Genomic DNA, 56,411 nt, shown 5'->3' on the forward strand with positions numbered 1-56,411 from the left:
CGCACGGGGTACGCCGCCTCCCGGACCTCATGCGCTATCTGGTGGCCGTGGACCGCCGCCTCCAGCAGCTCCCCACCAACGCCGAGCGGGACCGCACCCGCATGGCGAAGGTGAAGGAGATGCGGGACGAGTACGCCTGGCTGCTGGAGCAGTTCCCGGCGGGCCGCCCGGTGCCGCCGGAGGCGCTGGAGATCCGCTGGATGATCGAGGAGCTGCGGGTCAGCTACTTCGCGCACGCCCTGGGCACGGCGTATCCGGTCTCCGACAAGCGCATCGTGAAGGCCATCGACGCGGTGGTGCCGTAGCCGTTCGGGCCTGTCCGGGGGCGCCGGACGGGCCGGGCGGGCGCGAGTTCGACCGCACCCCCTGACCTGCTGTAGAGTCTGTGACGCACCACAGCGAGGCACACGGCGAAAAGGCTGTGGAGCGTCACTGATGGTCCTGTGGAGCAGTTTGGAGTGCTCGCCACCCTGTCAAGGTGGAGGCCGCGGGTTCAAATCCCGTCAGGACCGCACAACACCCGAAGGCCCGGATCCGCACAAGGATCCGGGCCTTCGGTCGTCTTGACGGCGACCCGCGCGCGGCGGTACCCAGACTAGAAGGTGGCGTGGGGCTGGCCGGGAGGTGCGGCACATGACGACAACCGCGAGACATGAGACCAGGGCGCTTCTGCGGGCCCATTTGGCGGCCGCCTCGGGCTACCGCCACTCCACCCGGCACTGCCCGGTCTGCCACCGGCTGCTGCGGCTGGCGATGGAGCCCGCACCGGCCGCCGAGCCCGCGGCGCCGCCCACAGCACCCGCAGCGCCCGCCCAGTCCCCGGCCGGGGATTCGGCCCCTGGGGAGCCGTCCGGGCCGGTGAGCGCCGATGGGCCGCTGGGCGCCGGTGGTCCGGTGGGCGCCGATGGTCCGGTGGGCGCCGATGGTCCATCAACTCAGTAAGCCCTTACCGCAGTTATCCGGAAATCGACAAGCGCTGAACTGTGTGACGGGAGTCACCGGCCGTGTCCTGAGAGTGGGGTAACTTACACCCGCCTCACAACAGGTCAATTTAATATGTGCAATTGCACCCTCTGTCCGGGCCATTCCCAGACCTTCCCAGGACCCCCCGGTCCGACGCCCCCGCGCGGGCCGTCAAGACCCTCCTCAGCCCCGTCTCCGCCCCCGTGGGCGGCCCGTGATCCGGGCATAAAAAAGATCGCGCTGGACCCGGCGGAGTCCAGCGCGATCAACGACGCACCCATGTCGAGCGGTGATGGCCTGTTGGGGCAGGCACCCGTCGTGGTGGAGCCATACAGGCGAAAGCCGGGCTGGGGGGCCCGGATATGCCCGGTTATGCGGTTATTCAGGCCTCGCTGCGCTGCTGCGGGATGCCCGCGAGAAGTGCACGGACCTCCGCTTCGCGGTAGCGCCGGTGCCCTCCAAGCGTGCGGATGGACGTGAGCTTGCCTGCCTTGGCCCAGCGCGTGACCGTCTTCGGGTCCACACGGAACATGGTGGCAACCTCAGCCGGGGTCAGCAGCGGCTCGGCATCAGGGGTGCGAGCGGTCATGAGCGGCCTCCTCGGGAGAACCGAACCATCACGGTTCTTTCCTCTAAATTCTGCACCTTGACCCACGTTGCCCGAAATGGCGGACGCGGGCCGAGTCGGTTATAGGACGAACGGCTTGTCCTCGGCACTACAACTACACCATCTGTCCAGCCCCGTCGGCCAAACCGATGGAATTGCCCTCTCAGGTGTCCAACCTCGACGGAAGCCGATGGACCATGCCATAACGGACAGTCACGCGGCCGTGACGATCAGTCACAACAGGATCAGGGGTATCAGATCCGCCAAGGAGTGCAATACCGATGAATCCGCCCATACTTGGGCGGAAGGAGAACTTCCCGGACTCCTTGTCCTATTTTGACACGAGGATGGGGGATTGCCGCAAGACCCGAAGTCAGTGCTTTAGATCACCATTGACGTAATGGCCCGGATCGGGACCTACGTCCCCCCGCTCTGGCTCTGACGCACCCGGCCGCCCGATGGATCCGTTTCCCCCGGATCCGATCGGCCTCAGCTGGCGTTCTGCCGGTTCCTGATCTCGCTCCACCGATCGGTCAGCCGCTCATACGCGCTGCCCGCCCGCTCCCCGTCCCCGTCCCTCAGTGCCGCGAGCCCTTCCGCCACGTCCGCCGCCGAGCGGTCATCCTCCAGCTGCCCGGCGGGCACCACGTGCACCAGACCGCCGTAGTCCAGTTCGACCAGCGACCGCGGATGAAATTCCTCCAGCCACCGGCCCACGTCCACCAGGCCGTCGATGAGCGGCCCCTCGCCGAGAGCCTCCTTGAGCACCTTAAGCCCGCGCGCGACCCGCCTTCTGGCCTGGACCATCGGGGTGCGGTAACGCAAGATGAGACCCTCGTCACCCTTGGTGTACTCACGCTCCTCGTCCGCGAAGAGCACGAACCACCGGACCGGGACATGCCAGGTCGCCGAGCGGATCCACGGGCGGGCGTCCGGGTTGCGCTCCAGCCACTGCTCGTAGTCCGAGGCGGCCTGCCTCCGCACCACCGGAGGCAGCGCGGCGTCCAGGAGGGGGCCGGGAAGGCGCTCGGACAGCTCTTCCAGGGCCAGCCAGCCGCGCAGCCGCGTTCGCCACGGACAGACGCATGTGACGCCGTCCACGAGCGCCACAAAGGCGTCCGCGCTCTCGTGCACCGGAACCGGCACCGGCGGCACCGGCAGCAGGTCCGCGAGCGAGCGCCGCAGCTCGTCCTGTGAGCCGGGGAGGTCGTCGCGCTTGGCGTAGCGCGCCCAGTGGGCGCGCTCCGGCTCGGGAAAAGCGGCCAATGGCTCATAGACACGGAGATACGCCGCATACGGGACAATCACCGAAGACGCCAAGGTCACACGCGCTCCCTCAAGGCCGATACCACCGCCAGGAGTTGCCTACCCCCTGCTCACGGCATCGTCCCACGACCACCATCCGGACTCGTCGGGGACATGGCCGCTCCCGCGCCCTCCCAGGGCTTACGCTCGTGCCCACCGGCCCTCCCCACCAGCACGGAGGGCGCCTTACCCGACCTATGGGAGTCACCACCGTGACCGACGTACGTCACACCGTCAGCGTCGACGGTCCGACGGAGAGTCGCGTGCCGAGCCCTCTCTCGCCCCTGTCGATACTGTTCCGCTCCGATCTGGGCGGCCATGAGCAGGTCCTGCTGTGCCAGGACCGGGAGAGCGGGCTGAAGGCCGTCATCGCCCTCCACTCGACCGCCCTGGGCCCCGCCCTCGGCGGCACCCGCTTCCACGCCTACGGCGACGAGGAGCACCCCGAGGAAGCGGCGGTCCTCGACGCGCTCAACCTCGCCCGCGGCATGTCCTACAAGAACGCGCTGGCCGGGCTCGACCACGGTGGCGGCAAGGCCGTGATCCTCGGCGATCCCGAGGAGATCAAGTCCGAAGCGCTGCTGCTCGCCTACGGCCGTTTCGTGGCCTCTCTCGGCGGCCGGTACGTCACCGCCTGCGACGTGGGCACCTACGTCGCCGACATGGACGTGGTCGCCCGCGAGTGCCCCTGGACCACCGGCCGCTCCCCCGAGAACGGCGGCGCGGGCGACTCCTCGGTGCTGACCGCCTACGGCGTCTTCCAGGGCATGCGGGCCAGCGCCCAGGCCTCCTGGGGCGCGCCCACGCTGCGCGGCCGCCGGGTCGGCATCGCGGGCGTCGGCAAGGTCGGCCACCACCTGGTGGAGCACCTCCTCGAAGACGGCGCCGAGGTCGTCGTCACCGATGTGCGCGCCGAGTCGGTCGACCGCGTGCTGGCCCGGCACCCCCGGATCGAGGCGGTCCGGGACACCGGCGCGCTGATCCGCGCCGACCTCGACGTGTACGCGCCCTGCGCCCTCGGCGGCGCGCTGGACGACGACACGGTGCCCGCCCTGACCGCGAAGGTGGTGTGCGGCGCGGCCAACAACCAGCTCGCCCACCCGGGCGTCGAGAAGGACCTCGCCGACCGCGGGATCCTCTACGCGCCGGACTACGTGGTGAACGCGGGCGGTGTGATCCAGGTCGCGGATGAACTGCACGGGTTCGACTTCGAGCGGGCCAAGGCCAAGGCGTCAAAGATCTTTGACACAACTTTGGCCATTTTTGATCGGGCCCGGACCGACGGGATTCCGCCGGCGGCCGCCGCCGACCGTCTCGCCGAACACCGTATGGCGGAGGGCCACGACGCCGCCTGAGGTGCGCCTGAGCACTGCCTGAGCGCCGCCCGGGGGACACCTGGGCGTCGCCCGGGCGCCGCTTGAGAGACGCTCGGAGATGCTTCGACAGGCCGTGCGGGAAACGGGCGAACGCCCCTCGGAGCGGGCCGTAACGCCCCGTGCGGGGGGCCCTCGGCGAGAGATCCCTCACGGCCTGTCGGCGGGTCGGCCCCGGAGACAGGTTAAAATCGCAGCTGACCAGCGGGGACGGGGCTCCCCGCGGGTTCTGCCTCGTGGCACGTCGTGTGGGCGACGTACCGTATGGCCACAGAAGCAGGTACCGTTGAAGCCCTACGGACCGGTCTCTCCTAGGGGAGTCCGCTCCGATTCATGAACGTGAACGCGTGTCAAGACTCTGGGGCCGTCGAGCCCCGTCGTTGAGGGGGTCGAGCCATGGGGCGCGGCCGGGCCAAGGCCAAGCAGACGAAGGTCGCCCGCCAGCTGAAGTACAACAGCGGCGGGACTGACCTCTCACGCCTGGCCGAGGAGCTGGGCGCATCGCCGACGTCGAACCAGCCGCCGAATGGCGAGCCGTTCGAGGATGACGATGAGCTGGACGATGACCCGTACGCACAGTACGCGGATCTGTACAACGACGATGACGACGAAGACGACGAACGGTCGGATCCGTCCGCGCAACGTCGCCGCGCCTGAAGGTGTATCCCCGCATCCGCGGGGCTGATCCACCACATCCTTCACGGCGCTCGGCAATCGCCGCACCTCCGCCGGTCCGGGGCCACCCGCCTCGGACCGGCTTTTGTGCTGTCCGCGCACCGGGCGCGGGCGGCTCAGCTCGCGTAGTCACCGGTCAGCGTCACCGCTCCCGTGTCACCGGCCGCAGCGTCGGTGATCTCACCGCTGACCCAGGCGTGGACCCCGCGGTCCGCCAGGGTCGTGAGCGCGGCGTCCACCGACTCGCCCGGCACGACGGCCATCATGCCGACGCCCATGTTGAGGGTCTTCTCCAGCTCCAGGCGCTCCACCGAGCCGAGCCGCCCCACCAGGTCGAAGATCGGGCCGGGGGTCCAGGTCGAGCGGTCCACCTCCGCGCGCAGGCCCTCCGGGATGACCCGGGCCAGGTTGTTGGCGAGCCCGCCGCCGGTGATGTGCGAGAAGGCGTGCACCTCGGTCGTCCGGGTGAGGGCCAGGCAGTCCAGCGAGTAGATCCGGGTCGGCTCCAGCAGCTCCTCCCCCAGCGTCCGGCCCAGCTCCGGCACCTCGCGGTCCAGCGCCCAGCCGGCCCGGTCGAAGAGCACATGGCGGACGAGTGAGTACCCGTTCGAGTGAAGTCCGGACGAGGCCATGGCGATCACCGCGTCCCCCGTACGGATGCGATCCGCGCCCAGCACCTGGTCGGCCTCGACCACGCCCGTACCGGCCCCGGCGACGTCGAAGTCATCGGCGCCCAGCAGCCCCGGGTGTTCGGCGGTCTCGCCGCCGACCAGCGCGCAGCCCGCGAGGGCACAGCCCTCGGCGATGCCCTTGACGAGGGCGGCGACCCGCTCCGGGTGGACCTTGCCGACGCAGATGTAGTCGGTCATGAACAGCGGCTCGGCGCCGCACACCACGAGGTCGTCCACGACCATGCCGACCAGGTCGTGGCCGACCGTGTCGTACACGCCCATGCGGCGCGCGATGTCCACCTTGGTGCCCACACCGTCGGTCGCGGACGCCAGCAGGGGGCGGCGGTAGCGGGCGAGCGCGGAGGCGTCGAAGAGGCCCGCGAAGCCGCCGAGGCCGCCCACGACCTCGGGCCGGGTGGCCTTCTTGACCCACTCCTTCATCAGCTCGACGGCGTGGTCGCCCGCCTCGATGTCGACGCCCGCTGCGGCGTAGCTGGCACCAGTGGACTCAGACATGTCCTTGGGTTCTTTCGTTTCGGGAAGCGCGTACGAGGGCCGGGGGGCCTACGGGCGGCGGAGCGCGTCGGCACCGCCGACACCGGCGGTCAGCGTCCGCACGCCGTCGGCGTCGGCACTGCTCGGGACCGAGGTCTCCGCCTCCAGCAGATGCTTGCCCAGCAGCTCCGGGTCCGGCAGGTCCATCGGGTACTCGCCGTCGAAGCAGGCGCGGCACAGATTCGGCTTGGCGATCGTGGTCGCCTCGATCATGCCGTCCGTGGAGATGTACGCGAGGGAGTCGGCCCCCAGCGACTTGCCGATCTCCTCGGTCGACAGACCGTTGGCGATCAGCTCGGCGCGGGTCGCGAAGTCGATGCCGAAGAAGCAGGGCCACTTGATGGGCGGGCTGCTGATCCGGATGTGCACCTCGAGCGCACCGGCCTCGCGGAGCATCCGCACCAGGGCGCGCTGGGTGTTGCCGCGGACGATCGAGTCGTCCACGACCACCAGGCGCTTGCCCCGGATGACCTCCTTGAGGGGGTTCAGCTTCAGCCGGATGCCGAGCTGCCGGATGGTCTGCGACGGCTGGATGAAGGTCCGGCCGACGTAACTGTTCTTGACCAGCCCGGAGCCGTACGGAATCCCGCTCGCCTCGGCGTACCCGACGGCGGCCGGGGTGCCGGACTCCGGCGTCGCTATGACGAGGTCCGCGTCGGCCGGGGCCTCCTTGGCCAGCCGGCGGCCCATCTCGACGCGCGAGAGGTAGACGTTGCGGCCCGCGATGTCGGTGTCGGGGCGCGCCAGGTACACGTACTCGAAGACGCAGCCCTTGGGCCGGGCGTCGGCGAAGATCGTGGAGCGCAGGCCGTTCTCGTCGATCGCGACCATCTCGCCGGGCTCGATCTCCCGGATGAAGGACGCGCCCACGATGTCGAGGGCCGCCGTCTCGGACGCCACCACCCAGCCGCGCTCCAGGCGGCCGAGCACCAGCGGGCGGATGCCCTGGGGGTCCCGGGCGGCGTACAGCGTGTGCTCGTCCATGAAGCAGAGGCTGAAAGCGCCCTTGACCTTCGGCAGCACGATCGGAGCGGCCTGCTCGACGGTGAGCGCCTTGCCGTCCTCGTCGACCTGCCCCGCGAGCAGGGCGGTGACCAGGTCGGTGTCGTTGGTGGCCGCGACCTGGGTGGCCCGGCCCTTGTCTCTGGGAAGGGCCTCGACCAGTTCCGCCAGCTCGGCGGTGTTGACCAGATTCCCGTTGTGGCCCAGCGCGATCGAGCCGTGGGCGGTCGCCCGGAACGTCGGCTGCGCGTTCTCCCACACCGAGGCTCCGGTGGTGGAGTAGCGGGCATGACCGACCGCGATGTGGCCCAGCAGGGAGCCGAGGGAGGTCTCGTCGAAGACTTGCGAGACCAGGCCCATGTCCTTGAAGACGAGGATCTGGGAGCCGTTGCTCACTGCGATACCCGCGGACTCCTGACCGCGGTGCTGCAGCGCGTACAGCCCGAAATAGGTGAGTTTGGCGACCTCTTCACCCGGCGCCCAGACTCCGAAGACGCCGCAAGCGTCCTGGGGGCCCTTCTCACCGGGGAGCAGGTCGTGGCTGAGTCGTCCGTCACCACGTGGCACGACATCGAGTCTAGGCCAGTTCAGCGGTGCGTCCGAACGAGGGACCCGATGGGGGGCGTATGTCACATTTACCGAGGCCCGCTCCCGGACCCTTTCAGCGCCCGTCCGACCCGCTCTGACCTGCGATGTCTCCGTCGATCCCGAGCACGGGGAGATATCCGGAGAGGTCGGCGCGCTCACCGCTGGCCGTGACGTCCGCGGCCTCCAGCGCCTCGGCCCAGCCGATCCGTCCGGCGGCCAGCCGGACCCAGGTCAGCGGGTCCGTCTCGACGACGTTCGGCGGGGTGCCGCGGGTGTGCCGGGGCCCCTCCACGCACTGCACGACGGCGAACGGCGGGACGCGCAGCTCGACCGACCCGCCGGGCGCCTTCGCCGCGAGGGCGTCGGCCAGCACCCGGACGGCGGTGGCCAGCGCCTGGCGGTCGTACGGCACGTCCAGGCCCGTGGCCGCCGCCAGATCGTCGGTACGGACGACCAGCTCGGCGCAGCGGGCGGGCAGGGCGTCGTCCTCGTCATCCGCCGCCGGCAGCCGCGCGATCAGCTCGCGGACCGACCGGCCGCCGGTCCGGACGGGCGCCCCGAGCCGCTCCTCGTCCAGCCCGCGCACGGCGTCCCGCACGTGCCGCAGCTGCGCGGCCAGGGCGGCGCGGGTCTTGGCGGGGTCGTACGTACGGGCGCGGGCGCGGACACGGGGCGGCATGGCGCCGAGCCTACGTCCGGCGAGAGGCGAACCGCCCAAGGACATCGACAGCTTGGTGGGGCGGGCGGAGGATAGAGAAAGGGGCAAAGAGTTATCTATGGGTACGAAAGGTGTGAATGACCATGGGCGAGCACCCCGATGCCGCCGTGGTGCGCCGCGCATGCACCGCGTTCCAGCAGGGCGACCTGGACACCGTCGCCTCACTGCTGACGACGGACGTCGTCCAGCATGTGCCCGGTGACAACATGCTCTCCGGGCACCACAAGGGCCGGGACGCGTGCATGCAGCTGTACCGCACCGAATACGAGGAGACCGGCGGCACGCTGCGGGTCGACGTGGAGTCGGTGATGCCGGACGGGCGCGGTCATGTGATCTCCGGCCACCGCCTGCGCGCGGAGCGCGGCAACCGCACGCTGGACATGAAGACCGGGCTGTTCTTCACCATCGTCGGCGGGAAGATCAGCGACATCGACTACTGCGTCGAGGACATCGACGCCACCGACGACTTCTGGGGCAAGGGCTGACGCGGCCCTGAGCGTGGCCCCGCCCGCCGGGGCGGGGCCACGCGTCGGTGGGCGTGCGATCAGGCCAGCAGGGCCGGGATGGTCGCCTCGTAGGGCTCCCGCAGCTCCGCCAGCGGGATCGAGAACTGACCCTGGACGTCGATCGTCTCGCCGTCCACGACACCGATCCGGGTCGCGGGAAGCCCGCGTGCCCCGCACATGTCGTTGAAGCGGATCTCCTCGCTGCGCGGGACGGACACCACGGCCCGGCCAGCGGACTCGGAGAACAGCAGCACGAAGGGGTCCGTGCCGTCCGGGACGACGATCCGGGCGCCCTTGCCGCCGCGCAGGCACGACTCGGCCACGGCCTGGATGAGGCCGCCGTCGGACAGGTCGTGGGCCGCGTCCACCATGCCGTCGCGGGAGGCCGAGATCAGGATCTCGGCGAGCAGCCGCTCGCGATCCAGGTCCACCTTCGGCGGCAGCCCGCCGAGGTGGTCGTGGACCACCTGCGACCAGGCCGAGCCGCCGAACTCCTCGGCGGTGTCGCCCAGCAGGTAGAGCAGCTGGCCCTCCTCGGCGAACGCCATCGGCGTGCGCCGCGCGACGTCGTCGATCACGCCGAGGACGGCGACGACGGGCGTCGGGTGGATGGCGGTCTCACCGGTCTGGTTGTAGAGGGAGACGTTGCCTCCGGTGACCGGGGTGCCCAGGGTCTGGCAGCCGTCCGCCAGGCCGCGGGTGGCCTCCGCGAACTGCCACATGACCGCGGGGTCCTCCGGCGAGCCGAAGTTGAGGCAGTTGGAGATCGCGAGCGGCTTGGCGCCGGACGCGGCGACGTTGCGGTACGACTCGGCGAGGGCGAGCTGCGCGCCCGCGTACGGGTCGAGCTTCGCGTACCGGCCGTTGCCGTCGGTGGCGACGGCGACGCCGAGCCCGGTCTCCTCGTCGACCCGCACCATGCCGGAGTCCTCGGGCTGGGCGAGGATCGTGTTGCCCTGCACGAAGCGGTCGTACTGGTCGGTGACCCACGACTTGGACGCCTGGTTCGGGGAGGAGATCACGCGCAGCACCTGCTCGCGCAGCTCGTCCCCGGTGGCCGGGCGGGGCAGCTTACCCGCGTCGTCGGCCTGGAGGGTGTCCTGCCAGTCGGGGCGGGCGTACGGGCGCTCGTACACCGGGCCCTCGTGGGCGACGGTGCGCGGCGGCACGTCCACGATCTGCTCGCCGTGCCAGAAGATCTCCAGCCGCTCGCCGTCGGTGACCTCACCGATCACGGTGGCGATGACGTCCCACTTCTCGCAGATCTCCAGGAAGCGGTCGGCCTTCTCCGGCGTCACGATCGCGCACATGCGCTCCTGCGACTCGCTCATCAGGATCTCCTCGGGGGAGAGCGAGGAGTCGCGCAGCGGCACGGTGTCGAGTTCGACGCGCATGCCGCCGGAACCGGCGCTGGCCAGCTCGCTGGTGGCGCAGGAAAGACCGGCGCCGCCGAGGTCCTGGATGCCCTCGACCAGGTCTTCCTTGAAGATCTCCAGGGTGCACTCGATGAGCAGCTTCTCCTGGAACGGGTCGCCGACCTGGACGGCGGGGCGCTTCGCGGGCTTGCTGTCGTCGAAGGTCTCGGAGGCGAGCACGGAGACGCCGCCGATGCCGTCGCCGCCGGTGCGGGCGCCGTAGAGGATGACCTTGTTGCCCGTGCCGGACGCCTTGGCCAGGTGGATGTCCTCATGCTTCATGACGCCCACGCACAGGGCGTTGACCAGCGGGTTCCCCTGGTAGCAGGGGTCGAAGACGACCTCGCCGCCGATGTTGGGCAGGCCCAGGCAGTTGCCGTAGCCGCCGATGCCCGCGACGACGCCGGGCAGCACCCGCTTGGTGTCGGGGTGGTCGGCGGCGCCGAAGCGCAGCGGGTCCATGACGGCGACCGGGCGGGCGCCCATCGCGAGGATGTCGCGGACGATGCCGCCGACGCCGGTGGCCGCGCCCTGGTAGGGCTCGACGTACGAGGGGTGGTTGTGCGACTCGACCTTGAAGGTGACCGCGTACCCCTGGCCGACGTCGACCACGCCCGCGTTCTCGCCGATGCCGACGAGCAGGGCGTCGCTCTCGGGGGCCTTCTCGCCGAACTGCCGCAGATGGACCTTGCTCGACTTGTACGAGCAGTGCTCGGACCACATGACGGAGTACATGGCCAGCTCGGCGCCGGTGGGCCGGCGGCCCAGGATGGCGCGGATGCGCTCGTACTCGTCCTGCTTCAGCCCCAGGTCGGCCCAGGGCTGCGCGGTGTCCGGGGTCTGGGCGGCGTGCTTGGTGGTGTCCAGGGTCATGCGCTGACCAGCCTCTTAAGGATCGAGGTGAAGAAGCCGAGACCGTCGGTGCCACCGGTGCCGATCAGCGGCTCGACGGCGTGCTCGGGGTGCGGCATGAGGCCGACGACATTGCCCTCCGCATTGGAGATCCCGGCGATGTCGCGCAGGGAGCCGTTGGGGTTCAGCTCCTCATAGCGGAAGACGACGCGCCCCTCGGCCTCGAGTTCATCGAGGACGCGCTCGTCGGCGACATAGCGGCCGTCGATGTTCTTCAGCGGGATGCTGATCTCCTGGCCCTGCTCATACGAGCGGGTCCAGGCCGTCTCCGCGTTTTCCACCCGCAACTTCTGGTCGCGGCAGATGAAGTGCAGATGGTTGTTCCGCAGCATCGCACCGGGCAGGAGATGGGTCTCGGTGAGGACCTGGAACCCATTGCAGATGCCAAGCACCGGCATACCCGCCTTCGCCTGGGCGATGACGGTCTCCATTACCGGGGAGAAGCGGGAGATCGCTCCGGCTCGCAGATAGTCGCCGTACGAGAAGCCGCCGGGCAGGATCACCGCGTCGACCTGCTTGAGGTCCTTGTCACGGTGCCACAGCGGTACGGCTTCCAGACCGGCGATACGGACCGCGCGCTGGGTGTCGCGGTCGTCGAGGGTTCCGGGGAAAGTGACGACTCCGACGCGTGCGGTCACGACTCCGCCTTTGCGGTGGCGTCGGCCTCGGCGGCCTCGACCTTCACATCGAAGTCCTCGATCACGGTGTTGGCGAGGAAGGTTTCGGCGATCTCGTGGATACGGGCGAGGGCGGCGTCATCGACCGGACCCTCCACTTCGAGTTCGAAGCGCTTGCCCTGACGGACGTCGGCGATGCCCTCGAAACCGAGGCGGGGCAGTGCGCGCTGCACCGCCTGGCCCTGGGGGTCGAGGATCTCCGGCTTGAGCATGACGTCGACTACGACGCGTGCCACTGGCACTCCCGATGGTGTGGTGCTGGTGCGTAAGGCGGTGGCCCAAGCCTACCCCGCGGCAAAATCTACGCGAGTAGATAGCCTTTCGGGGCCGCACGCGCGCAGCATGCACGACAACCACCAGGGAAAGATCCAGCAAAAACGCATCGTCCGGATTGCGATGTGACACGCTGACGGAATTACCGGGGCTTCACAATGCAATGCTGGTCGCTGTACAAATGAAAAAGCATTGTTCGCTAACAACTGGACAGCTGACATCTTTGCACGTCAACGCAACGATGCAGCCCGAAAGGACCGATATCCGTGGCACAGCGCGTAGTAGTCACGCTCTCCGATGACATCGACGGAGGGGCTGCCGAGGAGACGGTCACGTTCGGTCTGGACGGCAAGTCGTACGAGATCGACCTCACCTCCACCAATGCGTCGAAACTTCGCGACGCCCTCGCCCCGTACGTGGAGGCCGGCCGCAAGCGGTCCCGCTCCGGCAAGACCTACCGCCGCACCTCGGTGGCACCGGACCCGGCCGCGGTGCGCGCCTGGGCCCGGTCGAACGGCATGGAGGTGCCGCCGCGCGGGCGCATCCCCAAGAAGGTCTACGAAGCCTTCAACGAGTCCCGCTGAACCACTCGTTCAGGCGGCGTTCAGCCGAGTTGCACAACACCCCGGGTGGTCCGCTAGAGTCTGGAGCACGCCGAGGGGCGAGGCCGAAAGGCCAAAACCCCGAGGAACACACCATGCGGGTGTAGCTCAGTAGTAGAGCGCCCCCTTTCCAAGGGGGAGGCGCAGTGTGCGATCCCTGTCACCCGCTCTCATCACTCTTCGTTCACCTTCGGGAGATCCGGTAGAGTGTTGCGCGCGCCGATCGGTGAAAGCCGGTCGGAGGCATGCGGACGTAGCTCAGTTGGTAGAGCGCAACCTTGCCAAGGTTGAGGTCGCGAGTTCGAACCTCGTCGTCCGCTCCATACAGGTCTGAGGCGCCGGTCGAATCGACTGGCGCCTCAGACCTTTTTGTCGCACATCCCACAACCCCGCACGGCCTGATGACATTTGTCATCGGGGCTGATGACAGCGCGCACTACAAGGCTCCCCCGGGCGGCGAAAGCCTGGAGGCATGGATGTGACAGAGAGCGCGATCGCGGTCGACGGGCTGCGGCGGAGATACGGGCCGAGCGGGGCCCGGGGGTACGACGCGGTGCGGGGCGTCACGTTCTCGGTGGCGCGCGGGGAGCTGTTCGCGCTGCTGGGCACCAATGGCGCGGGCAAGACCTCCACCGTCGAACTGCTGGAGGGGCTGGCCGCCCCGACCGGCGGCGCGGTGCGGGTCCTCGGCCACGATCCGTACCGGGAGCGGGGGAAGGTGCGGCCGCGGATCGGGATGATGCTCCAGGAGGGCGGACTGCCCTCCGAGCTGACGGTCGCCGAGACCGCGCGGATGTGGGCGGGCTGCACCAGCGGCGCCCGGCCGGTCGGGGAGAGCCTGGAGCTGGTGGGGCTGACCGGGCGGGCGGACGTACGGGTCAAGATGCTCTCCGGCGGCGAGCGGCGGCGGCTGGACCTGGCGCTCGCCCTGATCGGCCGACCCGAGGTGCTGTTCCTCGACGAGCCGACCACCGGTCTGGACGCCGAGGGCCGCCGGGACACCTGGGCGCTGGTGCGCGCCCTGCGCGACCAGGGCACCACGGTGCTGCTGACCACGCATTACCTGGAGGAGGCCGAGGCGCTGGCCGACCGGCTCGCGATCATGCACGCGGGACGGATCGCCACCTCCGGCCGGGTCGCGGACATCGTGGCCGCGCGGCCCTCCCGGCTCTCCTTCACCCTCCCCGACGGCGTCTCCCCCGGCGAGCTGCCGCCGCCCGTCGCACTGGGCGCCCTGGAGCGGGACTCGATGGGCCAGGCCGTACGGCTGCGCACCCACGACCTCCAGCACACCGCCACCGAGGTGCTGCTGTGGGCGCGGGAGCGGCGGATCGGGCTGAGCGGGCTCGACGCCCGGTCGGCCTCGCTGGAGGAGGCGTTCCTGCACATCGCGAGCACCGTCGACACGGCACAGGTCGACACGGCACAGGTCGGTACGGCACAGGGGGAAGCGCAGTGAGCACCACGACCACCATGAGAGCCCCGGACACCACGGTCACCGCGGCACCGATCACCGCGCGGCGGCGGGTGTTCGCGCTGGCCCGCGGCGAACTGACCTTGCTGGTCCGCAACAAGGCCGCGCTGACGTACGCGCTGCTGCTGCCCGGCATGCTCACGTACAGCATGAAGACGGCCGTCGACAGCGTCGACCTCAAGGGGACCGGGCTGGACGCGGGCACGATGCTGCTGCCCGGTTCGATCGGCATGGCCCTGGTCCTGGCCGTCTACATGAACCTGGTCGGCGTCTATGTGATCCGCCGTGAGGAACGGGTCCTCAAGCGGCTGCGCGCCGGGGAGCTGACCGATCCGGAGATCCTGGCCGGGGCCGCGCTCCCCGCCGTCCTGCTCGGGCTCGCCCAATGCGTGCTGCTGGTGGCCTCGGTGAGCGTGGCGCTCGATGTGTCCGCGCCGAAGGCCCCGTATCTGGCCGTCGTCGGGCTCGTGGTGGGCGTGGTGCAGATGGTGATGCTGGCCGCCGCGACCGCCGCGTTCACCAAGACCGCGGAATCCGCGCAGCTGACCCCGGTGCCGATGATGATGATCTCGATGGTGGCCTGCGGTCTGTTCGTGCCGCTGGAGGTGATGCCGGACCAGGTGGCGTCGGTGTGCGAGCGGTTGCCGCTGACCCCGGTGATCGACCTCGTACGGGCGGGCTGGACCGGCGACATGAGCGCGGGCGAGGCCCTGGGCGCCCTCGCGACGGCGCTGGCCTGGACAGTGCTGGCAGGGTGGGCCGTGCGGAAGCGGTTCCCCTGGGAACCGCGGCGCTGACGAGCGAGGGGATACGGGGTTCGTGATACGGCGATGGCGCAGGGGCACGCGGCTGACGCGGGTGGAGCTGTTCACCCGGTGGACGCTGTACGCCGTGCCGTGGTTCTTCCAGCTCGGGGCGACCGACGTGGAGAAGCTGCGGGACGCGCCACCCCCGCTGATGTGGTCGCTGCTGGCGCTGTCCGTGGCGCAGAACCTGCTCGTCCTCGTGCTGTTCCGGCGGGGGCTCGACCACTATCTGCACGGCCGCCCGGTGGGCCCGTGGGTGCCCGGGCTCGCCGGCCTCCTGGCCGCGGCGGGGCTGGCCGCCGGGTTGGGGCTCCAGGCGACCGCCGGGCCGTACGAGGCGGGGTCGGCCATCCGGTTCGTCGTGCTCAGCGTGGGGCCGTTCGCCATGGGATACGCGCTGCTGGTGCCGATCCGTACCTACTGCGCCCTGCACGCGGGGGTCGCGGCGGCGGTGGCCGTGGCGGTGGCGGTGGTCCTGCCGGGGTCCGCCGCCGCGGTGGGGGCCGTCTTCGGGGTCGCCACCACCAGTGCGCTGTCTCTGTTCACGGTCCGCTGCTCGGGGTGGATCCTGCACGTGATGTACGAAGTGGACGCCAGCCGGGAGGTGCAGGCACGGCTGGCGGTCGCGGAGGAACGGCTGCGGTTCGGCCGGGACCTGCACGATGTGATGGGCCGGAACCTGGCGGTGATCGCCCTCAAGAGCGAGCTGGCGGTACAGCTGGCCCGCCGGGAGCGGCCCGAGGCGGTGACCCAGATGGTGGAGGTGCAGCGGATCGCGCACGAGACCCAGATGGAGGTCCGGGGCGTGGTGCGCGGCTACCGGGAGGCGGATCTCCAGGTGGAGCTGGCCGGAGCGCGCTCGGTGCTGCGGGCGGCCCGCGTCGACTGCCGCATCGACTGCCCGGTCGAGGACGGCGGCGAGGCACCGCTGCCCGAGGCGGTGCGGTCCGCGCTGGGGTGGGTGGTCCGCGAGGGGACGACGAACGTGCTGCGGCACGCGGACGCCGTGCGGTGCGCGGTCCGGGTCCGGGTGCGGGCGGGGACGGCGGTGCTGGAGATGGAGAACGACGGGGCGCCCACGGGTTCCCGGACCGGAACGGGGGCCGGTACCGGGGCCGGGACCGGAGAGGGCAGCGGGCTGAAGGGGCTGCGGGAGAGGCTCGCGGCGCTCGGCGGCACGCTGGAATCCGGTCCCGGCGACGGCGCCGGGACGTACCGGCTGCGGGCCGAACTCCCGCTGGAGGGCGCCGTATGAGCGCCCTGGACGAAGCCGGGGTCATCCGGGTGCTGCTCGCCGACGACGAGCATCTGATCCGCGGCGCGCTCGCCGCGCTGCTGTCCCTGGAGGACGATCTGCAGGTGGTCGCCGAGGCCGCGTCCGGCCCGGAGGCACTGGCGATGGCGCGGGCGCACCGGCCCGATGTGGCGGTGCTGGACCTCCAGATGCCGGGCAGGGACGGGGTCGGGGTCGCGGCGGAGCTGCGGTCCGAGCTGCCGGACTGCCGGACCATGATCGTGACCAGCCATGGCAAACCGGGCCACCTCAAGCGGGCGCTGGAGGCGGGGGCGCGGGGGTTCGTACCGAAGACCGCCTCGGCGCAGCGGCTGGCCGAGATCATCCGTTCGGTGCACGGCGGCAGCCGGTACGTGGACCCCGACCTGGCCGCGGACGCGATCAGCGCGGGCGATTCCCCGCTCACCGCGCGCGAGACGGAGCTGCTGGATCTGGCGGCCGACGGGGCGTCCATCGCGGAGATCGCCCGGCGGGCGGCGCTGTCCCCGGGGACGGTCCGCAACTACCTGTCCGCGGCGGCGGCGAAGCTGCACGCCGAGAACCGCCACGCGGCGGCCCGCGCGGCGCGCGAGCGGGGGTGGCTATAGGAGAGGGATGTGGGGGTTTGTTCCGGGCGGTGGTGGCGGCGGCCGGAGGTTTGGTTATAGTAGAGGCGCACCGAACGGGAAACCGGCGGCGCGTTGCGGACGTAGCTCAGTTGGTAGAGCGCAACCTTGCCAAGGTTGAGGTCGCGAGTTCGAGCCTCGTCGTCCGCTCCAGATTGAAGGCCCCGGTCACATCGACCGGGGCCTTCGTCGTGTCTACGACCAGCTGGTGCCGGTGAGCCGCTCGTACGCCTCGACGTACTTCGACCGCGTCCGCTCCACGACCTCCGGCGGGAGCGGCGGCGGGGGCTGCTCGCCGTGGCGGTCCCAGCCGGAGGCCGGGGAGGTCAGCCAGTCGCGGACGTACTGCTTGTCGAAGGACGGCTGGGCGCGGCCCGGCTGCCAGGTGTCGGCGGGCCAGAAGCGGGACGAGTCGGGGGTCAGCACCTCGTCGGCGAGGACCAGCTCGGCGCCCTCCGCGTCCGCGGTGGTCTCCGCGTAGCCGAACTCGAACTTGGTGTCGGCGAGGATGATGCCCCGCTCGCGGGCGATGTCGCGGGCCCGGGCGTACACGGCGAGGGTGATCTGGCGCAGGTTGGCGGCGGGTTCGGCGCCGATCCGGCGGGCGACCTCCTCGTACGGCACGTTCTCGTCGTGCTCGCCGACCTCGGCCTTGGTCGCCGGGGTGAAGATCGGGGTGGGCAGCTCGGAGCCGTCGGTCAGCCCCTCGGGCAGGGCGAGGCCGCAGACCGTGCGGCTGCGCTCGTACTCGGCGAGGCCCGAGCCGGTGAGGTAGCCGCGGGCCACGGCCTCGACGGGGAGCATCCGCAGCGACCGGCACACCAGGGTGCGGCCCTGCCAGTCGGCGGGGGCGCCGGGGGGCAGCTCGGTGGACAGGACGTGGTGCGGGACCAGGTCGGCGAGCAGGTCGAACCACCACAGGGAGAGCTGGGTGAGGACCCGGCCCTTGTCGGGGATCTCGGTGGGCAGCACCCAGTCGTAGGCGGACATCCGGTCGCTGGCGACCATGACGAGTTCGCCCCGCTCGGTCCGGTAGAGGTCGCGCACCTTGCCGGTGTGCAGGTGCTCAAGCCCCGGAACCTCCACCGGTTCGGGCTTTTCGACGAATCCGGACACGCTGCCTCCTGGTGGTTCTGTCCAAGCCACCACGATTCTGCCCCACGTCCTCGATCGAGCCGCGCCGCCCCTCACGCCCGCTTGCAGATGCGGTCCAGCAGATTCGCCGTGGCCCGCTGCACCCGCTCATCCGTATGACCCGGCCGGTCCAGCGCCGGAGACCAGGCAAAAGTGCCGGAGGCGAAGACCAGGGCGCCACTGGGGGCGCGGTAGAGCGAGGTGTCCTGGTGGCGGGTGACACCCTCGCCGTCCTCGTACGGGGAGTGGGCGAGCAGGATGCGCCGCAGGTGGTCGGGGAGCGGGGTGCGCGGGAAGTAGCGGTCGGCCTCGCCCGCGACCAGCCCGAGCAGCTCGTCGCCCTCGGCCGCGCCGGTGGCCTCCCACAGCCAGTGGCCGCCGTTGCGCACGATCATCGGTCTCGGTTCGGGCACCCGGCCCGCGTACTGGATGCCGATCAGCTGCTGTTCGGGCGCCGATTCGCGCCACAGCGCGGGGCGGCCGGGGCCGCGGCGCTTGTGGCAGGTCAGCAGGCGGTCCGGGCCGGAGGGCGAGGGGGCCAGCTCGACCTGCCAGTACATGGTGTTCGCGGACAGGAACACCAGCGAGGTGCCGCTGTCCCGGGCCCGCTCGGCGGTGCGCCGCATCGCCGCCGACCAGTACTCGTCGTGGCCGGGGAAGACCAGGCCGCGGTAGCGGGTGGGGTCGACGCTTCCGGCGTGCAGATCGCGGGTCTCGGCGTAGGCCAGGTCGTAGCCGTAGCGCTCGGCCCAGCGGATGAAGTCGTACGCGTGGCCCACGTGGAGCGGGAGCCCCGCGCCCGCGTACGGCCGGTCGAAGGAGACCGTGACGGCCGCCTCGGATTCGCCGAGCAGCCGCCCCCGCTCGTCCCAGGCGTGGTAGAGGCTGGCGCCGGTGCGGCCGTCCTCCGGGTAGAGGTTGTACGCCTGCCAGGTGAAGTCGGGCAGGACCAGGAGCAGATCGGCGGGGCGGCTGTCGCGGACCGTGAACGGGATGTGGCTGCGGTAGCCGTCCACGGTGGTGAGGACGGCCACATACGCGCCGAGCTTCCAGTACGAGGGGATCTGCAGCCGCCAGGACAGCCACCAGTGGTGGCAGGAGACGGTGCGGTCGGCGGTGAGCGGCGGCGGCTGCACGATGCCGGACAGCCGTGGGCTGGTGGTGATCTTCGACGCGCCGTGGCCTCCGTAGTGGCCGATGCGGTAGATGTCCACGCTGAACTGCTGCGGCGGGTCGACCGTGATGCGGAAGTCGATGGCCTCGCCGGGGGCGGCGGCGGAGGTCGAGGCGAAGCCCTTGATCTGGCGGCGCACATCGTCGGCGGTGCGCGGGCCCGGAATCCTGACCGTGGCCCCGGGGGCGTGGGCCTGGTCCACGTACCAGGGGACCACGCGGCCCGTGTCGTCGACGTAGTTCTCACTGGTGCGCAGCCAGGGCAGCGGGCCCTGACCGAAAGGATCCGTCACCCCGTGGGCCAGCGCACCGGACTCCCAGCGCCGGATCTGGTCCGTCCCCATCCTCGTTCCCCTCCCCTGCGTGCCCCGGCGGCGTCTACCCGCCTCGCTGCCGTGCGTTCCCGTCCCGTCGGGCCGGACCTTGTGGGTCCGGTTCCGCGGGTCCGGTTCGGTGGACCGGGCCGGTGGGCCGGTCCGCTGGGCCGGGTGGCAGCGACCGTTCCCAGCACATCACATTACGCACCCACTCCGTCACCGATCGTCGTGAATTTTCCGGACGAGACCTACTGGAACCGACGAATCCGTATGGGTTCGGAAGGAGTTCGGATGAGTGGGGACGAGTTCAGACGAGCCGGACCGGCTTCTCGGGGCGGACGCCGACCTCGGCGAGCCAGCTGCGCAGCGGGGCCGCGTCGCCGTCCTCCACCAGGGTGAGCACCGGATGGGACAGATCGGCGCGGCGGCGGCCGGCCACCAGGAGCGCCGGGCCGTCGAGCCAGTCCAGGCCGGGGACCGCGCCCGCGGTGTCCACGGCGGCGCAGCAGACCATCGCGGTCACATGGTCGGCGAGCAGCTCACGGCCGGTACGGGGCGGCTGGAGCGGGAGCAGCGGCGCGAACCCGTCGATCCAGGGGTCGCCGCCCGAGCCCTCCGCCGTACAGGCCTGGCGGGCCTGTGCGGTGGCCCGGTGGGCGGCGGCCTCCTCGCGGGCCAGCTCCACGGTGAGCCGGGCCGCCAGGTCCTCGCCGAGGCCGTCGGTGCCGTCGCCTTCGGGGCCGGGGCCGGGGGCGATGGCGGTGAGCCGGTCCATGACCCGGGCCAGCGTCGGCGGTGTGGGGGTGCTCGCGGGGGTCGGCGGCGGGCCGGACGGCTCGGTGCGCTCGTCGAGGACCCGGTGGAGGCGGGCGGCCTCCTGGCGCCACTTGCGGTCCACGACCTCCTCCGGATACTGCGCCCAGTCGACCGGGGACCAGTCCGGGCCCGGTTCCGGGGGGCCGCCGTGGAAGAGCCGCGCGGCCAGCAGCGACGTGGCCTCGTCGATCAGCCCGGGCTCCTCCAGCAGGTCGCAGGCGGGTCGCTCGCTGAGCCGGGAGGCGAACCCCTCGGCGAGCCGGTCCCGGCGGGACAGCTCGGTCAGCGCGGCCACCACGCCCGCGTCCAGCCGGGACGGCCAGCGGCCCATGCGCCAGGCGGGCAGTGCGACCCGGGTCAGCAGCCGGTCCCAGCCCGCGTAGGCGAGGCCCACCTGCTCCTGGGCGACGATCCGCAGCCCGTAGTCGACGGCCTGGGCCCGCTCGGAGGCGGCCGCGGCGACCGCGCGCTCCATCTGGGCGGCGTGGTCCCGGCAGCCGCGCAGCAGCAGCCGGGCGACCCAGCCGAGGAAGGCGAGGGCGGGGCGGCGGACGGCCCGGCCCAGCGGGCCGCCGGTGCCGCCGCCGCTCACCGGGTCGTCGTCGCGGGAGGCGGCGACCGCCACGGCGGCGTCCAGCCCGCGTACGAAGCGGCGGGCGGCGGCTATGTCGGGGTGGACGGAGGGGCCGGTGCCCGCCACCACGGGCGCGAGCAGCGCGCGCAGCTCGGCGACCCGCATCCACCACAGGAACGGCGATCCGATCACCAGGACCGGCGGCTGAGGGGCACGGCGCTCCCGCCGGTCCGCCCGCGCCCGGCCCGTGACGCGGTCGTCCGCGGCGCCGGCGCCCGGTGGGCCCACGCTGTGCACCGCGCGGGACTCCCCGGGCGGGGGCCGGTCCTCGCCATCACGGCCGCCGTGCGCCGGATGGGCACGGTCCTCCAGCCAGCTGTCGCAGTCCGGGGTGAGCGCTATGGCGGACGGCGCGGGCACCTCCAGCCGCTCCGCCAGGTCGCGGACCAGCCGGTACAGATCCGGGGCCGTCTCCTCGGCGATGGGCACCGTGGGGGTCAGGGCCGGTTTCGCCCGGACGACCACCGCGGCCACCCCCGCCGCCAGCAGCAGGACCAGCAGGGCACCGCCGATCACCGCCCAGCGCAGCGCCGACCAGCCCTCGTCGTGCGAACCGCCGCCGATGCGCCCGGTGGCGCTGCCCGCCAGCAGCACGACCGCCACCGCGGCCGGAAGGAGGGCGACCGCGAGCGCGGCGCCCCTGATACGCAGTACGGCGAGGGCACGGGCGCGTGCCGCCAGTGCACCTGCTTCCGGACCTGCCACGGTTCTCATCACCCCCTACTGTCCGGCCTGTGGTTGAACAGTGGACGACGGCGGCGTTGTCTATCCCCCCACTGTGGCACCGGCCGCCCGCTCCGCAATGCCGATGGGCCAGTTGCCGCACCTCGCCTGAGCGGCACAGTAGTTGGAGGCGGGGCGTGCGTCAGCAGGATGCGGAAGCCCTCACCCGATGGAATGGCCTTGGGGAGAACCGGGAACTCCGGCCCGGGGCCCGGGCTCAGGCGCCGTCAGCACCGTCCGCGCCGACCGGGCCGCCCGCGCCCTCGGTGGCCGCCTTCGCCGCGATGTCGGTCCGGTGGTGGGAGCCGTCGAGCCCGATCCGGGACACCGCCCGGTAGACCCGCTCCCGGGCCTTGCCCAGGTCGGAGCCGGACGCGGTGACGGACAGCACCCGTCCGCCCGCGCTCACCACGTCGCCGGACGCGCTGTCCCGCTTGGTGCCCGCGTGCAGCACGTACGCCGTGGGCGCGTCCTCGGCGGCCACCTCGTCAAGACCGGTGATCGGGTCACCGGTGCGCGGGGTGCCGGGGTAGTTGTGCGAGGCGATCACGACGGTCACCGCGGCGCCGTCGCTCCAGCGCAGCGGCGGCTCTGCAGCCAGCGCACCGGTCGCGGCGGCCTTCAGCAGACCGGCGAGCGGGGTCTTCAGCCGGGCCAGCACGACCTGGGTCTCCGGGTCGCCGAAGCGCGCGTTGAACTCGATGACCCGCACCCCGCGCGAGGTGATCGCGAGCCCCGCGTACAGCAGCCCGGAGAAGGGGGTGCCGCGGCGGCGCAGCTCGTCGACGGTGGGCTGGCAGACCGTGGCCACGACCTCGTCCACCAGGGCGTGGTCGGCCCAGGGCAGCGGGGAGTAGGCACCCATGCCACCGGTGTTCGGGCCCTCGTCGCCGTCGTACGCGCGCTTGAAGTCCTGGGCTGGCTGGAGCGGTACGACGGTCTCGCCGTCGGTCACCGCGAACAGCGACACCTCGGGGCCGTCCAGGAACTCCTCGATCACCACGCGTCCGCAGGCCAGCGCGTGCTCGCGGGCGGCCGCCAGATCGCCGGTCACCACGACGCCCTTGCCCGCGGCGAGGCCGTCGTCCTTGACCACGTACGGCGGGCCGAAGGCGTCCAGGGCCTCGTCGACCTCGGCGGGGGTGGTGCAGACGTAGGCGCGGGCGGTGGGCACGTTCGCCGCCGCCATGACGTCCTTCGCGAACGCCTTCGACCCCTCCAGCCGCGCCGCCTCGGCGGACGGTCCGAAGGCCGGGATGCCCCGGGCGCGCACGGCGTCCGCGACGCCCGCGACGAGCGGCGCCTCCGGGCCGACGACGACCAGGTCCGCTTCCAGGGTGGCGGCCAGACCGGCGACGGCGGCGCCGTCGAGGGCGTCGACGGCGTGCAGCTCGGCGACCTCCGCGATCCCGGCGTTGCCGGGCGCGCAGTGCAGAGCGGTGACGTCGGGATCGAGGGAGAGGGAGCGGCACAGGGCGTGTTCGCGGGCGCCGCCGCCGATGACGAGGACCTTCACGGTAGGCACCCTACGGCCTCCCCCGTCCGGGCGGCCCCGCGCCCCCGCCCCGCCCGGCACCGCCGCGGGGGCGGGGGCGCGGCGTGGGCCGGGGTCGGGGGCGAGGCGTGTCCGGGGGGCGGGGGCGAGGCGTGTCCGGGGCGGGCGGGCACTCTTTCGGGTGAGCGGGGATGGGGCCCTATATCCGATGTCCACCACTTATGGGCGGAATACCCGTGATCGTGGCCGCGTGGCCAGCCGTTCGGCGGTAGGAATGGTCGTTGCGCATCAGCCGCGCGCCAGGTCCTATCCGGCGGATCTTCGCGGGACAGGGCCTGGGAGAAACACCACCGCAGAGGGAGTGCACGGGTGAGTCAGCCGGAGATGCAGCCCGAGGAACTCCCTCGGCAGGAGGGGGCGAGGACACGGGAGGACCTGCTCGGCCGGTCGTTCCCGCACGGCGACTGGGGGGAGCCCGCCCAGCGCCTCGACGAGCTGTACCGGTGGGTCGAGGAGGGCGCGCTGCGGGTGGGCGACTGGTATCTGGCCGACCGGCTGTGGAAGCGCCGGGCCGCCCGGGCGCTGCGGGCGGGGGCCGCGGCGGGGGCGGTGGCGGGGGTCGTACTGGCGCTGCTGGAGCTGAACGGGGTGCTGGGCGGCGGGGCCGGGTGGGGCGCGCTGGCGCTGCTGCTGGCCGTCGCGTGCGTGGGCTGCGACCGGTACTTCGGGCTGACGTCCGGCTGGATGCGGGACGTGGCCACGGCGCAGGCCGTGCAGCGGCGGCTGGAGTCGCTGCAGTTCGACTGGGCGTCGGAGAGCGTCCGGGAGGTGCTGGGTCCGACCGAGGGCACCGCGTCGGAGGCCGTGGAGCGGTGTCTCGCGGTGCTGCGGCGGTTCTGCGAGGACGTGTCGGAGCTGGTGCGGATGGAGACCGCGGGCTGGATGGTGGACTTCGGCTCGGGGTCGGCGCCGATGTTCACCCATTCGCTGTTCACCCAGTCGCTGGTGGCCCAGGGCTCCCGCCCGGACAGCGGGAGCCCCGCGCACCGCTTTCCGCTGCCGCCGGGCAGCACCCGCCCCAACATGCCGCGGCAGCGTCCTCCCGAGCCGCCCCGCTAGGACTGGGCGGCTCAGCTGAAGAGGATCATCGAGCCCTGGCCCAGGCTGCGGGTCGCGGCCGCGTGCAGCCCCAGCCAGACATGGCGTTCGCGCGCGAACGGGCTGTCCTCGTACGGTCCGGGCGTGGCCGGTTCCTCCAGGCTGGTCGGCCGGGAGGGGGGCGTGGGAGCGGCCGGGGGGTTGGCCGGGTCGATGCCGAGTGCCGGGGCGACCGCTTCCAGTTCGCGCAGCAGCCCGTGGCTGGACCCCAGCGGGCCGCCGCCCTCCATGAGTTCGTCGTTGGCCAGCGGGCTCGGGAAGTCGACGGGAACGTACGCGCCCGCGTGGTCGTAGTGCCACACCAGGTGCGACTGCTGGGCCGTGGGCTCGAACATCTCCAGCAACTGCTCGTAGTCCCCGCCGAGTTCGTCGACCGGGGTGACCGCGAGTCCGCACAGCTGCAGCAGGTAGGCGCGGCGGAGGAAGTGGAGTGCGTCGTAGTCGAATCCGGCTACCGGGGCGACGTCCCCTGACAGGCCGGGCATGTAGCCGAGGACGGGCACCGGCGGCAGACCGGCGTCACCGAGTGCCTTGTCGTAGGTTGCGATCTCGTCGGCGAAGGGATTGTCGGGGCTGTGGCACAGCACATCGACGAGGGGGACCAGCCAGAGGTCACAGGCCACGCGATCTCACTCTCGTATCCGTCGTATCCGTATGGTCGCTGGTCGGTTCAGCGTAGTGCCCCGGGTACGCGGCGCGAAGAGCGCAGACGGCAGCTCTCACCCTCAGGTGGGCGCTCAGGCGGGCGCTCGGCTGGGTGCTCGGGTGGGTGCCCGGGGTGGTGCTCAGGGGGCGTCGGTGACCAACCGCTCGATGAGCGCACGGAAGTGCGCGTTGTACGCCGCTATCAGCCGCTCGGACGCCGTGGGGTCACCGCGGGTGACGGCCGCCGTCAGTTCGCAGTGGCCCGCCCACAGTTCGCCGCGCAGGTCGGGGACCCGGCGCAGATAGGGCACGGTGAAGACCCAGGTCTGCATGCGCAGCCGCTGGAGGAAGTCGGTGATGTAGGGGTTGCCGACCAGTCCGCATATCTCGCGCCAGAAGCGCAGGTCGTAGCCGATGAGGATGTCGAGGTCTCCGCAGCGGGCGGCCCGCTCGGCGGCCTCGGCGCGGCGCCGCACCGACCCGAGGGACTGCGGGTTCATGGTGCTCAGCGTCTGCTCGACGGCATGCCGGAACAGCCCCTCGACGACCATGTTGCGGGCGTCGACCATGTGCCGGAAGTCCTTGATGGTGAACTCGTGGACCTTGAAGCCACGGTGTTCCTCGACGTCCAGCAGCCCCTGTGAGCACAGGTCGAGCAGGGCCTCGCGGACCGGGGTGGCGGAGACGCCGTAATGGTCGGCCATCTCCTTGACGGTGAACTGCCGCCCCGCCGGCAGTCTGCCCGCGAGCACCTCGTCACACAGCGCGTCGGCGATCTGCTGCCGCAGGGTGTTCCGCTTGACCGGGCTGGTGCCGGGCACGGGCATCGAGGACCGTCTCCTTCCGCGGCCGTCGTGTCATGTCATCCGGAAGCGGACGGCCCTCGCATCACGATATGCGAGGGCCGTTGCGCAAAGTACGCAGAGTCAGGTGGTGGTCTACACCGGACACCTATATGTGGCTATGAGGTGTGAAGGGGACGTGACGTCACGGTGAGGACGCGGCTACGCGGTGTGGGCGTCCGCCGCGTTCAGCGCCTCGTCCAGGATGGCCAGACCCTCCTTGGCCTCGGACTCGGTGACCGTGCACGGCGGCACCACATGCGTTCGGTTCATGTTCACGAACGGCCACAGCCCGCCGCGCTTGCAGGCGGCCGCGAAGTCGGCCATCGGCTGATTGGCGGCGCCGCTCGCGTTGTACGGGACGAGCGGTTCGCGCGTCTCCTTGTTCTTGACCAGATCGAGCGCCCAGAAGACGCCCAGACCGCGCACCTCGCCGACCGACGGGTGGCGCTCGGCGATCTCCTTCAGGGCCGGGCCGATCACGTCCTTCCCCGTAGCGGCCGCGTTCTCCACGATGCCCTCCTCCGCCATCGCGTTGATGGTGGCGACGGCGGAGGCGCAGGCGAGCGGATGCCCGGAGTAGGTGAGGCCGCCGGGGTAGGGCCGCTGGTCGAAGGTGGCGGCGATCTCGGCGGAGATGGCGACGCCACCGAGCGGCACATAGCCGGAGTTGACGCCCTTGGCGAAGGTCAGGAGGTCCGGGGTGACGCCGAAGTGGTCGGCCGCGAACCAGTGGCCGGTGCGGCCGAAGCCCGCCATGACCTCGTCCAGGATGAACACGATCCCGTACCGGTCGCAGATCTCCCGCACCCCGGCCAGATAGCCGGGCGGCGGCACCATGATCCCGGCGGTGCCGGGGATGGTCTCCAGGATGATCGCGGCGATGGTCGCGGGACCCTCGTAGGCGATGGTGTCTTCCAGGTGGCGCAGCGCGCGCTCGCACTCCTGCGCCTCGTTCTCGGCGTGGAACGGCGAGCGGTAGAGGAACGGCGCCCAGAAGTGGACGACCCCGGCCGAGGCGGTGTCGGACGGCCAGCGGCGCGGGTCACCGGTCAGGTTGATCGCGGCGGCGGTGGCGCCGTGGTACGAGCGGTAGGCGGAGAGCGCCTTGGAGCGGCCGGTGTGCAGCCGGGCCATGCGGAGCGCGTTCTCGACCGCCTCGGCGCCGCCGTTGGTGAAGAAGATCTTGTCCAGATCGCCGGGGGTGCGCTCGGCGACCAGCCGCGCCGCCTCGGACCGTACGTCCACGGCGAAGCCGGGCGCGATCGTGCACATCTTCGCCGCCTGCTCCTGGATGGCGGCGACGACCTTGGGGTGCTGGTGGCCGATGTTGGTGTTGACCAGCTGACAGCTGAAGTCGAGGTAGCGGTTGCCCTCGTAGTCCCAGAAGTACGAGCCGTCGGCGCCCGCGATCGCGAGCGGGTCGATCAGCCCCTGCGCGGACCAGGAGTGGAAGACATGCGCGCGGTCAGCGGCCTTGACGGCGGCGCCGGCGGCGGGATCGGGGGTGGGGTGCGTGGGCTGCACGGACACGTTCGCTACCTCGGATCGCTCGCGGGTCTGGGGCGCCCCCCAGCGTACGGAGCCCCCGGACCGGCCGCACACCGCCAAGGTGTACAGCTTCGGCCCGCTCACCCGGCAGGGTGTCGGGCCGGGGAGCCGTGTTCATGGACCGCGTACCCCGTGTATACGGAACCGGTAACGGATCGTCCGCGCCGTCCCCTTCCCTCACGGCCGCCTTTATTCTCTCCAGGGGGCTGATCAGGGGGATCAGGGAAGGGACGTTCGACGCCATGGAAGACCTGGGGGCGGAAGACCCACGCTGGATCGGCGAGTACCGACTGCTGAGGCGGCTGGGCGCGGGCGGCATGGGGCGGGTGTTCCTGGCGTACTCGGCGCGGGGCCGGACGGTCGCGGTGAAACTCGTACAGCCCGAGCTCGCGCGGCAAAGCGAATTCCGGCGGCGCTTCACCCAGGAAGTGCGGGCCGCCCAGCGGGTGGGCGGCGCGTGGACGGCCCCGGTCCTCGACGCCGACACCGAGGCCGCCACCCCGTGGGTCGCCACCGGCTACATCGCCGGGCCCTCGCTCCACGCCATCGTCGCCGAGTCCGGTCCGCTGCCCGAACGGACCGTGCGCATCCTCGGCAACGGCCTCACCCACGCCCTGCGGTCCATCCACGGCGCCGGTCTCGTCCACCGCGACCTCAAGCCCTCCAACGTCCTCATCACCATCGACGGCCCGCGCGTCATCGACTTCGGCATCGCCCGCGCGCTGGAGACCGTCACCGACGGCATCCTCACGCGCAGCGGCGCGGTCGTCGGCTCACCGGGCTTCATGTCGCCGGAGCAGGTGCGCGGCGAACGCGTCACCCCCGCCAGCGACGTCTTCTGCCTCGGCTCGGTGCTCGCCTTCGCCGCCACCGGCCGCCAGCCCTTCGGCACGGCGGACAGCGGTGTGCACGCGGTGATGTACCGCATCGCCCAGGAGCAGCCCGACCTGACCGGGCTGCCGGAGGGACTGCGCGAGCTGGTCACCGACTGCCTGCGGAAGGCCCCGGAGGAACGTCCCACCCTGGACGGGCTGCTGGAGCGCACCGACGGTCGTCCGGAGGACGGGGCGGGCACGGACGCCGAGCCCTGGCTGCCGGGCGGGCTCGTCGCCCAGCTCGGCCGCCACGCGGTGCAGTTGCTCGACGTGGAGACGCCCGCCGCGTCCCCGATACGGCCCGCGGTGCCCGCCCCGCCGCCGCTCCCGCCGACGGCGGGCCCCGCCGTCCCGCCGCCGCCCGCCGCCCCGCCGTCCGCCACGTCGTACCCCCTGCTCCCGCCCCCGCCCAGCACGCCGCCTTCGAGCGCCACACCCCCGCGCCCCGCGTCCGCCCCGCCACAGGCGGCACCCGCGCGGGAGGAGGCACCGCAGCAGCCCTCCGTGGCCCCGCAGTCCGGAGCCCGCACCGGCCAGCCCCCGGCCGGAACGGAGGGAGCGCCGCACGCCGCCGCCACACCGCGGAGCCCCGCCGGGCCGCAGGCCGCCGGGCCGTACGCCCCCGGGGACCCCGCCGCGGGCCCGCACGGCGCGGCGCGAGCCGCGACACCGCCGCAGGCCGAACCGCAGGGCTCCGCCAGGGCGACGTCGCACGGCGCACCGCAGGCCGCAGGCCCCTACGCCGCAGGGGGCTCGGCCGCAGGACCGCAGGGTGCGGCGCAGGCTGCCGCCACTGCGCAGGGCCCCGCCGGGCCGCAGGGCAGCACCCCGCCGCGAGGCGCACCGCAGGGTGGGCCGTACGCGGGCGCCGCGGGGCAGGCGTTCGGGCCGCCTGCGGTCACGTCGTTCGGGCCGCCGACGCCGCCCGGCGGGTCCGGCAGCGGGCCCAGCGGCCCCGGCGGGCCGAAGGGCAAGCCGGGGCGGGGTAAGACGGTTGTCGTCGTCTCGGCCGTACTCGCCACCGTGCTCATCGCCGGGGCGGCGGCCGTCGCCGTCGTCATGTCCAACAGCGACAAGGACAAGCAGGCCACCGACTACGACAAGATGACCCACACCCCGCCCCACACCGGGCCCGGGAAGTCGAAGGCGCCCGGCGGGGGTTCGGGGTCGCCGGGGCCGTCGTCCACCCAGCTGGGCACGACCGGCGACGTACCGCAGAGCTATCTGGGCGCCTGGGAGGGCGAGATCAAGGAGGACGACGGCGACTCCACCGGCAAGATCCGCCGGATCGTCCTCTCGCAGGGCGCGGTCGGCTCAGCGGTGGCGGACACGCAGATGTCCGCGCCGGATGAGTTCTGCCGGAGTTCGGCGACCCTCAAGTCGGCGGACAGCCTGCTGGTGATCGAGGACGAGTCCGTGACGGCCAGCGTGCCCGAGGAGGCGTGCGGCGCCGTCGGGGAGCAGACCCTGCGGCTGGGGGACGACGGCTCACTGGCGTGGAGCACCACGGACGGCTCCGCGGAGGCGACGCTGCGCCCCTCGAAGACCGGGGACACGCCCGTACCGGCCGCCTACGAGGGCACGTGGCTGGCCAAGGACGCGTTCGGCGAGGCGGGCGCCACCCGGAAACTGACGATCGGTCAGGGTGCGTACGGCACCGCGGTGGCCGAGGAGGTCGGCGACAGCAGCAAGTACCACTGCGAGGGCAAGCGGATGCTGGCCTCGGTCGAGAAGGGCCTGGTGCTCAGCCCCGTCAAGGTCACGAAGGCCACACCGGAGGATCTGTGCGAGCCGGGAACCTCGCTCACTTTCACCGCGTCTGGAAAGGACAAGCTCCGGGTCGTGTATGAAGACCCGGACAGCTTCAGCGATGAGACGATGACCCAGACCTTCACCCGTCTGAACTGATCGGCCGATCGGCGTACGGGGACCATCGGCACACGGACAGGAGCCACACCGCGATGGAGAACCTCGGGGCCCAGGACCCGCGGTGGATCGGCGAGTACCAGCTGCTCGGCAGGCTCGGCGAAGGCGGAATGGGCAAGGTGTACCTCGCCCGTTCGGCCCGTGGCCGTACCGTCGCCGTGAAGCTGGTGCAGGCCGAACTCGCCCGGCAACCGGATTTCCGGGGCCGCTTCAAGCGTGAGGTGGAGGCGGCGAGACGGGTGGGCGGCCAGTGGACCGCGCCCGTGCTCGACGCCGACACCGAGGCCGCGGTGCCCTGGGTGGCCACGGGGTACATCGGGGGGCCGTCGCTGCACGAGGTGGTGGCCGATGACTTCGGGGCGCTGCCCGAGCAGTCCGTGCGGGTCCTGGCGCACGGTCTGTCGCTGGCGCTGCGCGACATCCACGGCGCGGGGCTGATCCACCGCGATCTCAAACCGTCCAACATCCTGATCACGATCGACGGCCCGCGGGTCATCGACTTCGGCATCGCCCGCGCCCTGGACGCGGTGGGCGGCGGCAACAGCAATCTGACGGTGACGGGCGCGGTCGTCGGCTCGCCGGGGTTCATGTCGCCGGAGCAGGTGCGCGGCGAGACCGTGACCACGGCCAGCGATGTGTTCTGCCTGGGGTCGGTGCTCGCGTTCGCGGCCACCGGTCGGCAGCCGTTCGGCCGGGTGGACAGCGGCATCCACGCGCTGATGTACCGAATAGCCCAGGAAGAGCCCGATCTCGAGGGGCTGCCCGAGGGGCTGCTCGGCCTGGTCAGCGCCTGTCTGAGCAAGGAACCGGCGCAGCGGCCGTCGGTGCCGGACCTGATCGCGTACACCGAGGCGGCGGCGCCGGACGGCGCCGAGCCGTGGCTGCCGGGCGGGCTGCTGGCCCGGCTCGGGCGGGACGCGCTGCAGCTGCTGGAGGCCGAGAACCCGCATCAGCAGGCGACGGCTCCGGCGCCCGCCGCACCGCAGAGCGCGTACGCCACTCCGAGCGCGGGTCCGGCCGCCGCGCCGCCCGGGCCCTCTACGCCCCACCCCCCGTCGGCGTACGGCGCGCCCAGCGCCCCGGCGGCGTACGGGTACCCGATGGGCGGGCCCGCGGGGCCCTTGGGGCAGCAGCAGCCGGGCAGCGCGTGGCCGCAGGCGGGTGGCGGGTACCAGACCCCGGCCGGCCCCGCGGCCGCGGAGCGGAAGGTGCGCTCGGTGCGCGCGCTGGGGAACAGCCTGGTGGCCGTGTTCGTCGTGTGGATGCTGTTGACGATCAGCGATCTGTATCTGCGGATGTCGCAGTTCGGCGCGCTCCGCGACCTGGCCGAGGACGAGGGGAGCGCCGCCGCGGTCGACCGCAGGGCGGAGGCGGTCGCCTCGCTGGACGGCGCCCTGGGCATGTGCGTGGTGGCGCTGGTCGTGCTGTGGCTGGTGTGGTTCCGGCGTACGTACGTCAACGCCACGGCCCTGTCCCCCGGCCGGTTGCGGTTCGGCAGCGGCTACGCCGTCGGAGCGTGGTTCATCCCGATCGCCCTGCTGTGGATCCCCAAGCAGATCGCGAACGACATCTGGACCGCCAGCGCTCGCCCGGGCCCCGGACGGGTGCCCCGCGCGGCGCTGCACTGGTGGTGGACGGCGTTCGTGCTGATGTGCTTCTCCGCCCCGTCCGCCGGGCTCCTGGAAGTGGTCATCGAAGGCAGCAGGACCCTGGACGAGCGGGTCGGGGTCGCCGGTCACATCGCGGACGACGGCATCTCGCTGCTGGCCGCGGTGCTGGCGATCACCGTGGTGGTGAAGCTGACCGGGATGCAGGAGCGGCGCCGGGCGGCGCAGCGGCAGCAGCAACAACCGCCCGTGCCCGCCGGGGTCTTCGGCCCTCCCGCGGTCTGAACAGCCCGGGGCGCCTGACGCACGACGGCCCGCACGCGGCGCGATGACGCCGTTCGTGCGGGCCGTACGCGGTGGGCCAGGGGCCGAGGACCGTGGCTCAGAGGAACGAGTTGATCTGGATCGTCTCGTCCCGGCCCGGGCCGACGCCGATCGCCGAGATCGGCGCGCCGGACATCTCCTCCAGCGCCTGCACGTACTTCTGCGCGTTCTTCGGCAGGTCGTCGAAGGTCTTGGCCTGGGTGATGTCCTCCGACCAGCCCGGCAGCGTCTCGTAGATCGGCTTGGCGTGGTGGAAGTCGGTCTGGCTGTACGGCAGTTCCTCGACCCGCTTGCCGTCGATCTCGTACGCCACGCACACCGGGATCCGCTCCCAGCCGGTGAGCACGTCGAGCTTGGTGAGGAAGAAGTCGGTGAGCCCGTTGACCCGGGTCGCGTAGCGCGCGATCACCGCGTCGAACCAGCCGCAGCGCCGGTCGCGGCCGGTGGTCACACCGCGCTCGCCGCCGATGGTGCGGAGCTTCTCGCCGTCCTCGTCCAGCAGCTCGGTCGGGAAGGGGCCCGCGCCGACACGCGTGGTGTAGGCCTTCAGGATCCCGATCACGCGGTTGACCTTCGTCGGCCCGACCCCGGTCCCGGTGCAGGCGCCGCCCGCGGTCGGGTTGGAGGAGGTGACGAAGGGGTACGTGCCGTGGTCGACGTCGAGCAGGGTGCCCTGGCCGCCCTCGAAGAGCACGACCTGGCCCTGGTCGATGGCGTTGTTGAGGATCAGGGTCGTGTCGGCGACGTAGCCGCCGAGCTGGTCCGCGTACCCCAGCAGCTCCTCGACCACCTGGTCCACGGCGATGGCGCGGCGGTTGTAGAGCTTGGCGAGCACCTGGTTCTTGAAGTCGAGAGCGGCCTCGACCTTCTGCCGCAGGATCGACTCGTCGAAGATGTCCTGGACCCGGATGCCGACGCGGTTGATCTTGTCGGCGTAGGACGGGCCGATGCCACGGCCGGTGGTGCCGATCTTGCGCTTCCCGAGGAAGCGTTCCGTCACCTTGTCGATCGTCGTGTGATACGGCGTGATCAGGTGCGCGTTACCGCTGATCAGCAGCTTGGACGTGTCGACGCCGCGCTCGTTCAGCCCGCTCAGCTCGGAGAGCAGGACCGCGGGGTCGACGACGACGCCGTTACCGATGACGGGAGTGCATCCGGGCGAGAGGATGCCGGACGGGAGCAGGTGCAGGGCGTACTTCTGGTCGCCGACCACCACCGTGTGACCCGCGTTGTTGCCGCCCTGGTAGCGGACCACATAGTCGACCGAGCCACCGAGTAGGTCGGTGGCCTTTCCCTTGCCCTCGTCACCCCACTGAGCACCGAGCAGCACAAGTGCGGGCACAGGCGTACACCCCTTCCGGGCGGGGCATGTCCAACGTGCGTGGTGGCGTGCGTCACCACAAGAGCCGTCGAACCGGTGCCCCGGATAGACGAAGCCCCTGGCGCAACAGCGACAGGGGCTCTTGCACCGAGAGATTACCTGAGGAAGGACCGAGGTGTCGGCTCCAGACCCCTGGCACTCTCCGCCGGACACCGTCCGGGGGCGCCGCCTGCTCATGGTCATCGACCCCACCGCCCGGCGAACGGACGGGGAGTCGGTGCGCATCGCGAAAGATGTGCTGTGTGCGGGCGCGCAAACGAAAATCTGCCTGCCGGACGGGCCCGAGGAAGTCGAGCGGGCACTCGCCCGGCGCGGCGGCCGGCGGCCGGTGGTGGTGGGCGACGACCGGGCCCTGCTGCGGGTCGTGGAGATGCTGCACCGGCAGCGCGAGCTGGCGGACGCGGCGCTGTCGGTCGTGCCCGTCGGCGGGGCGGCCACGGTCGCCCTCGCCCATGCGCTCGGCGTGCCGACGGACGCGGTCGCGGCGGCGCGCACGGTGCTCGACGGGGCCGCCCGCCCCCGTGACCTGCTGGTCGACGAGAGCGGCGGGGTGGTCCTCGGCGGCCTGCGCATCCCCGGCGGGGACGGCGCGGCCGGTACGGCGCCACCGGGCCCGGCCGGGCCCTCCCGCACCGGGCCGGGCGCCGCGAACGGTGCCGTGGGCGGCAGCGCGCCGGGCGGGGCGGTGGACGGCTGCGAGTGCGGCTGCGACTGCGACTGCGACTGCGCTCCGTACGCCGTGGGCCCCACCGGTGCGACCGGGCCCGGCGGTGGAGCCGGGCCGGGCGGCGAGGCGGGGGCGCGGGGCGCGGGCGGCTGTGCCACCGGCGGCCACCACCCCTGGTGGACCCCGGCGGCGCGCACCGCGCGGACGGCGCTGACCCTGCTGTCGCTGCCGGTCATGGGGCTCGGCGGGGGCGGCCGGGGACGCCGGGCGCAGCCGCCGCCGCAGCGGCTGCGGGTCGAGGCGGACGGGGTGCTGCTGACCGATCTGGACCGGCGGGTCGAGGGGGTCTCGGTGTCGACGGCCGCGCCGGGCGGCGGGCTGGCCGACGTGGTGGTCCATCCGCACGCGGGCGATGGCGCCGAGGGGCCGGTCACGGCGCGGGCCCGGGCCGTCACCGTTTCCGGCCAGGACTTCCGCTACCACTCGGACGCGCTGGTGCGCGGCCCGGTGCGCAGCCGGACGTGGACGGTGCTGGCCGGGGCGTGGAACCTCACCCTGCCGCACCGCCGCTGACCGCCGGACCGCTGACGACGCGTACCGCTGACGGCTCGTACCGCTGGCGGCTCCTCTTACGGCTCCTCGGCCCCATCGGCGCGGGCCGCCGCCTGGAGGGCGCGCCAGCGCTCCAGCACCGTGCGCAGCTCGGCTTGCATGAACTCGAAGAACTCGGCGGTCTCGGCGGCCCGCTGTCCGGCCGGGGTCCCGGGGCCGAGGACCTTCGCGCCGTCCCGCATGGTGGACTCCCAGCGCGTGAGCACCTGGTCGCGGCGGGTCATCGTCTCGTACCAGACCTCGTTGTAGAGCCGGTAGCGCTCGCGCCGGGAGCCCGGTTCGCGCTCCCGCGCGACCAGGTCGACCTGGGCGAGGTAGCGGATCGCGCCGGAGACGGCGGCCGGGCTGATCTGGAGCCGCTCGGCGAGTTCGGCGGAGGTGAGCGCGCCGGAGTCGGAGACGAGGAGCGCGGCGAAGACGCGGGCTCCCATCCGCTGCATCCCGGCCTCGACGAGGTCGGCGGCGAACCGCTCGACGAACCGGGACACCGCCTCGTCATCACGTACGTCTTGTTCTTCGATCATCTCCCTCACCGGCTCATCATCCCCTCTCTTCGTCACATCATCATAAGTTTATATGGTTCCTTAACTTCACAAATTTGTGAAAGTAGCGTAGCTTCGCAATCATGACAACGGCAATCTCCGCGTCCGGCCTGCACAAGTCCTTCGGCCGGACCCACGCGTTGGACGGCCTCGACCTCGAAGTCGAGGCGGGTGAGGTCCATGGCTTCCTCGGTCCCAACGGCGCCGGGAAATCCACCAGCATCCGAGTCCTGCTCGGCCTGCTGCGCGCCGACTCCGGTGCGGTCCAGCTCCTCGGCAAGGACCCCTGGCACGATGCGGTCGACCTCCATCAGCACATCGCGTACGTCCCCGGAGACGTCACCCTGTGGCGCAGCCTGAGCGGTGGCGAGGTCATCGACCTGTACGGGCGGCTCCGCGGCGGGCTGGACCAGACCCGGCGGGCCCAGCTGCTGGAGCGGTTCGAGCTGGACCCGACCAAGAAGGGCCACACCTACTCCAAGGGCAACCGCCAGAAGGTCGCGCTGGTCGCCGCCTTCGCCTCCGAGGTCGAGCTGCTGATCCTCGACGAGCCGACCTCCGGGCTCGACCCGCTGATGGAGGAGATCTTCCGCGAGTGCGTGGCCGAGGAGCGCGACCGCGGTCGCACCGTGCTGCTCTCCAGCCACATCCTCAGCGAGGTCGAGGCGTTGTGCGGGCGGGTCAGCATCATCCGCAAGGGCCGGCGGGTCGAGTCCGGCACCCTCGCCGAGCTGCGCCATCTGACGCGTACGTCGGTGACCGCCGAGCTGGCCGCCCCGCCCACCGGACTGTCCGGGCTGCCCGGCGTCCACGGCCTCGACGTCCAGGACCGCAACGTCAAGCTCCAGGTCGACAGCGACAAGCTGGACGCCGTGCTGCGGCGGCTCACCGAGGCGGGCGTGCGCAGCCTCACCTCCACCCCGCCCACCCTGGAAGAGCTGTTCCTCCGCCACTACCAGGACGACGTCACGCGCGCTGGCGCCGAGGCGGGCACCGGGACCGGCACCGACACCGAAGAGGCGGTCGTCCGATGACCGCCGTAGCCGACACGCGGGTCACCGGCCGGGCCCGCGGCTCGTCCCGCGACCTGACCGGCACCGGCACACTGCTGCGGCTCGCGCTGCGCCGTGACCGGATCATGATGCCGGTGTGGGTGCTGTGCCTCGGGCTGACCGCCTCCAGCACCGTGGGCCGCCTCGACAGCGCCTACGAGACGCCCGCCCAGCGCACCCAGCTCGTCCAGGACATGAACGGCAACGGGGCGACCCGCGCGCTGTTCGGCACCGCCTTCGGCGACTCGCTCGGGGCGCTCACCGTCTGGCGGGTGGGCGCGTTCCTCACGGTGTTCGCCGCGATCATGAGCCTGCTCATCGTCATCCGGCACACCCGCGAGGAGGAGGAGACCGGCCGCCAGGAGGCGTTGTCCTCCTGTGTGGTCGGCCGCCGCGCGGGCCTCACCTCGGCCCTGCTCACCGTGGCCATCGCCAACGGCGCCGTCACCCTGCTCGTCGCGGGCGGTCTCGCGGCCCAGGGCGGCAGTGGGGCGGTCGCGCTGGGGCTGGCCGTGGGCCTGTCCGGGATGGCCTTCGGCGGTCTGGCCGCCATCGCCGCCCAGCTCACCGAGAGCGCGCGGCTGGCCCGGGGGCTCTCCTCGGCCGCGGTCGGCGTGGCGTTCGTGCTGCGCATGGCGGGCGACGCCGCCGAGGACGGCTCCAAGGGCTCCGGCCATGTGCTGGTCTGGCTCTCGCCGCTGGGCTGGGCCGAGTACGCCCGGCCGTTCGCGACCGAGCGCTGGTGGCCGCTGCTGCTGATCGCGGTGCTGGCCGCCGCGTCGATCTCCGTCGCGTACTCGCTGGCCGGGCGCCGCGACGTCGGCGCCAGCTTCTACGCGACCCGCCCCGGACCGCCCGCCGCCGGGCCGTTCCTGCGGGGCGTCTTCGGCCTGGGCTGGCGCCTCCAGCGCGGCGCCCTGGCCGGATGGGCCGCCGGGTTCGTCTTCGCCGGCGCGATCTTCGGCGCCATCTCGGACGGCGCCGACGACTTCCTCGGCGACAGCGACCAGAGCCGCGAGATCATCCAGCGCATGGGCGGCGCCCAGGGGCTCAACGACGCCTTCCTGGCCTCCATGGTCGGCGTCCTCGGCACCATCCTCACCGTCTACGCCGCCAGCTCCGTGCTGCGGCTGCGCGGCGAGGAGACCGACCAGCGGGCCGAACCGCTGCTGTCCAACGCGGTCAGCCGGGTGCGGTGGGCCGCCAGCCACCTGGTCATCTCCTACCTCGGCCCGGTCGCCGTGCTCGCCGTCGGCGGTCTCGCGCTAGGCCTCGGCTACGGGCTGGCGTCGGGCGACGTGGGCGGCTCGCTGCCGCGCGTCCTGGGCGCCGCGCTCTCCCAGACCCCCGCGGTGTGGCTGGTCACCAGCCTGACGGTGCTGCTCATCGGGATGCTCCCGAAGTATTCGGCCGCCGCCTGGGGCCTGGTCGGCTGGGTGGTCGCCCTCGGCTGGATGGGCCCGGCGCTCAAGGTGTCGCAGTCCATCATGAACACCTCGCCCTTCAGCCATCTGCCGAAGCTGCCCGGTGAGGACGCCACCGCGGCGCCGTTCGTGTGGATGGTGCTGGCCTCGGCCGTCCTGACCGCCGGAGGGCTGGTGGCCCTGCGCCGCCGCGACATCGGTTGACCTCCGTCAGCCCCCTTGCCTCGGCGCCGGACCCGCCCACCCCCTGTGGCGGGTCCGGCGCCGAGTCGTGTGTGTGCCTGGTCCCGGCTCAGACCTCGACCAGGAGTTCCGTCAGCCCGCGAATCACATATCCCGGCTGCCACACCGGCTCCGCGACGAGCCGCAGCCCGGGCGCGGGGCGCAGCAGCGCGCCGAAGGACGCGGCGAGTTCGATACGGGCCAGCGGGGCGCCCAGGCAGTAGTGGATCCCGGCGCCGAAGCTGAGGTGGGGGTTGTCGGCGCGGGCGAGGTCGAGCGTGTCGGGCCGCTCGAAGCGGGCCGGATCGCGGTTGGCCGAACCGAAGAGCAGGGCGACCTCGCTGCCGCGCGGGATGAGGGTGTCGCCGACCCGGATGTCCTCCAGGACCCAGCGCTCGAACAGCTGCAGCGGGGTGTCGTACCGCAGCAGCTCGTCCACAGCGGTGGACAGCAGCGCGTCCGGGGCGGACCGCAGCCGGGCCAGCTGGTCGGGGTGGCGGAAGAGCGTCCACCAGCCGTTGCCGGTGGTGTTGACGGTGGCCTCGTGGCCCGCGTTCAGCAGCAGCACACAGGTGGACACCATCTCCTGCTCGGAGAGCCGGTCCCCCTCGTCGTGCGCGGCGATCAGCGCGCTGATCAGATCCTCGCCCGCGTGCTTGCGGCGGGCGGCGATCAGCCCGCGCAGATACTCCGAGAACTCCTCCGACGCCCGGACCGCACGGCGCGCCGTCTCCTCGCCCGGGTTCAGCTCGAACATCCCGCAGATATCCGCCGACCAAGGGCGCAGCGCCGGGCGGTCGGCGGGCGGAATGCCCAGCATCTCGGCGATGACCTCGACCGGCAGCGGCTCGGCGACCGCCGCGATGAGGTCGCCGCCGCCGGAGGCGACGAACGAGTCCACCAGCCCGTCCGCCAGCCGCCGGACCGTCGGCACCAGCCCCTGGACCGTGCGCGGGGTGAACGCCTTGGAGACGAGCCGCCGCAGCCGGGTGTGGTCCGGCGCCTCCAAGTCCAGCATGCCGTTGCCGTTGAGGGTGTGGAACGGCTCGTGCTCGGGCGGCGGGGCGGTGCGGCCGAACTCCTCGTGGCTGAAGCGGTGCAGATACGTACGGCCCAGCCGACGGTCGGTCAGCAGAGCGCGCACATCCTCGAAGTGCGGGATGAGCCACTGGCGGGAGGGCGCGAACCAGTGGGCCCTGCCGCGCTCGCGCAGGCTCGCGTAGGCCGGGTAGGGGTCGGCGACGAACGACGGCTGCCACGGGTCGAAAGCAGGAGCTGCGCTGGTCATGACCGGACCGTACCGCTGGATTGGCCCGTCCTCCAGAGGCCTTCGGCTGTTGTCGGCGATCAGCTCGGTGGCCGGAACGGCGGCCACGTCCGTGGTCAGACTCCCGTGGTCAGGCTCCCGGGGTCACAAGCCGCGCCTCGTACGCGAAGACCGCGGCCTGGGTGCGGTCGCGCAGACCGAGCTTCACCAGGACCCGGCTCACATGGGTCTTCACCGTCGACTCGGCCACCACCAGATGCTCCGCGATCTCCGCGTTGGACCGGCCCTTCGCGACCAGCACCAGCACCTCGTTCTCCCGCTCGGTCAGCTCGTCCAGCCGCTCCTGCGGGCCCGGCCGCGCCGCACCCGGCAGGACGGACTCGCCGAGCTGCGAGAACGTCGCGATGAGCCGCTTGGTGACGGTGGGCGCCAGCAGCGCCTCCCCCGCCGCCACCACCCGCACCGCCTCGCCGAGCTGACGGGCCGAGGCGTCCTTGAGCAAAAAGCCGCTCGCCCCGGCGCGGAGCGCCTGATAGACGTACTCGTCGAGGTCGAAGGTGGTCAGCACCAGGACCTTGGCCTCGGCGTCCGCCGCCACGATCTCCCGCGTCGCCTCCAGCCCGTTCAGCTCGGGCATCCGGATGTCCATCAGGACCACGTCCGGGCGCACCGCAGCGACCTGGGCGATCGCCTCACGGCCGTCGACCGCCTCGCCGACGACCTCGATGTCCGGCTGGGCGCCCAGCAGCACGGAGAAGCCCTCGCGGACCATCACCTGATCGTCGACGATCAGCACGCGGATGGCCGTCATGCCGTTGGCTCCGTCGCCGTCTCCAGAACCGCCGTCTCCGGAGCAGCCGTCTCCGGGTCCGCCGTCTCCGGAACCGGGATGAAGACGGTGATCTCGTAGCCGCCGTCCTCCTCCCTCGCCCCGGCCCGTATCTCCCCGGCCCGTATCTCCCCGCCCAGCATCGTGACCCGCTCCCGCATGCCGAGCAGCCCGTGCCCCATGCCCGGCGAGGGCGGCACCGCCTTGGTGGGCGGCCCGTTGACGATGCGCAGCCCGAGGCCGCCCAGCACATACGACACCTCGACGCGCGCCGAGGAACCCGGGGCGTGGCGCAGCGCGTTGCTCAGCGCCTCCTGCACGATGCGGTACGCGGACAGCTCCACGCCCTGCGGCAGCGGGCGCACCGCGCCGGTCGTGACGTGGTCGACCGACAGGCCCGCCGCCCGCACCCCCGCGATGAGGCCGTCGAGCGCGGCCAGCGTGGGCTGGGGCGCCTCGGGGTCGGTGCCCGTGGCGATGTCATCGGCCCGCACCACGCCGAGCACCCGGCGCAGCTCGTTGAGGGCGATCACCGCGTTCTCCCGGATGGTCGCGAAGCTCCTGGTCAGCTCCTCGGGCGGGTTCTCCACCCGGTACGGGGCCGCCTCCGCCTGGATGGCGATGACGGACATGTGGTGCGCGACGACGTCGTGCAGCTCCCGCGCGATGGTCGCGCGCTCCTCCAGCGTGGTGCGGCGGGAGCGCTCCTCGACGGTCACCGACTCCTGCACCGCGATCTGGCGCTTGCTCTCGCGCTGACTGCGCACGCTGACGACGGCGCAGAGCACCAGGCCGGAGACCAACAGCACCAGGAAGGTGTCCGGGGAGACATACGGGGGTGGGTCGCTGACGTACTCGGCGACACCCGCGAGAAGGGCCGTGAGCAGCCATATCTCGACGGCCGCCCGGGGACGCGACCGGACCGCGACCATCACCATCACCAGGACGTGGGAGATGGCCAGCGGAATGGGCCACGGCCAACCCACCGTCGGTTCCAGGGGCAGCAGTTCCAGCCCGACCACGGCGCTCGCCCCGAACGACAGCCACCAGGCGCCGACCGGCCGGAGCAGTGTCAGCAGCAGCGGCACCCCGCTCAGCAGGGCCAGGACCAGGCTCATATCGTCGGACACCATGAAGACCGACTGCGCCATGACGTAGAACGCGGAGGCGGTGAGCGCGGTGTGCGGCAGCCAGCCCGCGTATCGCCGGGCCCGCTCCGGGAACCGGCGCATCAGCGGATTCCCGGAATCCAGCGGCGGCAGCGGACGGAGGGCGAACGCGTCGTTCATCAAATCTTGCCGCAGGCCTGCCAGCGCACTGCGGGCGATGCGGAGTTCGGTCCGCGGGATCGTCTGGGTCACGTCTCACACCGTAGAGAGCGCTGCGGCCCAGCGTCGTCCCCACAGATAGTGATTGTCCGGCGTCCCTCTCAGGTACTACGGGTGTGATGGCCCCGCGCCGATGCGGGCGATCTCGTCGGCGACCGTGCGGGCGGCGGCGGTGGCCGGGTCGATCAGCGGAAAGTGCCCGGCGGCGGCGATACGCACCACCCGCGGCGGCTGCCCGGCGACCGCCCCGGCCGCCGCGAAGGAGTCCGCGACCTGCGGCGGAACGTCGACGTCCGTGCCGCCCTGCACCAGGACGGTGGGCACGCCGGTGGGCAACAGCGCGGCGGGATCGGCGAGCGGCAGCCGGGCGGCGATCCGGTCGCCGAGCAGCTGGTCGACGGCGTCCGAGCACACCCGCAGCGCGCGGGCGGCGGTGAGATCCGCGATCGGGGCGAGCGCGACGACGCCGCAGAGCGGGGGCGGCGTGGTCAGATGCCACCGGGTGCCCGGCGGCATGCGGTGCCGGGCCGCCGCCCACAGCACGGCGTGCCCGCCCGCGGAGTGCCCGGCGAGCACGACGCGCTCCGCGTCGACCCCACCGAGCCCCAACTCCCGCACGAGCTGCGGCACCCGGTCCACCACGGCGGCGATGTCATCGAAGGTCTCCGGCCACCGGCCCGCCAGGTGCTGCGCCCCTGGCGGGTGTTCACGGTACGGCTCGCCGCCGCCGTCGTTCTGGTCGCCCGGCGCCCCGGCGGCGTCCTGCCCGGCGCTGGCCGCGGACCCTCCGTCCGTGCCCTGAGGGACCTGGCCGAGGCGTTCGTCGTGCGGCCCGACGGCCGCCGCCCCGGCATCACAGCCACCGGAAACCGCCGATCCGCCGTCGGCGTCGCCGTCCCCAGCGGTCGACATCCCCGCGCGGTCCTGCCCAACTCCGGCACCGCCGTCCGCCGCCGCGCCGCGGCGGTATTCCGGCAGGGCCACCGCCAGGCCGTGGCTGGCCAGGTAAGCGGCGAACGGGGTCAGGTGGTGGCGGTCGTAGGGGGCGCGCCAGGCGCCGCCGTGGAAGAGGATGACCAGGGGGGCGGCGGGGCCCGAGGGGTCCCGGGGGAGGTGGAAGTCCACCACCTGGTCCGGGTGTTCGCCGTACGCGGCCGTCGCGTCGGGCGCCACCGGGGCGTGGCCGAAGAGGGACGCCTCCTCGGCGGCCGCGTCACGGCTCATCGGTCAGCCCACCTCGCTCCGCAGGTCGTCCAGGACCTCGGCCAGCACCCGCGCCGCCCGCTCCACCTCGGCAAAGCCGGTGTAGAGCGGGGTGAAGCCGAAGCGCAGCACGTCGGGGCGGCGGAAGTCGCCGACGACACCGCGCCGGATCAGTTCGGCCATCGCCGGGCCCGCGTCGGCGCAGCGCAGCGCGATCTGGCTGCCGCGTTCCGCGTGGGCGGCCGGGGTGACGGACTGGACGCGACCGGCCGGGACGTAACGCTCGACGCACCGCAGGAAGAAGTCCGTCAGGGCCAGGCTCTTCGCCCGTACGGCCTCGACCGGGACGTCGTCCCACACCTCCAGCGCGGCTTCCAGCGCGAGCATGGAGAGGATGTCGGGGGTGCCGACGCGGCCGCGCACCGCGCCCTCGGCGGGGGTGTAGGCGGGGGTCATGCCGAAGGGGTCGGCATGGGAGTTCCAGCCGGGGAGCGGGGAGTCGAACCGTGGCTGGTGCTCCCGCGCCACGTACAGGTAGGCGGGCGCGCCCGGGCCCCCGTTGAGGTACTTGTACGTGCAGCCGACGGCGAGGTCGACCCCGTGCGCGTCGAGCCCCACCGGCAGCGCGCCCGCGCTGTGGCAGAGGTCCCAGACGGCGAGGGCCCCGGCCGCGTGGATGGCGGCCGTCGTGCCGGGCAGGTCGTGGAGGCGGCCGGTCCGGTAGTCGACGTGGTTGACGAGCGCGACGGCGGTGCGCGGCCCGACCGCGGTCGGTACGTCGCCCGCCGCCACGGCCCGCACGGTGCAGCCGGTCATGCGGGCGGCGGATTCGGCGATGTAGCCGTCGGTGGGGAAGGTGGACTCGTCCACCACGATCTGGTCGCGGTGGGCGCCGCGCTCCTGGGCGATGCGTACCGCCGCGACGACCGCCTTGAAGACGTTCACGCTGGTCGAGTCACCGACCACCACCTGTCCTGGGGCGGCGCCGACGATCCGCCCCACGCGGTCGCCGATCCGCTCGGGGGCGGTCCACCAGCCGCTCTCGTCCCAGGAGCGGATGCGCATCTGCCCCCATTCGCGGGCCACGACGTCGGCCAGCCGGGCGGGGACGGCGCGGGGCAGCGCCCCGAGCGAATTGCCGTCGAGGTAGACGGTCTCGGTGCCCGTCTCGTCGTCGAGGGCGAAGGCGTCGCGCTTGGCGCGGAGTTCATCGGCCGCGTCGAGCGCGTCGGCCTCGGCGGTCAGCTCCTTGGGGAGCGTCGTGTCAGACATGGCTGCGCGCCGTCCACAGCTCGGGGAAGACGTTCTTCGCGGCGCGCTTCTCCAGCCAGGCGACCCCGGCGGAGCCGCCCGTTCCGGTCTTGGCGCCCATCGCCCGCCGGGTGGCCACCAGATGGTCGTTGCGCCAGCGCCACACCAGCTCGGCGACCTCGGTCAGCCCCTCGCCGAGCCGGATCAGCTCGTCCTCGCTCGTGCCGGAGTAGATCTCCTGCCACACCCGCTCCACCCCGGGATCCGGTTCGTACCGGCGGGTGGGGTCGCGGTCGAGCGCGGCGGCGGGGATGGCGTGGCCGCGGCGGGCCAGGAAGCGCAGCACCTCGTCGTAGAGGCTGGGCTCGGTCAGCGCCTTCTCCAGCTCCGCGTACTCGCGCGGCGCGCCCCGGTGCGGGACCAGCATGGACGCCGACTTCTCGCCGAGCAGGAACTCCAGCCGCCGGTACATCGCGGACTGGAAGCCGGAGCCGTCGCCGAGCGCGGAGCGGTAGGCGTTGAACTGGCCGGGCGTGAGGTGCGCGAGCGGCTTCCAGGACGCGTTCAGCGACTCCAGCTCGTACGTGGAGCGCTTGAGGGCCGCCATCGCGGTGGGCAGGTCGTCTTCGCGCAGCGCCTGCGCGGCGGTGTGCCACTCGTGGACGATGACGGTGAACCACAGCTCCATGACCTGGGTGGTGACCAGGAAGACCATCTCGCCGGGGTCATCGGAGAGCGGGTGCTGGAGGTGGGTGAGAACGGACGCCCGGACGTAGTCCTCGTACGGGGTCGTGCCCTGGAAGTCCAGATGGGGCGCGTCCGACTCACCGTCGGACGGGGCGCCACCGGACGGAGCGCCACCGGACAGGACGGCGCCGTCGGGGACGGCTTCGTCGGGGGCGGATTTCGGGGCAGGCTGCTGCGACATCGCATCTCCTGAGGTACTGCTCGCCACCGGGTAGCGGTCCGCCCCATCCCTTCGGTCTCGGAGCCCCGGTCCCCTCAGGGGCCACTTCAGTGGTCCCTGCCCGCATCATGCGTGCCGCGCGCGCCGCTCGCAAGTGCGCTCCGCACCCGCACACCGGAGCGCGACGGGCCTGCCGGCGCGCGAACGCCCCGGCAGGCCCACACCCCGGGAGGGGTCAGGAGAGCGTGTCCGCCGCGGTCGGGGAGCTCTCACGCAGGAACGACGCGCAGCGCTCGTACTCCTCCTGCTCACCGATGGACTGCGCGGCGCGGGCGAGCGCGTGCAGGGCGCGCAGGAAACCCCGGTTGGGTTCGTGCTCGAAGGGGACAGGGCCGTGGCCCTTCCAGCCACTGCGCCGCAGCGCGTCCAGGCCGCGGTGGTAGCCGGTGCGGGCGTACGCGTACGACTCGACCACCCGGCCGTTCTCGAACGCCTCGTCGGCGAGCTGGGCCCAGGCGAGCGAGGAGGCCGGGTACTTCGCGGCGACCTCGGCGGGAGCCGCACCGGACGCGAGCAGTTCCCGCGGCTCGGGGTCGTCGGGCAGATGGGTCGGGGGCGGTCCCCCGAGCAGATTCTCGTGAATGGCCATGGGTTCCAGTCTGCCGGACCGCTCCCCCCGCCCGCCGCCCCACACCAAGGTCCACTGCCGCGAGGCGCGTGATCAGGCCGGGGGCCGACGCGGCCGCTCGCCCGGATCCAGCGGCGGGGCGCCCACCCCGCAGTGATACGCGCACTCGGGACGGCAGGGGCGCTCCCCCGCCGCCTCTTCCCCGGGCTCCGCGGGCTCCCCGGGCGCCGCGCCCCCGGCCCGCTCCAGCGCGTCCGCCCGTACCGCCCGCCAGGCGATGAGCGCGCCCAGCACCAGCACCGCCGCGCAGATCGGCATCGCCCGCCGGAAGGCCGCCGAGAACTGGTCCGCCGACCGGTAGGCCTCCGCGCCCATGCCCGCCAGCAGCGGCAGCGCCGCGACCGCCACCAGGCCCGCCGCCCGGGCCGCCGCGTTGTTGATGCCGCTGGCCAGGCCCGCCCGTCCGACGTCCACCGAGGCCAGGACGGTCGCGGTGAGCGGGGCGACGAGCACCACCATGCCCAGCCCCATCACCACCAGCGCGGGCAGCACGTCGCGCCAGTAGACGGCGCCCACCCCGGCCCGGGTCATCAGCAGCATTCCGGCCGCGCACAGCAGCGGCCCGACGGTCAGCGGGATGCGCGGGCCGATGCGCTTGCCCAGCTCGCCGGAGCGGGCCGACAGCAGCAGCATCAGCAGGGTCGTCGGCAGCAGCGCGGTTCCGGCGGCCAGCGCGGAGTAGCCGACGACCACCTGGAGGTTCAGCACGACCAGGAAGAAGAAGCCGCCGAAGGCCGCGTACACGCACAGCGTCACCGCGTTCACGGCGGTGAACTGGCGCGACGAGAAGATGGTGAGCGGCAGCATCGGCTCGGGACGCACCCGCTCCGCGTACACGAAGGCCACCCCCGCCAGCAGCCCGGCCACGGCGGGCAGCACCACGGAGGGCGACGCGCCCCGCTGCGGCGCGGCGATCAGCGCGTACGTCACCAGGCCGAGCGCGAGCGCGCCGAGCACCGCGCCCAGCACGTCGAACCGGCCGTGCGCCCGCGGATCCCGGGACTCCGGTACGTGCCGCAGCGCGACCGGGACGCAGACGGCCGCCAGCGGCACGTTGAGGAAGAACACCCAGCGCCAGCCCGGGCCGTCCACCAGCCAGCCCCCGAGGAACGGCCCGATCGCCGCCCCCACCCCGCCGAACCCGGACCACAGCCCGACCGCCCGGGCCCGGTCGTCGGGGTGGATGACCGACTGGATCAGCGCCAGCGAACCGGGGGTGAGCAGCGCCCCGCCGATGCCCTGGAGGGCGCGGGCGGCGATGAGCACCCCGGCGTTCGGCGCCATCCCGCACAACAGGGACGCGAGCGCGAACCACACGATGCCGACGATGAACACCCGCCGTCGCCCGAAGCGGTCGCCGAGCGCCCCGCCGAGGAGGATGAGCCCGGCGAGGGTGAGCATGTAGGCGTTGACGGTCCACTGGAGGACGGCGAGATCAGCGCCGAGGTCGAGGCCGATGCGGGGCAGGGCGACGTTGACGACGGTGCTGTCGAGCAGCGCCATCGCGGAGCCCAGCACGGTGGTGAGCACGACCCACCGCCCGGCGGCGGTGGAGAGCCGTACCGCGGTAGGAGGCGCGTTGTCGGCCATACCTGGATCATCCCCGCGCCACCCGCGAGCGGCCAGCCCACGGACACGCTCCAGAAAGGGCACGGGCCCGGGGCCCCGCCGTGACGGCGGGGCCCCGGGCCCGGGAAAACGGCGCCGGTTACTTCAGCTTCGTACCGGTGGACCGCAGGTTCGCGCAGGCCTGCGTGACGCGCTCGGCCATGCTCTTCTCGGCCACCTTGCCCCAGCTGCGCGGGTCGTAGACCTTCTTGTTGCCGACCTCGCCGTCGACCTTCAGCACACCGTCGTAGTTGCGGAACATGTGGTCCGCGATCGGCCGGGTGAAGGCGTACTGGGTGTCGGTGTCGAGGTTCATCTTCACCACGCCGTTCTCCAGCGCCGTGAGGATCTCCTGCTCCGAGGAGCCGGAGCCGCCGTGGAAGACGAAGTCGAACGGGTCGGTCTGGCCGGACTTCGCGGCGATGCCGTCCTGCAGCTGGCGCAGCAGCTCCGGGCGCAGCACGACGTTGCCCGGCTTGTAGACGCCGTGGACGTTGCCGAAGGAGGCGGCCAGCAGGTAGCGGCCCTTCTCGCCCAGGCCCAGCGCCTCGGCGGTCCGCTCGACGTCGGAGACGGTGGTGTACAGCTCGTCGTTGATCTCGTGCGAGACGCCGTCCTCCTCGCCGCCGGTCGGGGTGATCTCGACCTCAAGGATGATCTTGGCCTTGACCGCCTCGGCCAGCAGCTCCTGCGCGATGCGCAGGTTGTCGTCCAGCGTCTCGGCGGAGCCGTCCCACATGTGGGACTGGAACAGCGGGTTCTGCCCGGCGGCGACGCGCTCCTGGGAGACCGCGAGCAGCGGACGCACATAGCCGTCCAGCTTGTCCTTCGGGCAGTGGTCGGTGTGCAGCGCGATGTTGACCGGGTACTTCTTGGCGACGACGTGCGCGAACTCGGCGAGCGCGACCGCACCGGACACCATGTCCTTGCTGTACTGGCCACCCAGGAACTCGGCACCACCGGTGGAGATCTGGACGATGCCGTCGCTTTCCGCCTCGGCGAAGCCCCGCAGCGCGGCGTGCAGCGTCTGCGTCGAGGTCACGTTGATCGCCGGGTAGGCGAACTTGCCTGCCTTCGCCCGGTCGAGCATCTCGTTGTAGATCTCAGGGGATGCGATGGGCATCTGTCCGCTCCTTGTGATGTGCGGGTGAGGTTCTTGGCCCTGACCTAGGGGGAGTCCTGCGGCGACGTCATCGTCGCGGCCATCCTCCCAGACTCCGTCGATTGCTCCACCCGGCGCTCGCGGGGACCACACGGACGGGGGTGGGTGGTTTCACGTGAAACCAGATCAGCTCAGGCCGAGGTCGGTCAGCGAGTACGCCGGTACGTAACGCAGCCCGGCGTCCGCGATCGCGGGGGCGGCCCCGCGCTCCACGATCGTGGCGACCGCGACGACCTCGGCGCCCGCCTCACGCGCCGCCTCGACGGCGGTCAGCGGCGAGCCGCCGGTGGTGGAGGTGTCCTCGACCACCAGCACCCGGCGGCCCGCGATGTCCGGGCCCTCGATCCGCCGCTGCAGACCGTGGGTCTTCTGCGCCTTGCGGACGACGAAGGCGTCGAGCCCGCGGCCCCGCGCGGCGGCCGCGTGCAGCATGGACGTGGCCACCGGGTCGGCGCCCAGGGTCAGGCCGCCCACCGCGTCGTAGTCCAGGTCGGCCGTGGCGTCGAGCATGACCTGCCCGACCAGGGGCGCGGCCTCGGCGTCCAGGGTGATCCGGCGCAGGTCGATGTAGTAGTCGGCCTCCTTGCCGGAGGAGAGGGTCACCTTGCCGTGGACCACGGCCTTGTCCTTGATCTGCTGCAGCAGGGCGTCACGCGCTTCGCTCATGCTCACGAGCTTAGGCGGTGCCCTTCGCGTGCGTTACGCCAGCTCGCGCCAGCTCCACGTCATGGAGATCTCCAGCGGGTCGATGGGCGTGACCAGGCGGGGAAGGGTGTTCAGACCGTTCGGCGGTCCGGACTGCGGCTCGACGCACACCGCCTCCGGCTGCTCGTCGTAGAGCACGACCCATTCGCTGCGGCTGGTGACCTTGAGTTCGATCCGCTCCGGCCAGGTCAGCGTGACATCCACCCCGTCCGGCATGCCGAAGCAGTCGTCCCACGGGCCGGGGCGCGGCGGAACGCGGTGGCCGGTGGGGAGGTGGTTCTCGCCGCGCTCCTCCTGCCACTCCGCGGTGAAGGACAGCTCGACGTCGGCACCGCCCTCGCCCAGGTTGCGCAGGAACCACGGGTGCCACCCGGCCTGCGCCGGGAAGGAGTCGCCCTCCGTCTCCACGCTCATGGTGACGGTCAGCGCGTCCGCGGTCAGGTCGAAGCGCTGGGTGACCCGGCCCTGGTACGGCCACGGGTCGGCGAGGTCGTACGTGAAGACCGCGCTGTCCGGACCGGTGCGGACCGTGCTCCAGGCGAGGTCCCGGCCGGTGCCGTGGATCGCGTGCGGCGGGGAGTTGACGGGCAGCTGGTGGCTCCGGCCGCCGTCGCGGAACCGGCCCAGCTCGACCCGGCCGCACCAGGGCACCATCGGGAAGGACCCGTACCGCGGGCCCTGCCGCAGCAGCTCCGTGCCACCGATGCGCAGCGAGCCGATACGGCAGCCGTTCTCGGGCGAAACGGTCAGCTCGGCGTCCCCGGCGGTCAGCCGGACGCCCTTGGTCTCCGTAGTCTCTTCGGTCACGCCCCGACCCTATGCGCAGGCGCTCGGCGGCGGCGACCGATCAGCCGCGTACAACCGCTCAGCCGCGGCGACCGGTCATGAGCGACGAGCCGTCACCGGCGGCGGCGCAGCACACGCCGCCCGACGACGACGGCCGACGCGAGCACCACGGCCGCCGCGGGCGCGGCCCAGCGCAGCGCGGCGCCGGTGGACCCGGCCTCGGGCGCCGGTACGGGGGCGTAGCGGCCGCGGGGCGGGGCGTGGTCGACCTCCTCGGTCGAGCGGCCGATCATGGTGCGGCGGGCGTGCGCGGCCTCGGCCGGGGGCTCGTCGTCGTCCAGCCCGCCCAGCTCGGCGAGCGCGCTGACGTCGTCCACCGAGACGACGTCGTCGAGGTCGCCGATGTCGTCCACGTCGACGTCCTCGGCCTCCTCGGGCTGATCGGCGGCGTCGGTACGCAGCGGCAGCTCCGCCTCGGCGAGGGGGTCGTGATCGGCGGGCGGGGTGATCGGGGACGCTTCGAGACCGGACGCCAGCGCCGCCCCGAAGCGGTCCAGCATGCGGCGGGCCACCGTCTCGGTCGCTTGCGCGTCGAACTCGGCCAGCCGCCCCTCGCTGCGCACGGTCCCGGAGCAGCGCAGCCCCGTACCGCCGCCGTCCACGGCCCGGGGCGTCAGGGTCAGCGCGAGCTTCACCGAGCCGCCGCCCCGCGCCTCGGTGCCCTCGCCCTCGACCTCCACTCCGTCGCCGCGCTCCGTGACGCGCAGCGCGCCACGGTAGGTGATGGTGGATCCGCCGATGCGCAGCCGCAGCCGCCCGGCGAGCGGACCCGCGTCCTCATCGGCGTCCTGCTGGAGCCCGGGAACGCAACGGGCGATGCGGTCGGGCTCCGAGAGCGCCTGCCGGACGGTGTCGACGGGAAACGGAACGAACACCTCATGCTCCATAGCTCAAGACACTACCCATCGCGCGTTCACTGAGACCCCATCCCACGCAACTTTCGCCCCTGACGAATCGATCCCCCGGGACGTCAGGCCCCGTAGCGGGGGTGCATGAGGGTCGACGGCGGAAGACGCGGCTCACGGCTCCGTCCGGCCGCGCGCCGCGCCGCGTCCAGACCGGCCGGGGTGAGCGAGCGCGGGCGGGGGCCGTGGGGGTCGAGGGCCAGCGGGACGGGGGCGCGGGCCGCGAGCAGGAATCCCCAGTCGCGCGGGCCGCCGGGCGCCGTCCCACCGCCCGCCCGCTCGCCGCCCGCCGGGCGCGCCGCCACCACGTACGGCACCGTCCGCAGCCCCACCGACCGCATCGTCGCGTCCACCGTCCAGTACGCGCGGGGCCGCGGGCCCGCCTCCCCCGCGTGGACGGCGAGCCGGCCTCCCGGGGCCAGCACCCGTTCCGCGAGGCCGTAGAACTCCTGGGAGTACAGCTTGGTGCTCGGCGTGAGGCCCGGGTCGGGCAGATCGCACACCACGACGTCGTACGCGGCGCTCCGGCGCAGCCAGTCGAAGGCGTCCGCGGTGACCACCCGGACCCGTGGATCGCGGTAGGCGCCCGCGTTGAGCGCGGAGAGCCCGGGGTCGCGGCGGGCCAGCCGCACCACCTCCGGGTCGCGCTCGACGATGGTCACCGACCGGACCCCGCCGTACCGCAGGACCTCGCGGGCCGCGAGCCCGTCGCCGCCGCCCAGCACCAGGACCCGGCGGTGCGGTCCGGCCGCCATCGCGGGGTGGATCAGCGCCTCGTGGTAGCGCATCTCGTCGTGCCCGCTGACCTCCAGCCGCCCGTCGAGGAACAGCGACAGCGGGCGCCCGTGGGTGCGGCCGCCGGTGAGCACGACCTCCTGGACCCCGGTGCGCACCGCGACGCGCACCTCCGGCCCGTACACGGCCTGCCGGGCGGCCCGTTCGAAGGAGGGGGTGAGGATGGCGCCCGCCGCCAGCAGGCCGAGCACCAGGGCGTTGACGACGATCAGCGCCCACCGGGACCGTGCGCTCAGATCGCGGCGGAACAGCCACAGCACCAGCGCCCCGCCCGCGACCGCGTTGACCGCGCCCGTCACCAGCGCGCCGGTCAGCTGGCCGAAGGCGGGCAGCAGCAGGAACGGGAAGGCGAGCCCGCCGACCAGCGCGCCCACGTAGTCGGCGGCGAACAGATCGGCGACCGCGCCACCCGGGTCCTGCCGCCGCACCCGCTGGATGAGCGTCATCAGCAGCGGCACCTCGGCGCCGATCAGCACGCCGATCGCGAACGAGAAGCCGACCAGCGCGGAGCGCGACTGCCCCCACCACGCGAAGCACGCGTACAGGGCCATCGCCGAGCAGCCGCCGAGCAGCGCGAGCACCGCCTCGACGGCGCCGAAACCGGCCGCGGCGCGGCAGCGCAGCCGCTTGGCGAGCAGGGAGCCGACGCCCATCGCGAAGACCATCACCGACAGGACGACGGAGGCCTGGGTGACCGAATCGCCCACCAAGTAGGAGGCGAGGGCGACGAGTTCGAGTTCGTAGACGAGTCCGCAGGCGGCGCAGACGAAGACGGTGACGAGGATGAGGAAGCGGCCGAACCCGGCCCGTACGGGCAGCCGCACCGGACTCTCAGGCTCCGGCGCGGGCATCGGGGATTCGGTCACGAACGGAACGCTACGTTACAAATCACCCACGCCTGGTCACCCACAAGGGTGTACTGACTGCCGCTCATCCGTACACCGCATCATCCGCACACCGGATCTACGGGCGGCCGGAGCGGCATCGGTATGGACGTCACGCCCAGGCAGGTACGGGTGGTGACGAGCCGCCCCTCCTGCGGATACGCGTGCCAGGTACGCCACCCCACCGTGCCCTCGTGCCACTGCGCGAGCAGCGCGGTGAACGCGTGGGGGCTGCCGGGGAACGTCCCGGCCAGACCGTGCGGATGGTCGGCGACCAGGGCCAGTAACTCCTGGGCCCGCCCGGCGAACGACCCCTTCGACAACTCCTCGACGCGCGCCGCGAATTCGTACTCACGGCCGTCGACGAGGGTGGAAACCCCCAGCGGAAGCGGGGTGCTGCTGCCGGACATACAGGCGACGGTCTCCGAACAGCGCCCGTCCTCCGCCTCGAGGAGGACCTGGTGCGAGGCCCCGAGAAGCCTCAACTGCACCGCGAAACCGTGAAGTCGGAGGTCGAGCACGGCCAGGGCCGGAAGCGGTTCCCGCCCCAGGGACCAGGCCAGGTCATCGGCACGGGTGTCGGTGTAGGCAGTCTTGAGGGTCGTGAGCATGGGTCGGCTCCGCAAGCACGCAGGGGAAAGGTGGGCCGGCTCGCCCCGCGGTGGTCCAGGGGTATGCGGATACGCCGGCTCGTGCCCACGTGGGGTCCGTAGGGCGGTGGTATACGGAATCATGAAATGGTCGACGCCACATCGTTTTTACCCACCTTCGCCGGGTTTCCACCCCCTAGGGCGGTCCCCCGTCCAAGTGTTCAACACAGCTGCGCCCGGCGCACGTTGGCGCGCCGGGCGCATTCGCGGGGCGGTTCCCCCGAGGGGCGGCTCAGGAACCTCCCCCGCAGCCGCCGCCACCACCGCCACCGCCGCCACCGCCACAGCCCCCTCCGCCGCCGCAGCTACTGCTGCTGCCACCGCAGCTGCTGCCGCCGTGGTGGTGGCCGCCCCCGCAGCCACCGCCGCTCGAACCACCACTGCCGAGCCACCAGCCCCCACCGGCGCCGCCGGACGACCCCGTCCCGTAAGCCCCCCGGCGCTTCCTGGCCTTCCCGGCGCTCAGTGCCGCCACCGCCATGACCGCGAAGACCACGACGACGAACACGATGACAAATCCCATGGGGTCCTCACTCCTTCCATCCCCCGTAGCGAGCCCCCGTAGCGAGGTACCGCTCTGTCGTGTCTGACCAGCTCCTGCCCGGGTTCGTCCCCCGCAAAAGCCGAGTTGAGCAAGTCCAGAGGTTCGATGGGGAGTAAGCCGCGGCTCACAGCCGCCGCAGTCGCGCCACGGCCTCGCGGAGGACGTCCTCCCGCTTGCAGAAGGCGAAACGGACCTGGCTCCGCCCCGCGTCGGGGTCGTCGTAGAAGACGGCGTTGGGGACCGCGACCACGCCGCAGCGTTCCGGAAGGCTCCGGCAGAGGGCGATGCCGTCCTTCTCGCCGAGCGCGGCGGCATCGGTGGTGATGAAGTAGGTGCCCTGCGGACGGAAGACCTCGAAGCCCGCTTCGGTGAGCCCGTCGGCGAGGATGTCGCGCTTCGCCCGCAAGTCCTCGCGGAAACCGGTGAAGTAGCCCTCCGGGAGGCTCAGCGCCTCCGCCACCGCGTACTGGAACGGGCCCGCGCTGACGAAGGTGAGGTACTGCTTCGCGGTGCGGACGGCCGTCACCAGCGGCGCCGCGGCCGTCACCCAGCCCACCTTCCAACCGGTGAACGAGAACGTCTTCCCCGAAGAAGAAATGGAGACGGTCCGCTCGCGCATCCCGGGCAGGGAGGCGAGGGGGATGTGCTCGCCGTCGAACACCAGGTGCTCGTAGACCTCGTCCGCGACCACGAGGAGGTCGTGCTCGACGGCGAGGGAGGCGATGGCGGTCAGCTCGTCGCGGGTGAGCACCATGCCGGTCGGGTTGTGCGGGCTGTTGAGGAGCAGCAGCCGGGTGCGGGGCGTGATGGCGGCGCGCAGGGCGTCGAGGTCGGGGCGGAAGCCGGGGGCGCGGAGGGTGAGGGGGACGCGGGTGGCGCCCGCCATGGCGATGCAGGCCGCGTACGAGTCGTAGAACGGCTCGAAGGCGATGACCTCGTCGCCCGGTTCCAGGAGAGCCAGCATCGACGCCGCGATGGCCTCGGTGGCGCCCGCGGTCACCAGCACCTCGGTGTCGGGGTCGTAGGACAGGCCGTAGAACCGCCGCTGGTGCTCGGCGATGGCGGTGCGCAGCTCGGGGACGCCCGGGCCCGGCGGGTACTGATTACCGCGGCCGTCGCGGAGGGCGCGTACGGCCGCCTCGCGGACCTCCTCGGGGCCGTCGGTGTCGGGGAAGCCCTGGCCCAGGTTGATCGCGCCGGTGCGCACGGCGAGCGCGGACATCTCCGCGAAGATCGTCGTGCCGTGCCCGTCGAGCCTGCGGTTCAGCAGCGGCCTGCCGCCCATGTCTCCACCATTCCCTCTGCCGGATTCAGCGATCGTCCACTGCCCATCTTCGCCGAGGACGGGCGGCCGGAGGAGGTGTGGCCAGAGGGAGGTGCGGCAAGAGGGAGGTGTGGCCGGATACGGCAAGAGCCCGGTGGCGCGCCGTCGTCCTGACGGGCGGCGCGGTGGCCGGGCTCTTGTCGCTGTGTGCTGCTGTGCCTGCTGTACCTGTCTTACGCCGACCGGACCGGGTCAGGCCTCGTCGTCGCCCGGCTTCTCGTCGCTGCCGGACTCGGCGTCGGTCTCCAGACCGAGCTGCTCGACCAGCCAGCGGTCGAACTCGATCGACGCCCGCACCCAGCTGACCGTGCTGGATACGAAGTGCTCCAGGCTGACGCCGGTGCCGATCAGCATCTGCGCCTCACCGATCAACCGGACCGTGCCGTCGTCATTGGTGTGGCTGTAGACCTTGGGCCACAGGGTGCGGCGGTTCCAGTCGTCGATCACCTCGAGCAGCTGCGGCTTGACTTCGATGCCGTGCGGCCGGTCGTAGAACGTCCGGACGGAGAAGACCTGCTGCTCCTCCTCACCGCGGAACATGAAGTAGGTGCGGAACTGCTCCCACGGCGCCGCGAGGTCTCCCTCCTCGTCGACGACGTACTTCAGCTCCATCTGCTCCAGAAGCTGCTTGACCAGATCCTGGTCGGGCAGCACGGGGCCGCTCGGACCCGCCGGTTCGGGCTCGGGCTGGCCCCCGAAATTCGGAATCGAGGACGGGTCGATGCTCACCGTGGATTTCCCTTCGTATGGATACCGCCATCCTCCCTCACACCCGCCCCCGCCGTGCAACCCTGACCGGACCTTTGCGCGATCAAGACAGGGGCCGGGCGGGGCGGGGCGGTCACCGCGCCGGCCCCACCAGGAGGCCGTCTCCGGTCCGCTCGACCCGGACCGTGTCGCCGTCCCGCACCTCGCCGGAGAGGATCTCCCTGGCCAGCCGGTCGCCGATCGCGGTCTGCACCAGGCGGCGCAGCGGGCGCGCCCCGTACGCCGGGTCGTTGCCCTCCTCGGCGAGCCAGGCCAGCGCCTCCGGGGTGACCTCCAGGGTCAGCCGCCGCTCGGCGAGGCGCCGGGCGAGCGCGGCGATCTGCAGCTCGGCGATGCGGGCCAGCTCGTCCTGGCTGAGCGCGGAGAAGACCACCAGGTCGTCCAGCCGGTTCAGGAACTCCGGCTTGAAGGAGGTGCGGACCGTCTCCAGGACGCTCTGCTTCTTCTCCTCCTCGCCGAGCAGCGGGTCCATCAGGTACTGGCTGCCCAGGTTGGAGGTGAGGACCAGGATGGTGTTGCGGAAGTCCACCGTCCGGCCCTGGCCGTCGGTGAGCCGCCCGTCGTCCAGCACCTGGAGCAGGATGTCGAAGACCTCGGGGTGGGCCT

51 protein-coding genes and 4 tRNA genes (2 of these 55 only partly in view) are annotated in these 56,411 nt (G+C 72.3%); 20 read left to right on the forward strand and 35 right to left on the reverse strand.

All coding sequences use genetic code 11. The features are described from left to right. From hrpA to ACZ6CL_RS30635, 3 genes are all read left to right on the forward strand, one after another. Positions 1–305 carry the 3' portion of an ATP-dependent RNA helicase HrpA gene (gene hrpA / locus ACZ6CL_RS30625; RefSeq protein ID WP_468941459.1) on the forward strand. It extends 3,622 nt beyond the left edge of the window, so only the last 305 of its 3,927 coding nucleotides appear in the window; its start codon lies beyond the left edge, outside the window; it ends in the stop codon at positions 303–305. Between the two features lie 132 nt (positions 306–437). After that, positions 438–512 (forward strand) — tRNA-Asp (locus ACZ6CL_RS30630). Positions 513–633: 121 nt separating this feature from the next. Beyond that, positions 634–942: a DUF6274 family protein gene (locus ACZ6CL_RS30635; protein WP_468941462.1), complete on the forward strand. Its 309-nt coding sequence runs from the start codon at positions 634–636 to the stop codon at positions 940–942. 403 nt (positions 943–1,345) lie between these two features. On the opposite strand, the gene bldC is transcribed toward ACZ6CL_RS30635, so the two are convergent. Next, positions 1,346–1,552, reverse strand: a complete 207-nt coding sequence (gene bldC, locus ACZ6CL_RS30640; RefSeq protein WP_003949541.1) for a developmental transcriptional regulator BldC — start codon at positions 1,550–1,552, stop codon at positions 1,346–1,348. Between the two features lie 507 nt (positions 1,553–2,059). Beyond that, the gene (locus ACZ6CL_RS30645; RefSeq protein WP_468941465.1) at positions 2,060–2,896 is read right to left on the reverse strand and encodes a DUF8083 family protein; all 837 of its coding nucleotides are present in this window, start codon (positions 2,894–2,896) and stop codon (positions 2,060–2,062) included. Positions 2,897–3,072: 176 nt separating this feature from the next. Between ACZ6CL_RS30645 and ACZ6CL_RS30650 the strand changes: the two genes are divergently transcribed. Further along, positions 3,073–4,230, forward strand: a complete 1,158-nt coding sequence (locus ACZ6CL_RS30650; protein WP_468941467.1) for a Leu/Phe/Val dehydrogenase — start codon at positions 3,073–3,075, stop codon at positions 4,228–4,230. Positions 4,231–4,644: 414 nt separating this feature from the next. Continuing rightward, positions 4,645–4,905 (forward strand): DUF3073 domain-containing protein, encoded by a 261-nt coding sequence (locus tag ACZ6CL_RS30655; protein WP_468941469.1) that lies wholly within the window; start codon positions 4,645–4,647, stop codon positions 4,903–4,905. A gap of 134 nt (positions 4,906–5,039) precedes the next feature. Here ACZ6CL_RS30655 and purM read toward each other — a convergent pair whose 3' ends face one another. From purM to ACZ6CL_RS30670, 3 genes are all read right to left on the reverse strand, one after another. After that, the gene (purM, locus tag ACZ6CL_RS30660; RefSeq protein ID WP_468941471.1) at positions 5,040–6,110 is read right to left on the reverse strand and encodes a phosphoribosylformylglycinamidine cyclo-ligase; all 1,071 of its coding nucleotides are present in this window, start codon (positions 6,108–6,110) and stop codon (positions 5,040–5,042) included. A 48-nt stretch (positions 6,111–6,158) separates the two neighbouring features. Then, positions 6,159–7,718, reverse strand: coding sequence for an amidophosphoribosyltransferase (gene purF / locus ACZ6CL_RS30665; protein WP_468941474.1), 1,560 nt, complete (start codon positions 7,716–7,718; stop codon positions 6,159–6,161). A gap of 94 nt (positions 7,719–7,812) precedes the next feature. Further along, positions 7,813–8,418 (reverse strand): sterol carrier family protein, encoded by a 606-nt coding sequence (locus ACZ6CL_RS30670; protein ID WP_468941477.1) that lies wholly within the window; start codon positions 8,416–8,418, stop codon positions 7,813–7,815. Positions 8,419–8,540: 122 nt separating this feature from the next. Between ACZ6CL_RS30670 and ACZ6CL_RS30675 the strand changes: the two genes are divergently transcribed. Further along, on the forward strand, positions 8,541–8,942 hold the full coding sequence (locus ACZ6CL_RS30675; RefSeq protein ID WP_468941479.1) for a nuclear transport factor 2 family protein: 402 nt from the start codon (positions 8,541–8,543) through the stop codon (positions 8,940–8,942). Between the two features lie 59 nt (positions 8,943–9,001). On the opposite strand, the gene purL is transcribed toward ACZ6CL_RS30675, so the two are convergent. Genes purL through purS form a run of 3 tightly spaced genes read right to left on the reverse strand, consistent with a single transcriptional unit; the run spans position 9,002 to position 12,203 of the window. Continuing rightward, positions 9,002–11,251, reverse strand: coding sequence for a phosphoribosylformylglycinamidine synthase subunit PurL (purL, locus tag ACZ6CL_RS30680; RefSeq protein WP_468941482.1), 2,250 nt, complete (start codon positions 11,249–11,251; stop codon positions 9,002–9,004). After that, positions 11,248–11,928, reverse strand: coding sequence for a phosphoribosylformylglycinamidine synthase subunit PurQ (gene purQ / locus ACZ6CL_RS30685; protein ID WP_468941485.1), 681 nt, complete (start codon positions 11,926–11,928; stop codon positions 11,248–11,250). Before purQ ends, purL begins: the two co-directional genes overlap by 4 nt. Further along, entirely contained in the window at positions 11,925–12,203 is a 279-nt protein-coding gene (gene purS / locus ACZ6CL_RS30690; RefSeq protein WP_385444003.1) for a phosphoribosylformylglycinamidine synthase subunit PurS, read from the reverse strand. The genes purQ and purS overlap by 4 nt, the downstream gene beginning before the upstream one ends. A 303-nt stretch (positions 12,204–12,506) precedes the next feature. Between purS and ACZ6CL_RS30695 the strand changes: the two genes are divergently transcribed. The 8 genes from ACZ6CL_RS30695 to ACZ6CL_RS30730 all read left to right on the forward strand — a co-directional run bounded on the left by ACZ6CL_RS30695 (position 12,507) and on the right by ACZ6CL_RS30730 (position 17,174). Continuing rightward, positions 12,507–12,824: a histone-like nucleoid-structuring protein Lsr2 gene (locus ACZ6CL_RS30695; protein ID WP_468941488.1), complete on the forward strand. Its 318-nt coding sequence runs from the start codon at positions 12,507–12,509 to the stop codon at positions 12,822–12,824. Positions 12,825–12,939: 115 nt separating this feature from the next. Beyond that, positions 12,940–13,011: transfer RNA gene (locus tag ACZ6CL_RS30700), tRNA-Gly, on the forward strand. A 78-nt stretch (positions 13,012–13,089) separates the two neighbouring features. After that, a tRNA-Gly gene (locus tag ACZ6CL_RS30705) sits at positions 13,090–13,165 on the forward strand. Positions 13,166–13,314: 149 nt separating this feature from the next. Beyond that, entirely contained in the window at positions 13,315–14,301 is a 987-nt protein-coding gene (locus tag ACZ6CL_RS30710; protein ID WP_468941491.1) for an ABC transporter ATP-binding protein, read from the forward strand. Next, positions 14,298–15,113: an ABC transporter permease gene (locus tag ACZ6CL_RS30715; protein WP_468941493.1), complete on the forward strand. Its 816-nt coding sequence runs from the start codon at positions 14,298–14,300 to the stop codon at positions 15,111–15,113. The genes ACZ6CL_RS30710 and ACZ6CL_RS30715 overlap by 4 nt, the downstream gene beginning before the upstream one ends. A gap of 61 nt (positions 15,114–15,174) precedes the next feature. Beyond that, positions 15,175–16,377: a sensor histidine kinase gene (locus ACZ6CL_RS30720; protein ID WP_468941496.1), complete on the forward strand. Its 1,203-nt coding sequence runs from the start codon at positions 15,175–15,177 to the stop codon at positions 16,375–16,377. Continuing rightward, positions 16,374–17,003 carry a response regulator gene (locus ACZ6CL_RS30725; RefSeq protein ID WP_468941499.1) on the forward strand — a complete coding sequence of 210 codons (630 nt, stop codon included), beginning with the start codon at positions 16,374–16,376 and terminating at the stop codon, positions 17,001–17,003. The genes ACZ6CL_RS30720 and ACZ6CL_RS30725 overlap by 4 nt, the downstream gene beginning before the upstream one ends. A 95-nt stretch (positions 17,004–17,098) precedes the next feature. Then, positions 17,099–17,174: transfer RNA gene (locus tag ACZ6CL_RS30730), tRNA-Gly, on the forward strand. Positions 17,175–17,216: 42 nt separating this feature from the next. Here the strand turns inward: ACZ6CL_RS30730 and ACZ6CL_RS30735 are convergent. The 4 genes from ACZ6CL_RS30735 to purD form a co-directional block, all read right to left on the reverse strand. Next, the gene (locus ACZ6CL_RS30735) at positions 17,217–18,137 is read right to left on the reverse strand and encodes a phosphoribosylaminoimidazolesuccinocarboxamide synthase (protein ID WP_468941502.1); all 921 of its coding nucleotides are present in this window, start codon (positions 18,135–18,137) and stop codon (positions 17,217–17,219) included. A 71-nt stretch (positions 18,138–18,208) separates the two neighbouring features. Then, positions 18,209–19,672 carry a N,N-dimethylformamidase beta subunit family domain-containing protein gene (locus ACZ6CL_RS30740; RefSeq protein ID WP_468941505.1) on the reverse strand — a complete coding sequence of 488 codons (1,464 nt, stop codon included), beginning with the start codon at positions 19,670–19,672 and terminating at the stop codon, positions 18,209–18,211. A gap of 280 nt (positions 19,673–19,952) precedes the next feature. Next, the gene (locus tag ACZ6CL_RS30745) at positions 19,953–21,809 is read right to left on the reverse strand and encodes a hypothetical protein (RefSeq protein WP_468941507.1); all 1,857 of its coding nucleotides are present in this window, start codon (positions 21,807–21,809) and stop codon (positions 19,953–19,955) included. Positions 21,810–22,035: 226 nt separating this feature from the next. Next, a complete protein-coding gene (gene purD, locus ACZ6CL_RS30750) occupies positions 22,036–23,334 on the reverse strand; it encodes a phosphoribosylamine--glycine ligase (protein WP_468941613.1) in 1,299 nt (432 codons plus the stop codon). Between the two features lie 348 nt (positions 23,335–23,682). On the opposite strand from purD, the gene ACZ6CL_RS30755 reads away from it, so the two are divergent. Beyond that, the gene (locus ACZ6CL_RS30755; RefSeq protein ID WP_468941510.1) at positions 23,683–24,432 is read left to right on the forward strand and encodes an SLATT domain-containing protein; all 750 of its coding nucleotides are present in this window, start codon (positions 23,683–23,685) and stop codon (positions 24,430–24,432) included. 11 nt (positions 24,433–24,443) lie between these two features. Here the strand turns inward: ACZ6CL_RS30755 and ACZ6CL_RS30760 are convergent, their stop codons facing one another. The 3 genes from ACZ6CL_RS30760 to ACZ6CL_RS30770 form a co-directional block, all read right to left on the reverse strand. Continuing rightward, positions 24,444–25,094 carry a hypothetical protein gene (locus ACZ6CL_RS30760; protein ID WP_468941512.1) on the reverse strand — a complete coding sequence of 217 codons (651 nt, stop codon included), beginning with the start codon at positions 25,092–25,094 and terminating at the stop codon, positions 24,444–24,446. A 162-nt stretch (positions 25,095–25,256) separates the two neighbouring features. Further along, the gene (locus tag ACZ6CL_RS30765; protein WP_468941515.1) at positions 25,257–25,943 is read right to left on the reverse strand and encodes a GntR family transcriptional regulator; all 687 of its coding nucleotides are present in this window, start codon (positions 25,941–25,943) and stop codon (positions 25,257–25,259) included. A gap of 177 nt (positions 25,944–26,120) precedes the next feature. Then, on the reverse strand, positions 26,121–27,491 hold the full coding sequence (locus ACZ6CL_RS30770; protein WP_468941517.1) for an aminotransferase class III-fold pyridoxal phosphate-dependent enzyme: 1,371 nt from the start codon (positions 27,489–27,491) through the stop codon (positions 26,121–26,123). A gap of 260 nt (positions 27,492–27,751) precedes the next feature. On the opposite strand from ACZ6CL_RS30770, the gene ACZ6CL_RS30775 reads away from it, so the two are divergent. Both ACZ6CL_RS30775 and ACZ6CL_RS30780 read left to right on the forward strand, forming a co-directional pair. Beyond that, positions 27,752–30,292 carry a serine/threonine protein kinase gene (locus ACZ6CL_RS30775; protein WP_468941519.1) on the forward strand — a complete coding sequence of 847 codons (2,541 nt, stop codon included), beginning with the start codon at positions 27,752–27,754 and terminating at the stop codon, positions 30,290–30,292. Positions 30,293–30,345: 53 nt separating this feature from the next. Next, positions 30,346–32,202, forward strand: a complete 1,857-nt coding sequence (locus ACZ6CL_RS30780; protein ID WP_468941522.1) for a protein kinase domain-containing protein — start codon at positions 30,346–30,348, stop codon at positions 32,200–32,202. Between the two features lie 97 nt (positions 32,203–32,299). Here the strand turns inward: ACZ6CL_RS30780 and ACZ6CL_RS30785 are convergent, their stop codons facing one another. Next, positions 32,300–33,583, reverse strand: a complete 1,284-nt coding sequence (locus tag ACZ6CL_RS30785; RefSeq protein ID WP_468941524.1) for an adenylosuccinate synthase — start codon at positions 33,581–33,583, stop codon at positions 32,300–32,302. 214 nt (positions 33,584–33,797) lie between these two features. Between ACZ6CL_RS30785 and ACZ6CL_RS30790 the strand changes: the two genes are divergently transcribed. Continuing rightward, positions 33,798–34,862 (forward strand): hypothetical protein, encoded by a 1,065-nt coding sequence (locus ACZ6CL_RS30790; RefSeq protein ID WP_468941616.1) that lies wholly within the window; start codon positions 33,798–33,800, stop codon positions 34,860–34,862. 56 nt (positions 34,863–34,918) lie between these two features. Here the strand turns inward: ACZ6CL_RS30790 and ACZ6CL_RS30795 are convergent, their stop codons facing one another. After that, complete coding sequence (locus ACZ6CL_RS30795) at positions 34,919–35,425, reverse strand: GbsR/MarR family transcriptional regulator (protein ID WP_468941526.1); 507 nt, start codon at positions 35,423–35,425, stop codon at positions 34,919–34,921. 101 nt (positions 35,426–35,526) lie between these two features. Between ACZ6CL_RS30795 and ACZ6CL_RS30800 the strand changes: the two genes are divergently transcribed. Next, complete coding sequence (locus ACZ6CL_RS30800; RefSeq protein ID WP_468941528.1) at positions 35,527–36,477, forward strand: ABC transporter ATP-binding protein; 951 nt, start codon at positions 35,527–35,529, stop codon at positions 36,475–36,477. Then, positions 36,474–38,123 (forward strand): ABC transporter permease, encoded by a 1,650-nt coding sequence (locus tag ACZ6CL_RS30805; protein ID WP_468941531.1) that lies wholly within the window; start codon positions 36,474–36,476, stop codon positions 38,121–38,123. Before ACZ6CL_RS30800 ends, ACZ6CL_RS30805 begins: the two co-directional genes overlap by 4 nt. A gap of 88 nt (positions 38,124–38,211) precedes the next feature. Here the strand turns inward: ACZ6CL_RS30805 and ACZ6CL_RS30810 are convergent, their stop codons facing one another. The 18 genes from ACZ6CL_RS30810 to clpB all read right to left on the reverse strand — a co-directional run. Beyond that, the gene (locus ACZ6CL_RS30810) at positions 38,212–39,429 is read right to left on the reverse strand and encodes a cytochrome P450 (RefSeq protein WP_468941533.1); all 1,218 of its coding nucleotides are present in this window, start codon (positions 39,427–39,429) and stop codon (positions 38,212–38,214) included. Between the two features lie 109 nt (positions 39,430–39,538). Continuing rightward, complete coding sequence (locus tag ACZ6CL_RS30815) at positions 39,539–40,219, reverse strand: response regulator (protein WP_468941536.1); 681 nt, start codon at positions 40,217–40,219, stop codon at positions 39,539–39,541. Next, the gene (locus ACZ6CL_RS30820; protein WP_468941538.1) at positions 40,216–41,598 is read right to left on the reverse strand and encodes a sensor histidine kinase; all 1,383 of its coding nucleotides are present in this window, start codon (positions 41,596–41,598) and stop codon (positions 40,216–40,218) included. Before ACZ6CL_RS30820 ends, ACZ6CL_RS30815 begins: the two co-directional genes overlap by 4 nt. Positions 41,599–41,673: 75 nt before the next feature. Beyond that, positions 41,674–42,789 (reverse strand): alpha/beta hydrolase family protein, encoded by a 1,116-nt coding sequence (locus tag ACZ6CL_RS30825; RefSeq protein ID WP_468941541.1) that lies wholly within the window; start codon positions 42,787–42,789, stop codon positions 41,674–41,676. 3 nt (positions 42,790–42,792) lie between these two features. Next, entirely contained in the window at positions 42,793–44,040 is a 1,248-nt protein-coding gene (kynU, locus tag ACZ6CL_RS30830; RefSeq protein WP_468941544.1) for a kynureninase, read from the reverse strand. After that, the gene (locus ACZ6CL_RS30835; RefSeq protein ID WP_468941547.1) at positions 44,033–44,947 is read right to left on the reverse strand and encodes a tryptophan 2,3-dioxygenase family protein; all 915 of its coding nucleotides are present in this window, start codon (positions 44,945–44,947) and stop codon (positions 44,033–44,035) included. Before ACZ6CL_RS30835 ends, kynU begins: the two co-directional genes overlap by 8 nt. A 214-nt stretch (positions 44,948–45,161) precedes the next feature. Continuing rightward, positions 45,162–45,575: a DUF3151 domain-containing protein gene (locus ACZ6CL_RS30840; protein ID WP_450881456.1), complete on the reverse strand. Its 414-nt coding sequence runs from the start codon at positions 45,573–45,575 to the stop codon at positions 45,162–45,164. 72 nt (positions 45,576–45,647) lie between these two features. After that, on the reverse strand, positions 45,648–47,204 hold the full coding sequence (locus tag ACZ6CL_RS30845) for an MFS transporter (RefSeq protein WP_468941551.1): 1,557 nt from the start codon (positions 47,202–47,204) through the stop codon (positions 45,648–45,650). Positions 47,205–47,322: 118 nt separating this feature from the next. Then, on the reverse strand, positions 47,323–48,345 hold the full coding sequence (fbaA, locus tag ACZ6CL_RS30850; protein ID WP_468941553.1) for a class II fructose-bisphosphate aldolase: 1,023 nt from the start codon (positions 48,343–48,345) through the stop codon (positions 47,323–47,325). Positions 48,346–48,510: 165 nt separating this feature from the next. Further along, entirely contained in the window at positions 48,511–49,050 is a 540-nt protein-coding gene (gene pyrE, locus ACZ6CL_RS30855) for an orotate phosphoribosyltransferase (protein WP_468941556.1), read from the reverse strand. A gap of 33 nt (positions 49,051–49,083) precedes the next feature. After that, complete coding sequence (locus tag ACZ6CL_RS30860; protein ID WP_468941559.1) at positions 49,084–49,896, reverse strand: aldose epimerase family protein; 813 nt, start codon at positions 49,894–49,896, stop codon at positions 49,084–49,086. Between the two features lie 92 nt (positions 49,897–49,988). After that, complete coding sequence (locus ACZ6CL_RS30865; RefSeq protein WP_468941562.1) at positions 49,989–50,822, reverse strand: SRPBCC domain-containing protein; 834 nt, start codon at positions 50,820–50,822, stop codon at positions 49,989–49,991. An 83-nt stretch (positions 50,823–50,905) separates the two neighbouring features. Continuing rightward, positions 50,906–52,486, reverse strand: a complete 1,581-nt coding sequence (locus ACZ6CL_RS30870; protein WP_468941619.1) for a polyamine aminopropyltransferase — start codon at positions 52,484–52,486, stop codon at positions 50,906–50,908. A gap of 95 nt (positions 52,487–52,581) precedes the next feature. After that, positions 52,582–53,130, reverse strand: coding sequence for a DUF2617 family protein (locus tag ACZ6CL_RS30875; RefSeq protein WP_468941565.1), 549 nt, complete (start codon positions 53,128–53,130; stop codon positions 52,582–52,584). Positions 53,131–53,401: 271 nt separating this feature from the next. Further along, on the reverse strand, positions 53,402–53,692 hold the full coding sequence (locus ACZ6CL_RS30880) for a hypothetical protein (protein WP_468941568.1): 291 nt from the start codon (positions 53,690–53,692) through the stop codon (positions 53,402–53,404). A 145-nt stretch (positions 53,693–53,837) separates the two neighbouring features. Continuing rightward, positions 53,838–54,998, reverse strand: coding sequence for a pyridoxal phosphate-dependent aminotransferase (locus ACZ6CL_RS30885; RefSeq protein ID WP_468941571.1), 1,161 nt, complete (start codon positions 54,996–54,998; stop codon positions 53,838–53,840). 231 nt (positions 54,999–55,229) lie between these two features. Then, positions 55,230–55,766: a type III secretion system chaperone family protein gene (locus tag ACZ6CL_RS30890; protein ID WP_468941573.1), complete on the reverse strand. Its 537-nt coding sequence runs from the start codon at positions 55,764–55,766 to the stop codon at positions 55,230–55,232. A gap of 112 nt (positions 55,767–55,878) precedes the next feature. Beyond that, positions 55,879–56,411, reverse strand: the end of a protein-coding gene (gene clpB / locus ACZ6CL_RS30895) for an ATP-dependent chaperone ClpB (RefSeq protein ID WP_468941576.1). 2,062 nt of this gene lie beyond the right edge of the window; the window shows 533 of its 2,595 coding nt (coding positions 2,063–2,595); its start codon lies off the right edge, out of view; the stop codon is at positions 55,879–55,881.

The organism is Streptomyces sp. NPDC041200 (assembly GCF_055591805.1).

Excerpts from the sequence above, each read along its gene's own strand:
- ACZ6CL_RS30825 (WP_468941541.1), bottom strand. The coding sequence starts at position 42,789 with ATGAGCCGTGACGCGGCCGCCGAGGAGGCGTCCCTCTTCGGCCACGCC.
- ACZ6CL_RS30875 (WP_468941565.1), bottom strand. The coding sequence starts at position 53,130 with ATGCTCACGACCCTCAAGACTGCCTACACCGACACCCGTGCCGATGAC.
- ACZ6CL_RS30865 (WP_468941562.1), bottom strand. The coding sequence starts at position 50,822 with ATGGAGCATGAGGTGTTCGTTCCGTTTCCCGTCGACACCGTCCGGCAG.
- ACZ6CL_RS30835 (WP_468941547.1), bottom strand. The coding sequence starts at position 44,947 with ATGTCGCAGCAGCCTGCCCCGAAATCCGCCCCCGACGAAGCCGTCCCC.
- ACZ6CL_RS30815 (WP_468941536.1), bottom strand. The coding sequence starts at position 40,219 with ATGACGGCCATCCGCGTGCTGATCGTCGACGATCAGGTGATGGTCCGC.
- ACZ6CL_RS30880 (WP_468941568.1), bottom strand. The coding sequence starts at position 53,692 with ATGGGATTTGTCATCGTGTTCGTCGTCGTGGTCTTCGCGGTCATGGCG.
- ACZ6CL_RS30780 (WP_468941522.1), top strand. The coding sequence starts at position 30,346 with ATGGAGAACCTCGGGGCCCAGGACCCGCGGTGGATCGGCGAGTACCAG.
- ACZ6CL_RS30800 (WP_468941528.1), top strand. The coding sequence starts at position 35,527 with ATGACAACGGCAATCTCCGCGTCCGGCCTGCACAAGTCCTTCGGCCGG.
- ACZ6CL_RS30775 (WP_468941519.1), top strand. The coding sequence starts at position 27,752 with ATGGAAGACCTGGGGGCGGAAGACCCACGCTGGATCGGCGAGTACCGA.
- ACZ6CL_RS30765 (WP_468941515.1), bottom strand. The coding sequence starts at position 25,943 with ATGCCCGTGCCCGGCACCAGCCCGGTCAAGCGGAACACCCTGCGGCAG.
- purM (WP_468941471.1), bottom strand. The coding sequence starts at position 6,110 with ATGTCTGAGTCCACTGGTGCCAGCTACGCCGCAGCGGGCGTCGACATC.
- bldC (WP_003949541.1), bottom strand. The coding sequence starts at position 1,552 with ATGACCGCTCGCACCCCTGATGCCGAGCCGCTGCTGACCCCGGCTGAG.
- pyrE (WP_468941556.1), bottom strand. The coding sequence starts at position 49,050 with ATGAGCGAAGCGCGTGACGCCCTGCTGCAGCAGATCAAGGACAAGGCC.
- ACZ6CL_RS30650 (WP_468941467.1), top strand. The coding sequence starts at position 3,073 with ATGGGAGTCACCACCGTGACCGACGTACGTCACACCGTCAGCGTCGAC.
- kynU (WP_468941544.1), bottom strand. The coding sequence starts at position 44,040 with ATGTCTGACACGACGCTCCCCAAGGAGCTGACCGCCGAGGCCGACGCG.
- ACZ6CL_RS30740 (WP_468941505.1), bottom strand. The coding sequence starts at position 19,672 with ATGGGGACGGACCAGATCCGGCGCTGGGAGTCCGGTGCGCTGGCCCAC.
- ACZ6CL_RS30790 (WP_468941616.1), top strand. The coding sequence starts at position 33,798 with ATGGTCATCGACCCCACCGCCCGGCGAACGGACGGGGAGTCGGTGCGC.
- fbaA (WP_468941553.1), bottom strand. The coding sequence starts at position 48,345 with ATGCCCATCGCATCCCCTGAGATCTACAACGAGATGCTCGACCGGGCG.
- ACZ6CL_RS30710 (WP_468941491.1), top strand. The coding sequence starts at position 13,315 with ATGGATGTGACAGAGAGCGCGATCGCGGTCGACGGGCTGCGGCGGAGA.
- ACZ6CL_RS30725 (WP_468941499.1), top strand. The coding sequence starts at position 16,374 with ATGAGCGCCCTGGACGAAGCCGGGGTCATCCGGGTGCTGCTCGCCGAC.
- ACZ6CL_RS30675 (WP_468941479.1), top strand. The coding sequence starts at position 8,541 with ATGGGCGAGCACCCCGATGCCGCCGTGGTGCGCCGCGCATGCACCGCG.
- ACZ6CL_RS30845 (WP_468941551.1), bottom strand. The coding sequence starts at position 47,204 with ATGGCCGACAACGCGCCTCCTACCGCGGTACGGCTCTCCACCGCCGCC.
- ACZ6CL_RS30795 (WP_468941526.1), bottom strand. The coding sequence starts at position 35,425 with ATGATCGAAGAACAAGACGTACGTGATGACGAGGCGGTGTCCCGGTTC.
- ACZ6CL_RS30810 (WP_468941533.1), bottom strand. The coding sequence starts at position 39,429 with ATGACCAGCGCAGCTCCTGCTTTCGACCCGTGGCAGCCGTCGTTCGTC.
- ACZ6CL_RS30670 (WP_468941477.1), bottom strand. The coding sequence starts at position 8,418 with ATGCCGCCCCGTGTCCGCGCCCGCGCCCGTACGTACGACCCCGCCAAG.
- ACZ6CL_RS30805 (WP_468941531.1), top strand. The coding sequence starts at position 36,474 with ATGACCGCCGTAGCCGACACGCGGGTCACCGGCCGGGCCCGCGGCTCG.
- ACZ6CL_RS30885 (WP_468941571.1), bottom strand. The coding sequence starts at position 54,998 with ATGGGCGGCAGGCCGCTGCTGAACCGCAGGCTCGACGGGCACGGCACG.
- ACZ6CL_RS30655 (WP_468941469.1), top strand. The coding sequence starts at position 4,645 with ATGGGGCGCGGCCGGGCCAAGGCCAAGCAGACGAAGGTCGCCCGCCAG.
- purL (WP_468941482.1), bottom strand. The coding sequence starts at position 11,251 with ATGACCCTGGACACCACCAAGCACGCCGCCCAGACCCCGGACACCGCG.
- ACZ6CL_RS30635 (WP_468941462.1), top strand. The coding sequence starts at position 634 with ATGACGACAACCGCGAGACATGAGACCAGGGCGCTTCTGCGGGCCCAT.
- ACZ6CL_RS30870 (WP_468941619.1), bottom strand. The coding sequence starts at position 52,486 with ATGCCCGCGCCGGAGCCTGAGAGTCCGGTGCGGCTGCCCGTACGGGCC.
- ACZ6CL_RS30840 (WP_450881456.1), bottom strand. The coding sequence starts at position 45,575 with ATGGCCATTCACGAGAATCTGCTCGGGGGACCGCCCCCGACCCATCTG.
- ACZ6CL_RS30745 (WP_468941507.1), bottom strand. The coding sequence starts at position 21,809 with ATGAGAACCGTGGCAGGTCCGGAAGCAGGTGCACTGGCGGCACGCGCC.